Raw genomic sequence first — 56,819 nt, forward strand, 5'->3', positions numbered from 1 at the left:
GCCGAGACCCGTCGCCCGCGGGGTAAAGCCGCGACGGCCGCCGATATCGCCAACGCCCCGACCGACCGGTACGTCCCGGCGAAGCCCAGTCGAAGCGCCCGCCGCGCGGCCGCGAAACGTCCGCCCAGCAAGCAGGCCCGCGCCGCGCGTATCGCAGGTCGGCTGGCGGCGGCGGCCACCGCGGTGATCGTGGTGTCGGGCACCGGATTCGCCTACTACAGCGAGAAAAGCATCAACGAGGGCTTCACCCGATCCAATGTGATCAGCGAGGCCGATGCGGCCGCCCTCGACGGCGATATGAACATCCTGTTGATCGGCCTGGACACCCGCAAGGATCAGAACGGCAACGATCTGCCCAAGGACATCCTCGATCAGCTGCACGCCGGTGACGGCACCGAGGGCGGCTACAACGCCAATTCGCTGATCCTGGTCCACATTCCGAAGGATCTGAAGAAGATCACCGCCTTCTCCATCCCGCGTGACGACTACGTCCAGGTCGCGGGCATCCCCGGCTACGACCACGCCAAGATCAAGGAAGCCTACGGGCTCAAGAAGGCCACGGTCGAACAGAAGCTGGAGAACCAGGGCGTCAAGGACAAGGTGGAACTGGAACGTCAGGGCCGCGAGGCCGGACGCGAATCCATCGTGGCCACGGTCAAACAGCTCACCGGCGTGCCGATCAACCGCTTTGCCGAGATCTCACTGGTCGGCTTCTACGATCTGGCCAATATCCTCGGCGGCGTCGATGTCTGCCTGAACCACGCGGTCAACGACGAGTACTACTCCGGCGCGGTGTTCCCGGCCGGGCGTCAGCATCTCGACGCCGCCAACGCCCTGTCGTTCGTGCGCCAGCGCCACGGCCTGGACAACGGCGACCTCGACCGCACCCATCGCCAGCAGGCCTTTCTCACCTCGGTTGCCAAGCAGCTCAAGGATTCCGGCACGCTGACCAATGTCGGTAAGCTGCAGGCGCTGATCACCGCCGCGCAGAACGATGTCGTCCTGTCGCAGGGCTGGAATCTGCTCGACTTCGCCCAGACCATGGGTAAGGCGGGCTCGATCCCGATCGAGTTCCAGACCCTGCCGGTGAAGGCCTACGACAATGTCGACGGCCAGGACGTCAATGTCATCGATCCGGCCGCCATCAAGAAGGTCGTGCGCACCGCGTTCGGCGTGCAGACCCCGCAGCCGACCGCCCCGAAGACCGCGCCGCTGAGCACGGTGGACGTGCGCAATGCGGGCGCGGCCTCCGGTATGGCGGCGAAGGTGTCGAACTTCCTGTCCGGCAAGGGCTTCCACTCCGGCGACGCGCTCAATGCCCAGTACGGCGACGGCTCCAGCTCGGTGGTGTACTACCCGTCCAGCAGTACCGACGCCGACGCCACCCAGGTCGCCGATATGCTCGGCGGGCTGCCGACCGCGCCGTCGAAGAGTGTCGAGGCGGGACATGTGAAGGTGGTCATCGGCAGCGATTTCGCCATGCCGGACGATACGAGTTCGAGCGCGTCCGCGTCGACGACGGCGAGTCCCGATTCGACCGGTGCGTCCTCCTCTTCGACCTCGGTCTCCGCCTCGGCCGGTAGTTCCGGTGCGGGGGCGACTTCGGCCGACGGCCAACCCGATTCGGGTAAACCGGTCACCACCAGCATCGGTTCGGACATCCCCTGCGTGAACTGAACCCGCGTGTGCGCGCGGGCGTCTCGCCGCCCGGCGCATAGGATGCCCCGGTGACCGGATACGACGACGCGTTCGACCACCTCGACACCTCGACCCTGCCGCCGCGCCAGCAGCGAATCCTGGCCACCATTCAGGACTGGGTGGTGCGCCACGGATATCCGCCCGGCACACGGGAGTTGGGCGAGGCGGTCGGCCTGCGCTCCACCTCATCGGTGTCCAAGCATCTGAAGGCGCTGGAGGACAGGGGCTTTCTGCGGCGCGGGGAAACCATGACCCGCCCGATCGATGTGCGGCTGTTCCTGCGCGGCGCGGCGCCGCGCGAGGGCGACGAGGACGCCGTGGCGGTGCCCGTGGTCGGCGATATCGCCGCGGGCGTTCCGATCCTGGCCGAGGAGCACGCCGACGATATGCTCACCCTCTCGCGTCAGATGGTCGGGCGCGGAACGGTTTTCGCGCTGCGGGTGCGCGGCGACTCGATGATCGACGCGGCCATCTGCGACGGGGATATCGTCGTGGTGCGCCAGCAGCACGAGGCGCATACCGGCGATATCGTGGCGGCCATGATCGACGAGGAGGCCACGGTGAAGGTGTACCGCCGCAGCGGCGGCCACGTCTACCTCGAGCCCCGCAACCCGGCCTACCAGGTGATCGACGGCGACCGGGCCGTGGTGCTCGGCAAGGTGGTCTCGGTGATGCGCCGGATGTGACTACCGCACGGTGAGCACGAGTTCGCCCGGCGTGTTGATCTTGGATTCGGCCCGGGCGCGGGCATGCTCGACTGCGTGTCCGGTAGACGATTGCCGCGCGCGATCGAGGTGGTCGGTGCGCGCACGCACAACCTGCGCAATATTGAGGTGCGGGTGCCGTTGTGGTCGCTGGTGATGCTGACCGGGTTGTCCGGGTCGGGTAAGTCGTCGCTGGCCATGGGGGTGCTCTACGGGGAGGGTTCGCGCCGCTATCTCGACGGGTTGTCCGCCTACACCCGCCGACGCATCGGGCAGGCCGCGCGCCCGGATGTCGATCGCGTCGAATTCCTGCCGCCCGCGCTCGCGCTGCGCCAGCGCCCGCCCGTGCCCGGACCGCGCAGTACCGTCGGGACGCTGACCGAGGTGCTCAATGTGGTGCGGCTGATGTACTCCCGGCTGGGCTGGCATCTGTGCCCGAACGGGCATGTGCTCACCCCGACGCTGGCGCAGAGCGCGCAGCTCTGGCTGGACTGTCCGGTGTGCCGGGCGCATTTCGAACATCCGAGCGCGGAGTCGTTCTCGTTCAATACGATCGGACGCTGCCCGGACTGCGACGGGCTCGGCATTCGCGACGAGATCGACCCCGAGTCCCTGCTCGACGAATCCCGGTCGGTCGCGCAGGGCGCGGTGCGGCCGTGGAATCTGGCCGGGCGCAGCTATATGCCGGAGGTGGCCGCCGAACTCGGGGTGCGCACCGACGTACCGGTCGCGAAACTCACCGCGCGCGAACGCGATATCCTGCTCGACGGTCCGCCGGAGCGGCGCGAGGTCCATCTGACCAGTAAGGCCGGACGCACGGTCAGCCCGGTCATGACCTACGAAAGCGCCCGGCGCACAGTGGAAAACGCGCTCGCCAAGGCCGGCAGCGAACTCACCCGGCGTCGGCTGAGCCAGTTCTTCCGCACCGGACCCTGCCCGGCCTGTCACGGCACGCGGCTGCGGCCGCGGGCATTGACCACCACGCTGGCGGATCTGACCATCGCCGAGGCGAGCGAATTGCGCCTCGACGAGCTGAGCGGCTTCGCCGACCGCGTGGGCGCGAGCCTGCCCGGGGAGCTGCGGCCGCTGTCGGATCGGCTCACCGGCGAGCTGCGCGACGGGCTGGAACCGTTGCGGCGCTTGGGAATCGGCTATCTCGAGCTGAATCGCGCGGGTGCGACGCTGTCGACCGGCGAGCGTCAGCGCATCGGGCTGACCGCGACGCTGCAGGCGAAATCGACCGGCATGCTGTATGTGCTCGACGAGCCGTCGGTGGGGCTGCATCCGGACAATGTGGAGGGTTTGCGCACGGTCCTGCGCGCGCTGGTGGCGGCCGGCAATACCGTGGTGGCCGTCGATCACGACATCGCGCTGCTGCGCGATGCGGATCATCTGATCGAAATGGGTCCCGGCGCGGGACGCGCGGGCGGCACGGTCGTCGCGCAGGGCACGGTCGCGCAGCTGGCCCGCGCGGCGAAATCGGTGACCGGGCCCTATCTGTCGGGCCGCTACCAGCGGCGGTTCCGATGCCGTCGCGAGATCGAATCCGGCCATCCCGCACTGGAATTCACCGTCGACGAGCTGTACACGCTGCGCGATGTCACCGCGCGCGTGCCGGTGCGCAGACTCACCGCCGTGACCGGAGTGTCGGGCTCGGGGAAGACCTCGCTCATCCTCGACAGCCTGGTTCCGGCGCTCGTCGAGGAGATCCCGCCGCGTCATGTGCGCGTCGTCGAGCGGGCGGGTGTGCGGCGGACCGTGGTGTCGGACGCGACGCCGATCGGCAACAACTCCCGCTCCACCCCCGCCACCTACAGCGGCGCGTTCGACGCCATTCGCGCCCGCTACGCCGCCGAATCCGGGCTCGGCGCAACGCATTTCTCCTACAACACCCCCGCCGGGCAGTGCCCGACCTGTCTCGGTCTGGGGGAGTTGGACCTCGATATCCAGTATCTGCCCGATCTGACCGTCACCTGTCCGGACTGCCACGGCGCGCGCTACAACCCCGAGACCCTCGCGGTGCGGGTGGACGACAAGACGATCGCGGATGTCCTGGCGCTCACCGTGACCGAGGCCGTCGAACATTTCACCGGCTACTCCAAGATCACGACGCCACTGCGCGCGCTGCTCGACGTCGGGCTCGGCTATCTGAGCCTCGGGGAGCCCACCCCCGCGCTGTCGGGAGGCGAGGCTCAGCGACTGCGCCTGGCGACGGCGCTGCGCACCGATCAGCGCGATGTGCTCTACGTCTTCGACGAGCCCTCGATCGGGTTGCATCCCAACGATATTCGTACCCTGCTCGGGGTGCTGGATCGGCTGCTGGACGCCGAGGCGACCGTGATCGTCATCGACCACGACCTCGATGTCATCGCCAATGCCGATCATGTGATCGATATGGGTCCGGGAGGCGGGCCCGACGGCGGCCGGATCATCGCCACGGGCACGCCGGAACGGATCGCCGCCACCGCCGACGGCCGCACCGGGCATTGGCTACGAGATCACCTGGGCGACAACGCGTCCGGCTGATACCGCTAGGGCAGGGTGTCGGTCAGCACGTCGGAGTTGATGCCCAGCAGGACCATCGGGCGCGCGGTCAGCACATGCCAGCGCCGCGAAATGCCCTCGTGCACGGCGTGTGCGGCCGACAGCAGGGGATCGGCGTCGTCGACGCCCACCAGCCGGGCCCCGACATCGGCGGCGGATCGGCGATCCAGGGTCGGAACGAGCGTATGCGGCATATCGATCAACGCGGCGAGGATATCGAGCTGATCGGATGGGACCTGGGCGCGGGCGGCGGTGAGGACGGTGGCCGGAACGATGAGGGTGTTACCGGATTCGACGGTGGCCCAGGCGATGGCGTGCGGATACGGATCGCGCCGACACCAGCCGCGGACCGCGGCCAGGTCCAGCACCACCCCGGACAGGGCGGCCGGGTTCACGCTGCGCCGGCGCGGTATTCGTTCTCCGACAACGGCGGCAGCCCTAACAGTCGCCTGCCGTGGTTGACCATCTCGAGCGGCGGGCGGCCGCCGTAGACCGATTCGATCGCGGCCATCGAGCGCTCGCGGTCGAGGCGGGCCTGCACCGATTCGGCGACGAACGCGCTCACCGATTCGATTCGGCCGCCGTCTCGCCAGCTGTCGAGCGTGGCCGCGACCTCCTCGGGCACGGTCACGGTCACCTTGCGGGTCCGCCGCTCTCTCGCCATACCGGAAGTGTACTCGGGTATGTATGACGTGCGATTACTACGCGCGTATTATGCGGGTATGGGCTTCGAGTGGCCGGATTGGGCCTTGGCACATCTGGCCGGCGTCGAACCCCAGGAAGTCCGTCAGGTCCTCGGCGCCATCCGGCGCTGGCCGCGGCTCGCCGACGACAGCAATGTCACCGTGCTGTCGATCTGGGCCCGGACCGTCGACGGGCGTCCGCTGATCGTGGTGACCAGGCAGACCGATCAGTGGACCTGGCTGATCGTGGGCGCCCGCGAGATGCGCGCCGACGAGCTGACGGTGTTCGAGCACTGGGAACAGGAGAACCGGTGATGGGCGAGAAGGACTTTCCCTCCACCCCGGAGGAAACGAGCGCGTTCCTGGACCGGCTGACCTTCCGGGACGATCCGGTACCGGCCGCGCAGTTGCCGCCGCGATTGTCACCGGGTGAGGACATCATGGTCACCACCTCGATCCGGTTACCGATGCAGCTGCACGGCCGGATCAAGGAACTCGCCGAACAGCGCGGCATCGGGGTGTCGACCCTGGTGCGTGAATGGGCCGAGGCCGCGGTGGCCGATCTGGACGACCACGGTGAGCTCATCTCGCGCGCCGACGCTCTGCGCGCCTTGGCCCGCATCCACACCGTGCGCCACGCCAGCTGATCACGACAGCCGGGCGGTGAGCTCGGTGATCAGTCGATGGTCACCGCGGCCTCCCGAGCGCGGTCGCCGGGCGCGGGCATATCGCCCCAATCCGAACCGTCCTCGGAATTGAGGACGCTGCCGGGATAGGTGATACGCAACTGCGCGAGGGGCGCGGCCAGCCACTGTCGGAACGAGTGCCGGGTCAGAACCGTTTTCGCCAGCGTCGGCCCGAGATAGCGTCGCATGAGCCGGGCCGCGACCGACCGCCCGGAGATGACGCCGAACATCCGGTCGGTGGCCTTCAGCAGCCGCTCGCCGACCGGGTGCCGGTCACCGCTGTAGCTGTCGAGCAGTGTGTCCGCATTCGCGCCGGTTACATTGCCGCGCTGGACCATTGCGAGTTTCCAGGCCAGGTTGTAGGCGTCCTGGATGCCGGTGTTCATACCCTGCGCACCGGCCGGACTGTGCACGTGCGCGGCATCGCCGACGACGAAGATCCGCCCGGCGCGGTAGTCGGGCACGGTGCGCCGGTGCAGACGGTAACGGCTGACCCAGTATTCGCGGACCACGCGGGTGGGCACGGGGCAGCGCTCGTCCATCATCTGCTGGAACTGCTCGTGGGTCGGTTCGCTGTATTCCGGGGCCGGGCCCTCGGGACCGGTGTCCACTTTGCCGAAGATCCGGTAGCGGGCCGGTGCCGGGCATCGAGAAGGCGGCCATGAAGCCCGCGCGGGCCGGAAGACGTAGAGGTCCCCGTGCGGCATTTCCCAATCCAATTCCGCGTCGGCCATGATGAATTCGTCCGGATAGGTCGCGCCGAGGAACGGGATGTTCGCGCTCCCCCTTAATTCATCATTTGATGGGCCGCGCGGCCCATGATCGCAATGGGCGGTCAGCGCTGCTTGATCCAGTACATCTGCGTGCCGGTGTCGGCGGGCGCGGCTCTCGGCCGCGGGCCGAGTCGGTCGAGGTGGAAGCCGAGCCGGCGGGGGACGGCTGCGCTGCGGATATTGGCGACGTCGCAGCGGATTTCGACGCGGGTGATGCCGGGCAGGGTGCGGGCGAGGTCGGTCAGCGCGGCTGCGGCGCGGGTGATCACACCGCGGCCGGTGTGGGCGGTATGGCACCAGTAGCCGAGTTCGATTGCGCCGTCGCCGATTCGGTCGTGCAGGTTGATGCCGCCGAGAAGTGCGCCGTCGCGGTCGAAGATGCCGTAGCGGTAGCCACCGTCCGTGCTCGGCCAGAGTTCGCATTTCGCGGCGTAGCGGCGCTGTCCCTCGAGGGTGGCCAATTCGACGAGGCTGTCGCCCCACCACGGGCGCAGCAGGTCGTACGAGGCGGTGATCGCCGCCCATCGCGGGAACAGATCGCGACGCTGCCATCGGCGGATCAGCAGATCTCCCTGCTCGATCCGCGGGGCGGGGTGGATGCCGGGCGGCAGGGTCGACCTCGGTTCGGGGTGCATGGCAATGATGATCGCCGGTTTCGGTGCTGGCCCGTGGATTCGGTTGTGATCATCTGCCGGAATGCTTCGGCGCGGGCATCGGGCCGGACTGTTCGATGCGAAGTTTGTCCGGTTAGCAATTCGCTATGGAACCGGGGTACTGGATTGGACGTCTGACTGTGTCGTGTACATCTGGTGGTGAAGGGAGAGTGAGTTGGCCGGGTTTCTGAGCGTGGATATCGATGTGCTGGGCAAGATGGTGCAGTTGCTGCGGGGTTCGGAGCAGGTGCTCAACGATGCGATGACCGCCATGAAGCAGGGCGGGCACGGCGATATCGGGCCGCAGGTTCTCAATGACGCGGCCGACAGTTTCCAGACGCGATGGCATTACGGACTGCAGCGGATCGGCGAGCACGCGAAATCCGCGGGGGACGGCATTTCCCAATGCCGCGATGCCTACGAAGAGGTGGATCAGGGTTTCGCGGACGCGTTGACCCAAGCGCAATCCGCGGTGGATCAGTCCCTCGGCCAATTCGAACGTAAGTGAGCGCGGTGACCGACAATCCGTATCCCAATCTGGGTTTCAATCCCGTTCCGGGAGTTCCCGAGGACGTCGCGACTCTGCGTGGGAAGATCGACTCCGCGAGCGAGGCCGTCAAAGACACCAATGACGTGCTGAGCCGCCTGCGTAACGGTAACGACAGCGTGTGGAAGGGCGAGGGCGGCGACGCGTTCCGCAGCCATTTCGACACCACACTCGCGCAGGATCTCGGTTACGCGCAGCATTCTCTCGAACGGGCGGTGACCGTACTCGACGAGTGGCATACCGGCCTGGTGTCGGACCGCGATGCCGCTCTTACGCTCGAGACCGAGGCCGCGGCGGCCAGGCAGGAGCATGCGCAGGCGCAGGCCGCGCTGACGCAGGCCCAGGCGAATCCCGATCTGAATCTGGCGCATCAGTCGTTTTCGGAGGGTGCGGAGTTGCAGGCCGCGCAGACTCGGCTCGACGCCGCGATCGCGCGGGTGAATTCGGCGACGACCGCGGTGACGGATGCGCAGAACAAGATCGACTCCGTGATCAAGCGCGCGCACGACCTGGAACAGACCCACAACACGTTGGCGAAAAAGGTCGCGGCCGAACTGGATTCGGCCGCCAAGGATTTCGCGCCCAGCCCGCCGAACAAGCACTGGTGGAACAAGATCGCCGACGCGGTGAAAGCGGTGGGCGACTGGATCTCCGAGCACCGAGAACTCGTCCACAATATCCTGAGCACCGTGGCGGCCGTCGGCGCGCTGGTCGCGATGTTCACACCGCCGCCGTTCGATGTCATCGGCATGGTCGTCGGCATCGCCGCGAGCGCCGCCAATGTCGGACTCGACCTCACCGATCCGAAGATTCGCAACGATATCGGGGACTTCGCCAAGGGCATCGGCAACGGCGACTTCCTGCACGGCGATTTCCACACCCAGGATCTCAAATCGCTGGCGACGGTCGGCGTGGACGGACTCGGCATGGCGCCGGGTTATGGTGCGGTGCAAGGGGTTCGCTCGATGGGCAAACTGGCCGCGGAGGCGGCTGAGGCGGGCACGGTCGCTCCGAGTCTGACGGCGGTGTTGTCGGATGCCGCCCATGCGCCGGGTCTGTCGACGAAGGGCATCAACAGTCTGTTCACCAAGGCGCCCGATTCGGTATTCGGCGTCGGCGCGCACGCGAGTCCCGAACTGGCCCTGATGAACCGGCTCGATTCGATCGAGATGGTGTGGCGAGGTAAGACCGCGGCGACCGCCGGATACCACGACATCAGGGATTGGCTGAAATCGTGAACAGGATCGCTCGTGAGGTCGACCTCGGAATCCGGATCCCGGTCGGCTACATACCACTTCCGCTGAGCGGCATCGATCGGAGCATCGCGACGGCCGCGGCGTTACTGCGCGAGGTCGGTCCCGCCGATATCGCTCGGGCCGCCGATCAGGTGCTTCCCGCGATGGAAGCGTTCCTCGGCGAGCTCGCCCGCGACGGCGTCCGCTACTGCGGCCTGGGCAGACATTCGATCGAGGACGAACTCGTGACCTCGGTGCTGACGGTCCTGGTCTACGACGCCGAGGGCGACACCGAGAATCCCCGTCTGGTGGTGAAGAACCTCGCCGAGGCCAAGATGGCGTCCGGAGATCCGGGTGAGATTCAGGTGATCGAGCTGGACAACCGGCCGATGATGTTCTTCGAACAGGTTCGAGAACTGCCGGTGCCGGACTTTCCCGGTAATCCGATGCGAGGGACGACGGCCTCGACGTATCAGCTGGAAGCCGTGATTCCGTCCGAGGACGGCTCGGCGATCGCGGCGATCGAACTCTCGACGATCTTCGTCGCCCGTGGCCCGTGGTTTCGCCCTGTGGTCATCGATATGGCCAGGTCTGTCGATCTGCAGATCCGCAATCGCGACGGAGGGTGGCTGGCGCTGTGACTTACGGGCGGCACAGCAAGGGCGGGTCCGGCCAACCCCCGGAACCCTCCGAGGTACGCGGGATCGAGACATTCGGGCGGCTCGACGACCCGCCGACCGAGTATGGGACGTGGGGCGACCCCAGGTATCCGTCGACGCGGCGGCTGCGGGGGATTACGGCATTCGTTGTGGATTGGGTACTGCACGCCGGGCCGATGATCGCGGTGTTCGTGGTGATGGCGCAGGATCATGTGCTCGATGAGAAGTTGCCGCAGGCGCGATTTTGGGCGTTGGTGTCTTGGCCGGTGCTTTCGATTATCGATCGTGTTGTGGTGCAAGGGCTTTGGCATGGCAGTGTGGGGAAGTTGCTGTGCGGGCTGGTGGTGATTCGGCCCGAGGATGGCGGGTGGCCCGGGTTCGGACGGTTGGTGAAGGTGTGGGTGGTGGGGGTTTTCTTCTGGGTTTTCTTCCTGCTCAGCGTGTTCGGGAACTACACCGGTGGCGGGGGCGGGCCGGAGTTCTCGTTGCCCGCGGTCCGGCGTCAGGACGTGCGCGTGGGTCAGTGATCGGCTCGGTGGACCTCGTCGGGGGATTTGTCGGGGCGCAGGCCGCGCCAGGACGGGTGGCGCAGGCGGCCGTCGGTGGTCCATTCGGTGAAGGTGACCTCGCCGACGAGGGTCGGGGTCACCCAGATGGCGTCTTTGACGTCGGCCTGGACCGTAGGGGTCGAGCGGTGCAGGGGCGCGAGGCGCGATTGCAGGTCGGCGAGGGTGGCCCGGGTGAAGCCGGTGCCTACGTTGCCGATGTAGCGCAGGTGGCCGGATTCGTCGTTGACGGCCATGAGGAGTGCGCCGATGCCGCCCGCGCGGCGGCCCGCGCCGGGACGCCAGCCGACGATGATCACCTCCTGGTCGTTGGTGTTCTTGACCTTGATCCACAGCGGGCTGCGGCGGCCGGGCTGGTAGGGGCTGTCGAGGCGTTTGCACACGATGCCTTCCAATCCGAGACGTGCGGATTCGGCGAGGACGTTCGCGCCGACACCGGACAGGCGGGGCGGGACGCGCCAGTGCGGGCCGTGCGGGTCGAGCCGTTCGAGGAGTTCGCGGCGCTGGGCGTAGGGCAGATCGATCAGGGAGCGGTCGCCGATGTGCAGGAGGTCGAAGATCAGATAGGCGGCCGGAACCGATTGGGTGAGCGCGCGAATGGCGGCGGGATTGCGCTGATGCATGCGCGGTTGCAGGGCCTCGAAGGAGGTGCGGCCGTCGGGCAGGAAGGTGACGATCTCGCCGTCGACGACGAAGGGCGGATGCGCGGGGGCGATGTCGGCGAATTCGGGCCAGGCGGGGGTGATGTCCCTGTCGTTGCGCGAGACCAGCCGCAGCGTCCGGTCGATGTAGCCGATGGCCCGGATGCCGTCGAATTTGACCTCGTAGGCCCAGCGGTCATCGTCGGTGGGCAACGTGCCTGCCGTCGCCGACATCGCCGCGTACCGCGGCAGACCGGTCATAGCGCCTCGTCGTTCCTCTCGCGAGCTCGAACGCGGATCTACGACAATCAGACGAATGATACCGACCGGTCGAACTTTCGAGTGGGAGCTGGGCGTGGCACGATTTTCGATGTGAGCAAACCCGCCGCGGAGCAGAATCTGCAGGATCTCGCCCGCCTGCGTCGCGTGCGTGATCGCATCGACCGCGAATACGCACAGCCGCTGGACGTCGAGGCGCTCGCGCGGGACGCGCACATGTCGGCCGGACATCTGAGCCGCCAGTTCAAGCTGCACTACGGCGAATCGCCGTATTCCTATCTCATGACCCGCCGCATCGAGCGGGCCATGGCCTTGCTGCGGCGCGGGGATCTGAGCGTCACCGAGATCTGCTTCGCGGTCGGCTGTTCGTCGCTGGGCACCTTCAGCACCCGCTTCACCGAACTGGTCGGTGTGTCACCGAGCGTGTATAGGCGCGAGGCGGCCCGGTCGACCGAGGGCATGCCGTCGTGTGTGGCCAAACAGGTCACCAGACCGGTCAGGAATCGAGAAGCGCAGGCAACCAAGCCGCAATTAGCCTGATCGACATGGATATCACCATTGCCGCGAGCTTCCTGCCGCACAACGACCCCGAGGCCGCCCGGACCTTCTACCGCGACATCCTCGGCTTCGAGATCCGCAAGGACGTCGGCTACAACGGGATGCACTGGATCACCGTGGGTCCGGCCGGGCAGCCCGACACCGCGATCGTGCTGTTCCCGCCCACCGCGACCCCGGGCCTGACCGACGACGAGCGCCGCACGATCCACGAGATGATGGCCAAGGGCACCTACGGCAGCCTGCTGCTGGCGAGCAAGGATGTCGACGGGACCTTCGAACGCCTGCAGGCCAGCGACGCCGAGGTCGTGCAGGAGCCGACCGATCAGCCCTACGGCGTGCGCGACTGCGCCTTCCGCGACCCCTCGGGCAACCTCATTCGTATTCAGCAGCTCGGCTGAGCCCCCGGCGAGCACCCTTCCCGGCCCGAAAGATGGAGACACGATGACCAAGGCCACCAAGACGGGCGGAAAACCGACCGGTCCGCTATCTGTCGCCGACAGTCACGATCTGATCCGCGTGCACGGCGCGCGCGAGAACAACCTCGCGAATGTCAGCATCGACATCCCCAAGCGACGATTGACCGTCTTCACCGGCGTATCGGGTTCGGGTAAGAGTTCGCTGGTCTTCGACACCATCGCCGCGGAATCGCGACGGCTGATCAACGAGACCTACAGCACCTTCGTCCAGGGCTTCATGCCGTCGCTGGCCCGCCCCGAGGTCGACGTCCTCGAGGGTCTGACCACCGCGATCATCGTCGACCAGGAGCGCATGGGCAGCGATCCGCGCTCCACGGTCGGCACCGCCACCGACGCCAACGCCATGCTGCGCATCCTGTTCAGCAGGCTCGCGAAGCCGAATATCGGCTCGCCGAAGGCGTATTCGTTCAATGTCGCTTCGGCCAGCGGGGCGGGCGCGGTCACCTACGAGCGCGGCGGCAAGCAGGTGCGCGAGCGCCGCAGCTTCACCATCACCGGCGGCATGTGCGCGCGCTGCGAGGGCCGCGGCTCGGTCAACGACATCGATCTGACCCAGCTCTACGACGACAGCAAATCCCTCAACGAAGGGGCGCTGACCATCCCCGGCTACAGCATGGACGGCTGGTTCGGCCGGATCTTCAGCGGCTGCGGCTATTTCGATCCGGACAAACCGATCGAGAAATTCACCAAGCGCGAACTCGACGACCTGCTGTACAAGGAGCCGACCAAGATCAAGGTCGACGGCATCAACCTCACCTACGAGGGCCTGATCCCCAAGCTGCGAAAGACCATGCTGTCCAAGGACGTCGAGGCCATGCAGCCGCATATCCGCGCCTTCGTCGAGCGCGCGGTCACCTTCCAGACCTGCCCGGACTGCGACGGCACCCGGCTCAACGAGGGCGCTCGGTCGTCGAAGATCGAGGGTGTCAGCATCGCCGACGCCTGCGCGATGCAGATCAGCGATCTGGCCGCGTGGGTCTCGGGGCTGGCGGAGCCCTCGGCCGCGCCGCTGCTGGCGGCGCTGAGGCATACCCTGGACTCGTTCGTGGAGATCGGCCTGGGTTATCTGTCGCTGGATCGGCCCTCGGGCACGCTGTCGGGCGGTGAGGCGCAGCGGGTCAAGATGATTCGACATCTGGGCTCCTCGCTCACCGATGTCACCTACGTCTTCGACGAGCCCACCGCGGGTCTGCATCCGCACGATATCCAGCGGATGAACGAGCTGCTGCTCAGATTGCGCGACAAGGGCAACACGGTGCTGGTGGTGGAGCACAAACCGGAGGCCATCGCGATCGCCGATCATGTCGTGGATCTGGGTCCCGGCGCGGGCGCGGCGGGCGGCACGGTCTGTTTCGAGGGCACCGTCGAGGGTCTGCGCACCAGCGACACCATCACCGGACGGCATTTCGACGATCGCGCCGCGCTCAAGGATTCGGTGCGCAAAGCCAAGGGCGCGTTGAAGATTCGCGGCGCGAACGCCAACAATCTACGCAAGGTCGATGTCGATGTCCCGCTCGGGGTGCTGTGCGTGGTCACCGGCGTCGCGGGCTCGGGGAAGAGTTCGCTGATCCACGGCTCGATTCCGGCGTCGGAGGGTGTGGTGTCGGTCGATCAGACTCCGATCCGCGGTTCGCGGCGCAGCAATCCGGCGACCTATACCGGGCTGCTCGAGCCGATCCGCAAGGCTTTCGCCAAGGCCAATGGCGTGAAACCGGCGCTGTTCAGCGCGAATTCGGAGGGCGCGTGTCCGGGCTGCAACGGCGCGGGGGTCGTCTACACCGATCTGGGCATCATGGCGGGCGTCGCGACCACCTGTGAGGAGTGCCAGGGCAAGCGGTTCCAGGCGGCGGTGCTGGACTATCACCTGGGCGGCCGCGATATCAGCGAGGTGCTGGCGATGTCGGTGACCGAGGCCGAGGCGTTCTTCGGCGAAGGCGAGGCGCGCACTCCGGCCGCGCACGCGATCCTGACCCGGCTCGCCGATGTCGGGCTCGGCTATCTGACCATCGGCCAGCCGCTGACCACGCTGTCGGGCGGCGAGCGCCAGCGGCTGAAGCTGGCCACGCATATGGGCGACAAGGGCGGGGTGTACGTCCTCGACGAGCCGACCACCGGCCTGCATCTCGCCGATGTGCAGCAGCTGCTCGGCTTGCTCGATCGACTGGTGGATTCGGGTAAGTCGGTGATCGTGATCGAACATCATCAGGCGGTCATGGCCCACGCCGACTGGATCATCGACCTCGGTCCCGGCGCGGGGCACGACGGCGGCACGATCGTCTTCGAGGGCACACCCGCCGATCTGGTGGGTGAGCGGTCGACCCTGACCGGCGAACATCTCGCGCGATACGTCGGGGCCTGAACGCTCAGCGTTGAACCGGGTCGACCGGATCGTCGCAGCTGTCGGGCGGATCGACCTGGGAGCACGGGACCGGCGGGCGGGTGGGGTGATAGTTCGCGGGCACCCCGCCCGCGCGGATCACGGTGGCATACGCCTCGACCGCGTCGGTGGGGTGGCGCACCAGATCGGGATCGCCGGTGACATCGACGCTGTAGAGGCCGAAACGCGGTGCGTAGGAGCCCCATTCGTAGTTGTCGGTGAGACTCCAGTAGTTGTAGCCGATGACGTTCATACCGTCGGCCTTCGCGCGCTGCAGCCAGTAGACGGTGTCGCGCAGGTGGTCGGCGCGCGTGTACTTGTCGGGGCGGGGCTGGTTGTTGTCGGTCGGCATCCCGTTCTCGACCACGTACAGCGGTTTGCCGGGAAACTGCTTGGCGTAGTGGCGCAGTGCGTAATAGATGCCCTCGGTTTGCAGGGGCAGATTCCACATACCGGGTGCGCCCGCCGCGGTGGCGCCCTCCTGCGGGCCGGGGTCGGGGCCGAAGTAGTAGTCGATGCCGAGGAAGTCGAGTTTGTCGCGAACCTTGTCGACGAAGGGCTGGTTCACCGAGGTCTCCGCGCCGGGGACGAAGCCGAGATTGCTGGTGACCAGGGCGTCGGGCTGCAGGCGGTGGATCTCGTCGTAGATGGCGTTGTGCGCCTGGGCCATCCGGTCCATGGCCGCGGGCCACTGCTCATCGGTGAGATTGCCGATGCGCCGCTCGGTGCCCAGATATGCGCCGGGCTCGTTGATGGTGACCCAGATCGGCGCGCGGGAGGCGAAGTGCTCCACCACCTTCCGGGCGTTGGTGAGCCAGTCGTCGACCATGCCCTGATTGCGCCAGCCGCCGCGATCGGCCTCCCAGCCGGGATAGACCCAGTGGTCGAGGGTGAGCATCGGGGTCATCCCGGCGGCCTCGACGGCATTGACGATGGCGTCGTAGACGGAGAACGCGCCGTCGTCCCAGCGGTCCGGACTCGGCTGCACGCGGGCCCATTCGACGCTGAGCCGGAAGACCTTGACCCCCAGTCGCGCCGCGCGATCGATATCGGCGGTGTATCGGTCGAGGAAGCGCACCGAATCGTGGTACGGCTCGGCCGCGCCGGAGGCGATGTAGCGGGTCCAATTGCTGTCGGGCGCACGGCCTTCGGACTGGAAGCCCGAGGCCGCCACCCCCCACAGGAAGTTCTCGCCCAGCGACGCCGGCGCGGGCGCGCCCGGTGCGGGTGCGGCGGTGGCCACCGCGCCGGTCGCGACCAGGGCGGCCAGCGCGGCGGCCGCGGCTACCAGCCGTCGGTGCGTAGACTGTCGCATTCCAGCAACATTAGCTACGTGATAGCCCAAAACCGTGTCGCGACCCGGCGTGTCGTGTGGCGGCGAAACAACCGGGGCGCTCGTGTCCGCCCCGGTGCGGCGAAGGCGGCTTGGCGACGGGCTGCCCGGGTGCGGACGCGGGTGAAAGGCCTGGGCGCAACGGTTTGCCGAGTGCGGACGCGGGTGAAAGGCCCCGGCGACGGTTCGCCGGGCGCGGACACGCGGGTGAAAGGACTACACGGCGACGGCCTGCCCAGTGCGGGCGCGCCGGGCGAATCCGTAGGCGGCGATCGCCGCCGGGATGTTCATCAGGACTCCGTACACCGCGGGCGGGACGGCCATCGCGCTGTCGTGCAGAACCGAGGTCGCGACCGCGATGGCCAGTGCCCCGTTGTGGATGCCGATCTCCATACCGGCCGCGATCGCCTGATCGTCGGGGATGCGCAGCAGTCGGGGGACCAGATAGCCCAGGGCCAGGCCGATCGCCGCGAGCAGCAGGCACACCGCCGACAGCGCGCCGATATGGGCGGTGAGGGTGCGGAAGTCGCGGGCCACGGCCGCGAGGACGACCAGGGCGAGCACCACGATCGAGGCGACCTTGACCGTGCCGCGGGCGCGCTGGGCCCAGCCGGGGAAGCGGTGACGTACGAACATGCCGAGGGCGACCGGAACCAGCATGATCGCGAACACCTGGGCGAATTTGTCCGGCCGCAGGCCGATTCCGGCGTCACCGTCGAGGAACAGCGTGTAGGCCAGCCCCACCCACAGCGGCAGCGTGAACACCGTCAGCACCGAATTCACCGCGGTGAGGGTGATGTTGAGCGCCACGTTCCCGCCCGCGACATGGCTGAACAGATTGGCCGACGGCCCACCCGGCGACGCGGCCAGCAGCACCATGCCCGCCGCCACGGCCCCCTCGAGCCGGAACAGATAGATCAATCCCAGACACACCAGCGGCAGCAACACCATTTGGCACACCAGCGCCACCGCCGCCGCCTTCGGATACCGCAGCACCCGCGCGAAGTCGGCCACGGTCAACGTCAACCCCAGCCCGAACATCACCAAGGCCAACGCGAGCGGCAGAAACACCGCGAACAACGAACCCACCGTCAACTCCTCGTGTGTGACAACAGGTTCAGACAGTAGTCAGCCGCCGGAAGGCGGGGGAGACGCAGAAACCTATGTGAGAGTAAAGATCGCGCGCGCCGACAACCTCGTCGACGCGCGCGATCTCACGTTCCGCAGCGAACGCCTCTCATTTCGATCCGCCGCGGAAGCCCTTCCCCTGGGCCGATTCTCAGCAGTTGCTGGGCGCGGGCCGCCCGGCAAACCGGTCGGCGAGATAGTCGATCGCGCGGGGCGCGTTGAGCATGCCCGTGCCATGGTCGGCGCCCGGCAGCATATCCAGCTGAATCGGGGTGCCGGCGTGGCAGTAGCGGGCCACGACCTCGCGGACCAGTTGCGGGCTGACGACGTCGTTGGTGCCGTGCCACTGGTAGATCGGGGTGCGCGGGATGCCGTCGAAGGTCTCGAGGCTGTTGGCGTGCAGGATGTGGACCTGGGTGGCGTTGACATCGTCGGGGGTGCCGTTGAAGAAGTCGGTGAACTTCTTGTTGGCCGCGTCGGCGATGATCTGCTCGGTGCAGGCGTTGGACATCCGATCCCGCAACGCCAGACCCGCCGGGTTCAGCCACTTGTCCAGCGACATATCCTTCGGGTACTCGCGCTCGAGGCCGATCGCGCCCGCGAAGCCCAGTCCGAACAGCGGATTGGGATTGCCCGAGACGTCCAGGGCCAGTTTGCCGATGTTCTCCGGAACCCCACCCAGCGCGGTGCCCACGATCGGAAGTTCGGGGGCGTAGTCGGGGGCCAGTGCCGCCGCGAAGCCGGTCACCATGCCGCCACCGGAGTATCCGGCGAGCGCCAGCGGGCTGTCGGCCAGGCCGATCTGCTTGAACCGCTTGATCGCTCGCGCGCTGTCGAGCACGAGCCGTCCGCCCATCCGGGCGGCGCCGTAGGCGCTGTCGGGTCCGAGGTAGTCGGGCACGGTGACCGCCCAGCCGCGGGCCAGCAGCAGATTCAGCGCCACCGACTCCTTGACCTCACCGGTGAACAGTCCGTGCGAAGGCGCGCATTGCAATCCGAGCGCGTTGATGAACGGCTGATACGACACCAGCGGCTGGTTGTGCCCACCGCCCGGCGGCACCAGCACGGTGGTCACCGCGGCGATCGGATCGCCCGCGGAGTTCGTCGAGCGGTACACCAGTTGCCACGCCGAGGATCCGGGGAACAGGACCTGCGGGATCTGCCGGCTGCGCACCACATCGCCGGGCTTGAAGTTCGCGATATCGCCGGGCGCCGCGTAGAACGGGTCCGGGTCGGCGATCGGGTAGATCGCCGCCTGGGCGGGCGTGGCCGTGGCCAGTCCCGCCGTGATAGCCACCGCCGCAACGCCGAGGCGTACGGCCATGCTCCGCACGAACGCTCGCCAGCGACGTCCTGCGCGAATTCCGGTCATCGTCACTCCTGCCACTTCTTGCCGTGCCGCTCACTGGGAAAAGAAAAACGGGAAACTTTCTTGCAATTACCGTGGAACAAATGGGCCGATCTCACGCGGCGGCCTGAACTTCCTCGTCGGAACCGTGTATTGCCAAGATCTTGGCGCGCTTGCGCGGGAGAATATTGGCACGCGACAGATCACCGTCGAGGTGTTCGAGCAGCCGGGTGTCCATAACCCGCCGCCACAGCGGCGGGAAGATGGCGAAGAGGATCATCGTGGCGTAACCCGCCGGCAATTGCGGCGATTCTTCACTGCTACGCAATGTTTGATACCGACGGCCCGGATTGGCGTGATGATCGCTGTGTCGCTGCAGATGGAACAGGAAGATATTGGTCACCAACCGGTCGCTGTTCCAGCTGTCGCGCGGCGAGCACCGCGCCCAGCGGCCGTTGGCCTTGCGGGCCCGCAGCAGCCCGTAGTGCTCGATGTAGTTCACGGTCTCGAGCAGCGCCGCGCCCAGTACCGCCTGCAGCAGCAGGAACGGCAGGATGCGCCAACCCCAGACGGCCAGCACCGATCCGAACAGCACCACCGTCATCGACCAGGCCTGCAGGATGTGGTTCTGAATGCTCCACCAGCCGCGATTCTTGCGCCGCAAGCGATTTCGCTCCAGTTCGATCGCCGAGCGCAGACCGCCGAACACGCTGCGCGGCAGGAACTCGTAGAGATTCTCGCCGAAACGCGCGCTGGCCGGATCGTCGGGAGTGGCGACGCGCGCGTGGTGGCCCTTGTTGTGCTCGACGAAGAAGTGGCCGTAACCCGATTGGGCCAGCGCGATTTTCGCGAGCCAGTTCTCGGCGCTCTCCACGCGGTGGCCCAGTTCGTGGGCGGCGTTGATGCCGATGCCGCTGACGAATCCGAGAGTGGCCGCCAGACCCAGCTTGTCGACCAGGCTCAGCTCATCGCCCGCCCACATGGCACAGGCGATGAGCAGGCCGATCAGCTGAACCGGCAGGAACAGGAAGGTGCACCACCGGTAGTACTTGTCATTGGAAAGCCGTTCGTAGTCCTCGTCGCGGGGATTGACCCCGTCCTCGCCGACCACCCAGTCCAGGGCCGGGATCACGATGAAGATGATGATCGGACCGATCCACCAGAACACCGGTAACCCGGTGCGTAAAACCAACTGCGACGGCAGCAATGCGCTGGCCGGCGCGATGAGCCCCAAAACCCACAGGTGACGCTTGGGGTCTGGGGAATTCGAGCGTTTGCTGAACGTTAGCATGCACATTCCCTCATATAGATACCCGAGAGCCCTGGTGCACTGCCCGCTACCGACCTCAGGTGGGTTATCACGGGTTACGTATAGTCGTCCGTGACCGGAAATTCCACTCGGAACCGGCCATTTTTAGCCGCGCTAAAGTGTTTTCAGTTGATGTGAACGACGAGGACGGTCGGTTCGGTGATTTGCCGAGATTGCAATGAGATCTGCCCGTGATCGACGTCACCGCGCGGTTGCTCGGCCGATGAGTCGCGGCCTGGGCAAATGCCGGGCGTCGAGGGTGACCGAGGGTTTGCCGGGTTGCTAGCGGGCGTCGTCGACGGCGATGCGGCCCAGCAGATCCGCGATGTAGTGGCGGAAAAGCGCTGCCATGTCGACGGTCTCGGGATCGAGCAGCCACTGCAGCTGCAGCCCGTCCATCATCGCGATGATTCGCCGCGCCTCGGCGAGGCCGTCGGTGTCGGGAAGGATGGTGCCGTCGGCGATTCCGGCGTCGAGCGCCCGCGCGATCCACGTCTCGAGATACCGATAGCGGCCGACGGCCCAGCCGTGCGCGGGATGATCCGCGGCGACGGCCTCGCCGGTGACGACCGCGAACAGACGGACCAGTCCGGGCACCGCGACATTGTGTTCGACCGCCTGCACCAACTGCCGCAGCGCGACCGGGCCGCGCGACTGCTCGTCGGTGCCCAGGCGTTCGGAGTCGAGTCGGTCGCGATAGTCCAGCACCGCCGACAGCAGGGCGGCCTTGGTAGGGAAGTGGTGCAGCAGGCCGGGCTGCGACAGGCCGCACCGATCGGCGATCTCCGCGATGGAGGCCCCGCGAAAGCCGTTCTCCGCGAAGGTTTTCAGCGCGACCTCGAGGATGCGCTCCTTGCGGGCGTCGCCGCGGCTCGGTGTGGACATGTCCGGATCCTATCGCGCGGACCTCCCTTACCTACCGAGTACTCGGTTAGTATGGCGCTCGGGCACGTCGTGGTGCCCGCGAGTTGTGAGAGAGGGTCCCGATGAGCCGCACCGCCGAATCCCGGATCGTTCCGCTGTCGCTGCGAGGGGGTGCGGGCGTCCTGGCCGGATGGGAATGCGCGCCGCCGCCGGGAATCGAGGTGCGCGGCACCGCGGTGCTGATCCCCGGGTTCACCGGCTCCAAGGAGGATTTCCAGGCGTTGCTGCCGATCCTGGCGCAGGCCGGATTCCGCTGCGTGGCATACGATCAGCGCGGGCAGTTCGAATCCGAGGGTCCCGATGATCCGGATCGGTACGCCATCACCGATTTCACCGCCGATCTGCTCGAGGTGGTCGAAAGCGTCGGCGCCCCGGTCCATCTGCTGGGCCATTCGTTCGGCGGCTATGTCGCGCGCAACGCCGTGGTGACCCGGCCGGAATTCTTCCGCAGTCTCACCCTGCTGGCCTCGGGCCCGTCATCGCTCGAGGACATCGCCTTCCCACCACCCGCTCAGGTGGAACAGCTGATCGAGGCAGGCGGCCAGGACGTGGTGTGGCAGATGCTCGCGCAGGCCGGGGCCGCGGAGATGCTCGACGACGCGAAAAAGGAGTTCCTGCACCGGCGGATCTTCGCGACGAAGAAGGCGAATCTGGTCGGCATCGTGCGCACGATGGGCACCCGCCCGGTGGCCGCCGAGGTCATTCGCGGCGCCGGGGTGCCGATCCTGGTCGGCTACGGCGACAGCGGCGATCTGTGGGCCCCGCAGGTGCACGAGCGCTTCGCCGCCGAACTCGGGGCGCGGGTCGCGGTGTATCCGGGCGTGGGACATCTACCGAACGAGGAACGCCCGCAGGAGGTCTGCGCGGATCTGGTGTCGTTCTGGAGCGACGTGGACGCGCGGCGCTAGCTCGCCCGGCTCACTGCCGCTGCGGCGGAATGAGGTCGGGGAAGTCGACCTCGGGTGCGTCGGCGGCGACATCACCGGCGACCACCTCGAGGGCGCGCGCCTCGACCGCGGTGCACCCGAGTTTGGCCAGACTCGCGAACCGATATTCGCTGCCCGCCTCCCGCATGGCATTGGCGAGGTCATCCTCGGTGTCGTACATGGTGATCGAGAAGACCGTGCCGTCGGTGGGATCGACGAAGAAGAAGATCTGGCGCGCGCCGTGATCGGCCATGGCGTGCGGAACGATCTCGTGCTGCAGGAACGGCACGGTCGTTTCCATCGTCTCGGGATCGACCGGGCATACGGCCTTCATCATGCGGGCGTAGAGCTTCTTCGACACCGGATGACCTCCTGCCTGAAGATGATTGGGAAATCAGCCCTGCGGGTGCAGGGTACGGGGTGGCCGGCCGTGGTGGCGGCGGAATGCGGTGCTGAACGCGAACGGGTTGGTGTAGCCGACCTTGCGGGCCACCGCCGCCACCGGTTCCCCGCGCGCGAGTAGATCCGCGGCCAGGGTCATGCGGCGACTGGTCAGATACGACAGCGGCGATTCACCGAACAGCGCGGTGAAGCGGCGATACAGCGTCGCGCGCGACACCGCGGCGTGCGCGGCCAGCGAATCGGCGGTCCAGGCGTTGCCGGGGCTGGAATGGATGGCGTAGAGGATGCGCGCGACCACCGGATCCCGCAGCGCCGCACGCCATCCCGGCGAATCCGGTTGCGCGCCCGCCAGCCACGCGCGCAACGTATGCGCCAGCAGCGCGTCGAGCAGTCGATCGCGCACCACCTCGCGTCCCGGGCCGATGCCGTCGATCTCCTCGTCCAGCAGTGCCAGCGCGGGCGAGGCGCCGGATTCGGCGGTGACACAGACATATTCCGGCAACGCGTCGATCAAGCGTCGCCCGGCGATATCGGTGCTGCCGTAGGTTCCGGCGATGACCACCGCGCGCGGGCCGTGCCCGGGCGCGGGCGCGCGCAGCGCGGTGCCTTCCCGGGGATCCCAGGCCCCCGTGCCGGTCTGCGGTCCGTGCCCTCTGATCAGGGCGACATCGCCCGCGCCCAATTCGTCGGCATTGCCGTCGCGGCTCAGACACGCGTGACCGTGCAATACGGCGTAGAGGGTCAGCGGTGCGGCCCGATCGGCCAGCCACGACCACGGCGACTGCCGGTCGGCCCGCCACAGCAGCGAGCCCTCCGCGCGGATTCCCTGCAACATCTCCGCGAGCACATCCACGGCTACGACGCTACCGATTGCGCGACACCGTGCACGCGGGTATGCGCATCACCCGACCACGACACGCCAGGAAAGGGTCAGTGCGGGGGCGCGGTGAGATCGTAGACCGCCAGGCCGTCGAGCCGCTGCGGGGTGTAGTGCGCGGCCACCCAGTCGTAGATCGCGGTATTGCCCACCGGTCGCCACCAGCCCGCATCCGGATCCTGTTGTCCGGGCGTGGGGCTCGCGTTCTTGCCGGTGCGCCACGAATCGGGCAGTTTCACCTCCGGCGCCAGGTAGTAGGTGAGTTCGTGACGGCGCACCATGTCCTGGAAATCGGACAGCGTGGGCACCGGATCATCGGAGGTGAATCCGCCGATCGCGACAACCGGTGTGCGGGTGGCCAATTCGAGTCCGGCGGCGGGGGAGGAGCGGTCGATGGCCGCCGACCAGCGGGTCGTGGTGGTGCGCAGCATCGCCTCCAGTCGCGGATCGATCTCGCCGGTACCCATGAACATCGCCATCTGCCTGCGGAATTGGTCGAACGGGCCCGGGCTCTGCGGCCGCTCGGGCCCCACACTCGGGCCGCCGCCGGTATGCGACCGCGGCAGTGTGGCCGCGGCGTAGGCGGTGGATCCGGCGAGTCCGGCCAGCACGCCCACGACGATCGCCATCGCGGACAGCCGCCGCAGCCGCGGGGCGATCACCGCACCCAGCAGCGCGACCGCCGCGAGCACACTCACCACCAGAATCGTCCATCGCAACCACGGCTGCCACGCCGAATTACGCTGCAGGACAACAAAACCCCACACGCCGGTGGTGAGCGCCAGCCCGGCCCCGCCGACGCGGCCCCAGGCCGTGGACCGCCGCTGCCACACCTCGTGCACACCGAGGGCGAAGGTTCCGGCGACCGCCGGGGCGATGGCCAGGGTGTAGTAGGCGTGCATACCGCCGCGCATCGCCGAGAACGCGATACCGTCGATCAGCAGCCACAACCCGAATACCAGCGCCGCCGCCCGGCGCAGATCCGAGCGTCCGGCGCGCCGGCGCGCGAGGAGTACGAAGGCGAAGCCGAGCACCGCCGCCGGGATCAGCCACGAGATCTCGAATCCGATCTCGCCGGTGAACAATCGATCCGGCCCCGAACCGAATCCGCCGAAACCGCCTCCGCCACCGCCGAATCGGGGGAACTCGTATCCGGGCGGCAGCGAGAACATGGGGTTGCGGCCCATGTGATTGTGGCCCAGATAGCGCGCGAAACCGTTGTAGCCCAGCACCAGATCCATGAACGTGTTGTCCTTGGACCCGGCCAGATACGGCCTCGACGACTCCGGCCACAGCATAGTCAACACCACATACCAGCCCGCCGACACCAACAGCGCCACCGCCGCCGCGCCCAGATGCAGCAGCCGCCTGCCGAGCGTGGTCGGCGCGACGAGCAGATACGCCAGCGCCAGCGCGGGCAGCACCATCAAACCCTCGAGCATCTTGGCCAGAAACGCGAATCCCAGGGCCACCCCGGCCCAGATCAGCCAGCGCGCGCTCGCCGTGGCAAGCGCCCGGATGGTGCAGTAGGCCGCGGCCGTCATCAGCAGCACCATGACCGCGTCGGGATTGTTGAACCGGAACATCAACGCCGCCACCGGCGTTGCCGCCAGCACGAATCCGGCCAGCAGGCCCGTCCCGCGGCTGCCGGTGGCGCGGGACAGCGCGCCGTGGAGCAGCGCGACCGCCGCCACGGCCATCAGCGCCTGCGGAATCAACATGCTCGCACTGCTGAATCCGAACAGCTGACCCGACAGACCCATCACCCACTGCGACACCGGCGGCTTGTCGACGGTGATGAAATTGCCCGGATCCAGCGATCCGAACAGCAGCGCCTTCCAATCCCGCGAACCGGCCCACGTCGCGGCGGCGTAGAAGGAGTTGCCCATCTCGTTGACGGTGATGTTCCACAGATACGCCGCCGCGGTTCCCAGCAGCAGCGCCGCCAGCGCCAGCCGGTCGCGGCGACGCGCGGGCGGTAGCGTCCGCGGCTGGGCCGGGATGGACGCCTTCGACTCGGACACAGGGGTATCGGCGGTGGTCACGGTCACCGCGGGAGCCTCTCACCCGATGCGGTGAACGTGCTGATGGGCGCCTGGGAGATCGCTGTGAGGGCCTAGGTGCTCTGTGCGAGATCGAAGGCGTGATCGGGACGCAGCAGCGAACCCAGCGCGAGTTCGGGGAACGCGTCGTGGACGAACGCCGGGCGCAGATCCGGATCGGGTGGATCGTAGTAGCGGTGGAACGTCGGGGTCAGGCCCGAGGAGATGGGCGGGTTGACCCAGGTCCAATCGGTCGGGCAGCCGCGACCGGCGGCCTTCTCCCGATCCACGTGATCGCAGAACTGTTTGGCCACGGTGTGGTGATCGACGATGCGCACCCCGGCCTTTCGATAGGAGTGCAGCACCGCCCGGTTGAGTTCGACCAGCGCCCGATCGCGCCACAGGGTTCGCTCGTGGGATCGGTCCAGGCCCATCGCCTCGCCGATCTCGGGCAGCACGTTGTAGCGATCGGCGTCGGTGAGATTGCGCGCGGCGATCTCGGTGGAGACGAAGTTGCCGCTGAAGACCACCGCGTAGGACAGCCCGGCCACCTCGAGGCGCATATTGGAGATCGCGGGCAGCGCATGCCATTTCAGGCCCAGCTCGGTGAACCAGTCGAATTCGGGATGTTCGATGGGGACCTCGAGCACCACCGAGCGGGGCACCTCGAACCAGTCGATGGTTCCATCCGGCGAGCGGATCAGCAGCGGCAGGATGTCGAACGGCGTGCCCTCGCCACGCCAGCCCAGATATTCGGCGAGTTCGGTGAGTTCGATGTGCAGCGGATCGCCGGTGACGCTGCCGTCGCTGTTGCGGTAGCCCGCGTAGCGGATCAGCTGCGGGCTGACGATGCGCAGTCCCTCGCCCTCGATCGGTCGGGGCGGTCCGACCAGGATCATCGGGCGGATCGCGCCGCCGTTGGTGGCCGCGCGCAGATAGTCCCAGCAGCATTCGGCGAGTTCGTCGGCGCCGCGGACCTGCCGGGCATCGTGTGCTGCCAGCGCCTTCCACATGGCCCGGCCCACACATCGGTCCGCGTTCCGCCAGGCCAGCCGCGCGGCGATGGTGATCTCCTCCATGGTCTGCCAATAGCTTCCGGTCGAGGCCATGATCGCCAGGGCCACGCGGCGGCGTTCGGGCATCAGATGAGCCAGTTCGGGCAGCCGGTAGAACTCGTCGCAGTCGCCTAGGCGCTCGCGCAGGACGGGATCAATGGGCATGAGCGACCTCGCCGGAGCGTGGGCGGGGCGTTTGCCAACCGAGCGGTCTCGATGGTTCGGCGGATGTATTCGACTGTACTGCGAGGCAATTCACGACAGATCTCCGGTTGTGCGGAAGTATGCTAGGCGTAAGCTGCGGCGCCAACCGGTATGGTCCCACAAGATTGCGCTCGCCTCATGGCGTTTCAGAACAACGGTGCGCCCGGCACGCTGCACAGTCCGCACCATCGCAGCGATCCCCGCGGAATTGATGCCGTCCGGTCGGGCGAGGGCCTCGGTCGGGAATGCGCCGAGATCGCGCGTCGCGGCAGTTCACGGCCGCAACGAGATTGGTCTGCCCCGTGGTGACCGCGGTGAGGGACACCTCCGGGTCGGGCGTTGATCCAGAGTTCGCTCTCGAGGGGGAATCCCATTGGGGCGGGGGAGATATGGACGAGGGCGGTGTCCTCGCGTTCGGCCAGGGCGTGCGCGGCGGCATCGGGGTGCGGCGCGCTCGCACGGTTCAGCTCGCGTAGCCGGGGCCGCGCCGGACAATGTGCCGACCACGCGCGGCACCCCCGCGCCACGCAGGTTGCGGTATCGGCGCGCGACGGTGTTCTCCGAAACGTGGAGGACGGCGGCGATATCCCGGAACGCGGCGCGGCCATCGATGTGCAGGGCGTCAGGCTGCGGTCGACGGTATCCGTCGGGGAGCGGTGGCCGATGACGGTATAGATATCGGCGCCGCCGGAGTTCGATTCCGGCGGCGGGCGGGGTCTTCGGGAGGCGGCTCTCGACTACTGGCCGCGCACGTAACGCAGCGATTCGCGGATGGCGGCCATATCGATCCGCACGCTCGGATCGTGCTGCTGCAGTTCCTCGAATTCGTGCATGACATCGTCGATGGTGCTGCGACGGGCCATGGCGACGAGTTCGGAGTGCACGTGCTCGCTGAGCGGGACGCCCGCGGCCGCGGCCCGGCGACCGAAGACCGACCAGACCTCGGCGGGCAGATCGTAGGTGTGGATCAGCGCGCTCGCACCCGGATCGGCCTCCGTCACAGCGAGATTGGGGCGCTCGGCCTCGAGGAAGTCCACGACGGCATCGATCGGCACGCGCCGCCCGGCCAATGCGATCAGTTCGCGGCGGACGTAGTCGACCGGCGATAAGCCCGCCGCCCGCGCGCGGCGGCGCAGCACGTCGGCAGTCCGCGTGGGCAGATCCTCGATCTCGATGAGCGCCATAGCCCATCACCGTAGTGGATGAGTCCGTTCGGAGCGGTCCGCGGCAGGTCTCGGTTTCGACTCGAACTGCGGATCCGGTTCGGGGACAGGTTCGTCCGTGGGCGGTGGTGGGCACTCAACGGGGGAGGAGTGGGCGTGGCGGCGGCCTGGGATGCGATAGGAGAGCGCCGTAACGGCGTTGTCGAGCGGGCGGAGCGGCGAAAGCCGAACCGGCGCTTCGTATTCGGATCACAGGTCTGGTCGTCACCTCGTTCTGATCTAATATTAATACCGGTACTTATATATGCGCATCTAAACATGAAAGATTACCGTGTCGAGGCGAACGCGGCAGACCGCGAATGTCATGTCTCATCAGCCGCTGAAGAGGACGTGAGTCCGCCGGTTGCCGGGACACAGTTCGGTCAATCTGGATGCTGGTTATTTGCCCGTATGAGTATGGTGGAGCTTCGACGGTATTCGGCTTCGCGCCGGGGCCAGGCGGGCGGAGGAGGGCGAGCCCGAGATGTGGTGCACCGCTGTTCAGGACATGGTCTGGGCGCAGTTGCCGGACCCGGTGCCCGAGGCGCCGCCCGGGTCCGAACATTCGGCGGCGCTGCTGCCCTATCTGATCTGGATTCACTTGCTGGCCACGGTGTTTGCCGTGGTTTGGTGTGTGCGGTTGGCGGGGCGGACCGAGGGTGGGCGGCGGCGGGCGTCGCTGTTGGCGGCGGGTGCGTTGACGCTGGGGTTGGCGACGGCGGTGATCGGTGCGGTGATGGGCGCGGCGCTGGAGTGAGTTTCGTCCGGATCGGGCGTATGTCGCCGGGCGCTTGCCTCAGGGCGATGTCATGGCCTGCTGGGCGATGCGAAGGTCGGCGACGAAGTCGCGGTAGGCCTGTTCGCGGTCTGGGGCGCGCAGGACGGCCGAGGGGTGCACGGTCGCGATCGCCCGGTGGTCGTCGACGGTGAGCAGTTGTCCGCGTTGTCGGCTGACTCGGAAGCTCGGTCCGAAGACGGCCTGGGCGGCGATCGCGCCGAGGCAGATGATCAGGTGTGGGCGTACGGCGGCGAGTTCGGCGGTGAGCCACGGTGCGCAGGCGGTGATTTCGCCGCGGTTGGGTTGCTGATGGATGCGGCGTTTCCCGCGTTCGGTGAACTTGAAGTGTTTGACGGCGTTGGTGAGGTAGACCGCGTCGCGGTCGATGGCGACCTCGTCGAGGGCGCGGTCGAGGAGTTGTCCGGCGGGGCCGACGAAGGGGTGGCCGGCGGTGTCCTCGCGGTCGCCGGGTTGTTCGCCGATCATGACCACGGGTGCGTGGCGGGGGCCTTCGCCGAAGACTGTTTGGGTGGCGTTGCGGTACAGGTCGCAGCCGCGGCAGTGGGCGGCGGCCGCGCGCAGTTCGGCCGGGTCGTCGGTGTCGGGCACGAATTCGGCGGCACTCATCGTGGCTCCTCCCTGCGGGTCGGCGAGGCCGGTGTACCCCGGGGCGGACCTGGTGAAACCCTGTTTGCGCGAATCGGGTGGGGGTAGTGCGTGCGCAGATGATCCCGTTGGAGGAGGAAGCTCATGGCCGCAGATCTGCAGGGCAAGCGCGTCCTGATCGTCACGTCGAATTCCGGTGTGGAGCACGACGAGTTGGTGGTGCCGCGGGATCGGTTGCGGGAGCGGGGTGCGCGGGTGACGCATGCCGCGGTGAAGCAGGAGCAGGTGCGCACCTACAAGCACGATCTCGAGCCGGATTCCGCCGAGCAGCCGCAGGCGGGGTTGGACGGGGTGGGTGCGGGGGATTTCGACGTCCTGGTGATTCCGGGTGGGACGGTCAATGCCGATCAGTTGCGGGTGGCCGAGGGGGTGACGGATCTGGTGCGCGAGTTCACCGATGCGGGTAAACCGGTGGCGGCGATCTGTCATGGGCCGTGGGCGTTGGTGGAGGCGGGTGTGTTGCCGGGTAAGACGTTGACGTCGTATTTCACGTTGCAGACCGATATTCGCAATGCGGGTGGTACGTGGGTCGACGAGGCGGCGGTGCGGTCGGCGGAGAACGGTTGGGCGTTGATCACCTCGCGTAATCCCGATGATCTGCCCGATTTCGTGGAGGCGATCGCGGCGGAGTTGTCGCGTAGCTGAGGAGTGGTCGGTGCGGCCCCGGCGGGTGGCGTCGGGGCCGTTGTCGTGAGCGCGCTCACTTATATTGCGCACAACTTAATTGCGCGCTAAATTTTCTGTGTGACCGACATCTTGGCGCTGGACCAGCAGGTATGTTTTCCGCTGTACGCCGCGCAGCGAGCGATGACGGCGGTGTACCGCGAGAAGCTCGAGGCGTTGGGGCTGACCTATCCGCAGTATCTGGTGATGCTGGTGCTGTGGGAGCGCGACGGGCGCGGTGTCGGTGAGCTGTGCGCGGAGTTGGCGCTGGATTCGGGTACGTTGTCGCCGCTGTTGAAGCGGCTCGAGGCGGCCGGGTTGCTCGAGCGGAGCCGGTCGGTCGCCGATGAACGCCGGGTGGAGATCCGGTTGACCGAAGACGGGGTGGCGTTGCGTGAGCGGGCCACCTGCATTCCGGCGGAGATGTTGTCCGCCACGGGTTTGTCCCTCGAGGAGCTGACGGCGTTGCGGGAGACCCTGCGGCGCATGACCGCGGCCCTCACTTCATCTATCGGACAGGAGTAGTTCCATGAACGTCGTGTACACGGCCGAGGCGTTGGCCACCGGTGACGGTCGTAACGGGCACGCGCGCACCACCGACGGGAAAGTCGATGTGGGGCTGGCGGTTCCGAAGGAGATGGGCGGTACGGGGGAGGGCACCAATCCCGAGCAGTTGTTCGCCGCGGGGTATGCGGCGTGTTTCCATTCGGCGCTGCGGTTGGTCGGTAAGCAGGCCGAGGCGAATGTGGAGGATTCGGCGGTGGGTGCGAAGGTGGGTATCGGGCCCAATGACGCGGGTGGGTTCGGTTTGACGGTCACCCTGGAGGTGTCGCTGCCGCATCTGTCGATGGAGCAGGCGCGGGAGCTGACCGAGCGCGCGCATCAGGTGTGCCCGTATTCCAATGCCACGCGCGGCAATATCGATGTCACGCTGCTGGTCGCGGAGGACTGAGCGGGATGGGTATGCGGGCTGTGGTGGTGGAGTCCTTCGGCGAGCCGAAGGATGTGTTGGGTGTGGCGGAGCGGGCGGTGCCCGAGCCGGGTCCGGGGCAGGTGCGGATCGCGACGGTGTTGTCGCCGATTCACAATCATGATCTGGCGATTGTGCGCGGGGTGTACGGGTATCGCCCTGAGCTGCCGTATGTTCCGGGTACCGAGGCGGTGGGTGTGGTGGACGCGCTCGGCGCCGGGGTGAGCGATGTCGAGGTGGGCCAGCGGGTGTCGGTGGCGGGGGTGCAGGGCGCGTGGGCGCAATATTTCCTGGCCTCGGCGGCGGCGTTGGTGCCGGTGCCGGATTCGGTGGGCGATGAGACGGCGGCGCAGTTGTTGTCGATGCCGTTCAGCGCCTTGCTGCTGCTCGAGGATATGGCGGTGGAGCGAGGACAGTGGATTGTGGTCAATGCCGCCAATGGCGCGGTGGGCCGGTTGCTCAATGTGCTGGCCGAGCGGCGTGGGGTGCGGGTGGTGAATCTGGTGCGCAGTGCGGAATCGGCGCGGGCGCTGCGGGATTCGGGTGCGGCGGTGGTGGTCGACACCGGGTCGGCGGATTGGCGGGCGCGGGTGGCCGCGGCGACCGGTGGGGAGCCGATCGTGCGGGCGGTGGATCAGGTCGGTGGTGCGGCGGCGGGAGAGCTGCTGGGTTTGCTGGGTGAGCGGGGGGAGTTGATCTCCTTCGGTGCGCTCTCGGGTGAGCCGATGGTGTTGAATCCGGGGCCGATGATTTTCAAACAGGCTGTGGTGAAGGGGTTTTGGGCGTCGCGGCGTGGTGAGGAGATCGGTCCGGAGGCACGGGGGCGGTTGTATGGGGAGCTGTTCAATTTGGCCGCGGGTGGGGTGTTGCGGCTCGAGGTGGAGGCGAGGTATCCGTTGGCGCGCGCGGGTGCGGCGGCGGTGGCGACCGAGCAGTCGGGGCGTAATGCGAAGGTGGTGTTGGATCCGCGGGCGGAGTGAGCGTCAGTCGGATTCGGGTGTGGTGATGGCGAATCGGGCGCCGGTGGGGTCGGCGGCGACGGCGATGCGGCCGAGGTAGGCGGCGTGGGTGGCGGGTGTGAGGATGGCGCCGCCGTGATCGTCGATGCGGGTGAGCGTGGCGTCGACGTCGTCGACCCAGATGTAGGGCAGCCACCGGGGTGGGTGGTCTGCGGCGAGTTGTTCGTGGCCGAAGGCGGTGCGGTGGGGGTGGGCGTCGGTGGTGGACAGCAGGGTGTAGCTGGTGCCGGGGACGTCGAATGCTTCGGTGTGCCAGTCGAAGACGGTGCGGTAGAAGGCGAAGGCGGCGGCGTCGCGGCTGTCGAGTTCGAGCCAGCACAGGGCGGCGGGGACGCCGAGTTTTTCCAGATCGCTGGTTTCGGCGGGTTGGCGTAGTGCGAAGCGGGCGCCCTGCGGGTCGCTGAGGTGGGCCAGGCGTCCGGCGGCGTCGTGGTCGGTGGGGGCGAGGTGGATGGTGGCTCCGGCTTTTTCGGCGGTGGCGGTGGTGGCGTCGAGGTCGGTGGTGTGGAAGAAGATGGTCCAGGCGGGTTCGGTGTCGTCGTCGGTGGGGGTGGTGAGGGCGGCGACGGTGGCGGAGTCGTGGCGGAACAGGGTGTGGGTGGGCGTGCTCGTCGGATGTGTCTGCCAGTCGAAGACCGCGTGGTAGAACGCGGCGGCGGTGTCGGTGTCGGGGGTGGTCAGTTCCAGCCAGTTGGGTGATCCGGCGACGTAGTCGGTGGTGAGCACGGTGGTGGTTCCTTCATGCGGGTTCGGTCGGGCGTTTTTTCGCGCCTTGGTGTGCGAATGACACCGGGGGCGGCGGGTTAATCGTGGGAACTCTTGCCGAGCACAACTGAAACGTGTTTCACTTCGGCGGTGAGTGGGCAGATCCCGCAGGTGTTCGCCCCGGCGCGGCTGGGCCCGATCACCTTGCGCAACAGGGTGATCAAGGCGGCCACGTTCGAGGGCCGCACCCCGCGCGCGGTGGTGACCGAGGAGCTGATCGCGTTTCATCGCGAGATGGCCGCGGGCGGGGTGGCGATGACCACGGTCGCCTACTGCGCGGTGTCGCCGGGCGGGCGCACCGATCGTCACCAGATCTGGCTGCGCCCGGAGGTGGTCGAGGGATTGCGTCGGTTGACCGATGCGGTGCACGCCCAGGGCGCGGCGGCGTGCGCGCAGATCGGGCATGCGGGTCCGGTGGCCAATGCGGCGTCCAATCGCGCGCCCGCCCTCGCGCCGAGCCGACTGTTCAGCCCGTTGGGGATGCGGCCGGTGCGGGTGCCCGACACCGGGGAGGTCGCCTCGATCGTGACCCAGCACGCGGAGGCGGCGCGGTGGGCTCGGGAGGCCGGATTCGATGCGGTGGAAATCCATTTCGGCCACAACTATCTGGTCAGCGCGTTTCTGAGTCCGCTGCTCAATCGCCGCCGCGATCGTTACGGCGGTGATCTCGCGGGTCGGGCGCGGTTGGCGCGTGAGATCGCGCGCGCGGTGCGCGAGGCGGTCGGGGATCGGGTCGCGGTGACGGCGAAGTTGAATATGGACGACGGGGTGCGCGGGGGGTTGCGGGTGCCCGAGGCGGTGCGGGTGGCGGCGTGGCTGGAAGCCGACGGCTGTGTGGACGCGCTGGAGTTGACCGCGGGCAGTTCACTGCTCAATCCGATGCTGTATTTCCACGGCGACGCGCCGCGGCGGGAGTTCGCGAAGACGCTGCCGGTGCCGGCGCGGTGGGGGATGCGGCTGGTGGGGCGAGTGTTTTTGCGCGAGTATCCGTATCGGGAGGCGTATCTGCTCGAGCGGGCGCGTCGGTTCCGCCGGGAGTTGTCGATGCCGTTGATCCTGTTGGGCGGGATCACCGAGCGCGAGACCATGGATCGGGCGATGGCCGAGGGGTTCGAATTCGTGGCGCTGGGGCGGGCGTTGCTGCGCGAGCCGGATCTGGTGCGGCGGCTGGCCGAGGATCCGACGACCCGCTCGGGGTGTATTCACTGCAATCTGTGCATGCCGACGATCTATTCCGGCACGCGCTGCGTGCTTCGGGGTGAGCCGGTGTGAAACTCGCTCCGGGACGCCGGTTTTCGGCACTGGATGCGGCGATGCACGGGGTGCCCGGATCGCGCGGATCCGGGCACCCCGTGGCCCGCTAGCCCGCGGCGGCGAATCCGGCGCGCAGATCGGCGAGGATGTCGTCGATGCCTTCGATGCCCACGGCCAAGCGCACCAGTCCGGGGGTGACTCCGGCGGTGAGCTGTTCGTCGGGGGTCAGCTGGGAGTGGGTGGTGGAGGCGGGGTGGATGACCAGTGAGCGCACATCACCGATATTGGCGACGTGGCTGTGTAGGGTCAGCGCCTCGACGAAGCGTTTGCCCGCGTCGACCCCACCGGCCAGTTCGAATCCGACGATGGCCCCGACACCCTTGGGCGCGAGCTGCTTTCCGCGCTCGTACCAGGGCGAGGACTCCAGGCCCGCGTAGTAGATCTTGTCCACGCCGGGCTGTTCGGTGAGGAATGCCGCGACCGCCCGGGCGTTTTCGACGTGGCGCTGCACGCGCAGGCTCAGGGTTTCCAGGCCCTGGCTGATCAGCCACGCGTTGAACGGCGCGATGGCCGCGCCCAGATCGCGCAGCAGCTGCACGCGGGCCTTGAGTGCGTAGGCGGGTGCGCCGAGTTCGTGGTAGACCACGCCGTGGTAGCTGGGGTCGGGTGCGGTGAAACCGGGGAAGCGCGGGTTGCCCTGGTCGTCGCGGACGGTCCAGTCGAAGCGGCCGCCGTCGATGAGTACGCCGGCGATGGCCGCGCCGTGGCCGCCGAGGTATTTGGTGGCCGAGTGCACGACGATATCGGCGCCGTGGGCCAGCGGCTGGATCAAATACGGTGTGGCGACGGTGTTGTCGACGATCAGCGGCACCCCCGCGGTGTGGGCGACCTCGGCGATGCCGGGGATGTCGAGGATGTGGTTTTGGGGGTTGGAGATGGTTTCGCCGTAGAAGGCCTTGGTGTTCGGGCGGACCGCGGCGCGCCACTGCTCGAGGTCGTCGGGGTCCTCGACGAAGCTGACCTCGATGCCGAGTTTGGGCAGCGTGTAATGGAACAGGTTGTAGGTGCCGCCGTACAGGCGTGGGCTGGACACCAGATGATCACCGGCCCCGGCGATATTGAGGATCGCGAAGGTTTCCGCGGCCTGGCCCGAGGACAGCAGCAGCGCGGCGACGCCGCCTTCGAGGGCGGCCAGGCGCTGTTCGACCGCGTCCTGGGTGGGGTTGGCGATGCGGGTGTAGATGTTGCCGGGTTCGGCCAGGGAGAACAGGGCCGCGGCGTGGCCGGTGTCGCGGAAGGTGTAGGAGGTGGTCTGGTAGATCGGCAGCGCGCGGGCGTTGGTGGTGCCGTCGGGGAGTTGGCCGACGTGGATCTGCTTGGTTTCGAAGCTCCAGGCCTGGGTGGGATCGGTGGGGGTGGCAGCGTCGGTCATCGGGGCGGCTCCATCGAGGCGTTCGGATAGCGGGATGTGCGGAATGCCTTCGCACGGTAGGAACCGCGGCCGGGCTGGACGAGGGTTGCGCTCGGTCCGATCCGAACTGTGCGCGGCATCTGCCGGTGATACGCCGAAGTGGTTGCGCCGGTTCAGGCTCCGGGATGGTCGGCGTCGCCGCGCACCCCCTCTTCTCCTCGCCTCCGGCGCGCCCCCTTTTCCTCACCCCCGGCGCGGCCCGCTTTCCTCGTCCCCAGCGCCGAGCGCCGGGGACGAGGACCTCCCTATCTCAGAACGCCGCCTTGGCGATCAGTGTGATCACCGCCGCGACCACCGCCAGCACGACCGCTCCCACACCCCACACCAGTCCTTGCCGCTGCCAGGGCCGCTGGTGGTCCAGTGCGTAGCGGCCGGAGCCGGTGAAGGCCAGGGCCAGAACGGGCAGGGTGAACAGCAGCGGGAATTCCCAACCGGCGGTGAAACCTTTGGACCAGACCGCGACGAGGGCGTTGATCATGGTGCCCAGGGCGATGGCCGCGCCGAGGGGGGTCAGCAGGCCCAGGGCCAGCAGCACGCCGCCGGTGATCTCGCTCGCCGCGGCCAGGGTGGCGAAGAATTTGCCGGGGTTGTAGCCCATGGCGTCGAAGGCCTGGGCGGTGGCCGACCAGCCGTAGCCGCCGAACCAGCCGAACAGTTTCTGCGCGCCGTGCACGGCGAACAGCAGGCCGAAGCTGACGCGCAGGATCAACAGGCCCACATCCAGGGCGCGGGTGTCGGCGGCGGCCGGGGCGGCAGTGGCGGCGGTGGGGGCCGCGGTCGTCGTCGTGGTCATGGTGTCCTCATCTGTCGGTCGGAAGGGTGCCCCTCGGCCACACTGCCAAGCGGACTGCGGTCCGATTATCTCGGATGCCTGCGGTCAACTTCCACCGAGAGCGCAAAATTCCCGCAACCGCGCGGTGAGGATATGACGCGTCACAAATACTGGTCAATCCCCGATCCGGGCACGTTGACCCCCGGAATGTCGGCCCCGAGGGCGATGATCTGGTCCAGCGGATTGGAGAACTGGGTCAGCTGGGCAACCTTGCCGTTACGGAACCGGATCTCCGCGCGCAGCTGCGCCTGATAGGCCCGCCCGCTGTGCTGGGCGGCCAGATCCCCCTGCACATCGGCGATCCAGGTGTGCGCGCCGGCGAGTTGGCGAATGCCGATGCGCGCCAGCGATCCCGGCGTCCACAGCGTGCCCAGCGGTTCGAGCGCGCGCCGGCGCAGCGCCTCGCGGCCCACCACCCGTTCGGGCAGTCCGGGCAGCGGCCAGGGCCAATGGAATTCGATATCCTCGGCGACCATGTCCAGCAGCGAGTCGTGGTCCTGGACGAACAGCAGATCGTAGAACCGTTCGATCGCCGCCCGCTCCCAGGCGCTGTCGTCGAAGCCCTCCTCGCGGGCCAGCTCGTAGGCGGTGAGCTGGGTGAGTGGATCGTGATAGACCGTCAGGGTCGCGAATTTGCCCGCGTCGATGCGGCAGTTGGCCAGATACCGGTTGTGATAGGGCCGCCCGGTCGCGCGCACCACCATCGCCCCGTCGATCTGAACCAGCCATTCCCCGCGCTGCGACAGCGGCCGCGCGTCGGCCAGGCGCACGCAGAACGGTTCGGGTTCATACACATCCAGCACCGTCAGCGCCTCGCGGATCTGCCCGTGCCCGATCATGGTCGCGGGGAATCCGGGCGGCTGGAACGGCATCGCGACCTGGGCGTCGCGGGCGAACAGATCCATCAGCCCGTCGATATCGCGGGCGGTGAGCCGGGCGATGAGCTGGTCGATGGCGGTGCGATCGGTGAGGGGGGATTCGGACTGCATGAGGGACTCCTTCACACGTGCCCCAGGTGCTGGGGGCAGCGCACCCATCATGCATCAGCAAACGATTGGCAAACAGATCGATCATGCGTGGATTCCGTTAAGAAAGCGCCGCGGGTGATCCCCGCCACATCCGCTCGCGCGCGGCCTCAGGCCAGGTAGCGATCCAGCCGCGGCACCACATCCAGGGGATGGCGCGCCGCCAGCGGCATCGCGATCTGCTGGAACTTCCACGCCGGGGCCTCCCGCTCCAGCACACCCATCAGCAAACCCGGATACGCGCTGTCGTGCAGCGGATAGCGGACCAACTCCCCACCGGTGTGGCCGTCGAGCAACCGGCAGTGCGCCTGCCGCAGATCGGCGGCCTCGCCGGTGGTGGCGGTGACCGCGAGGAAGATCCGGGTGATCGCCGGGTCCAGGCGGGTCAGTTCGAGGGAGATCACCTCGTCGTCACCGGGACCCGCGCCGGTGAGATTGTCGCCCTGCAGACGCACCGCGCCGTCATGGGAGTTGAGCTGGTCGTGATAGACCACCTCGACCAGGCTGCGCCCGGCATACAGCAGCGCCACCGCGTTCAGATCGACTTGGGCGGTGTGGACGCGAAACCATCGCCGCCGCGTCACCGGGGTCCAGCCCACACCCATCAGCAGATAGTCCACGCTGGTGCCGTCGGTGTGCTGCAGCGCGATCGTCACCGGCATCCCCCCTGCTCGTGTGCGCACGGACCACCCGCGCCGTCGGGGTATCACTGTAGGGGACCGGTGGCCAATCAGCCCGAGCGCGGGCAGGTTTCAGCGGTGCGCGGGGACGGTGACCGGATCCAGGCAGCTGTCGGGGGCATCGACCAGCGAGCATTGCGCCGGGGCGCGGGTGGGACGGTAATCGGGCGCGACGCCGCGCGCGCCGATGAGCTCGGTGTAGGCGGCCACCGCGTCGGTCGGGCGGCGGGTCAGTGTCGCGTCGGTGCGCACATCGACGGTGTAGAGGCCGAAACGCGGTGTGTAGGAACCCCATTCGTAATTATCGGTGATGCTCCAATAGTTGTAGCCCAGCACCGGCATCCCGTCGGCGAGCGCGCGCTGGATCCAGTAGACGCTGTCGCGCAGATCCTGGGCGCGGGTGTAGCCGTCGGCGCGCGGCGCGCCGTCGCGGGTGGGCATGCCGTTCTCCACCACATACAGCGGCTTGCCCGGGAATCGGCGCGCGTAATGACCCAGCGCGTAGTAGATGCCCTCCGGCTGTAACGGCATCGCCCACAGCGCCTTCAGATCCGCCGGGGAGGTCCGCAGGATCGTCTGCGGGGTGAACCCGTAGTAGTAGTCGATGCCGACATAGTCCAGTCGCGCCGCGATACCGTCGAGGATCGGCCCGTTGAGCACCGGTTCGACCGTGCCCGCGACATAGGCGAGGTTGCTGGTGACCCGCGCGCCGGGCTGGACGCGATGGATGTGGTCATAGATCTCGTTGTGCGCGCGGATGATTCCCGCCACCATGAGCGGCGCCGCCGCGGGCGACAGGCCCCCGTTGGTGGTCTCGTTGAGCACATAGAAGGTGGGCTCGTTGAAACTCACCCACAGCGGATCACGCCCGGCGTAGCGGTCCACGACCCGGCGCGCGTTGGCCAGCCACGCCTCGGGCATCCCCGGATCCGCCCAGCCGCCGCGCTCGACCGCCCACCCCGGATACACCCAGTGATCCAGGGTCAGCATCGGGCGCATGCCCGCCGCGGCGATCGCGTCGAGTACCGCGTCGTAGAAGGCGAATCCGGCCTCCTCCCACGCCTCCGGGCGCGGCTGCACCCGGGCCCACTCCACGCTGATCCGGTACACCCCCGCGCCGAGATTCGCGGCCGCGGCGATGTCGGCGGGGTAGCGGTGATAGAAGTCCACCGCCTGCCCGTAGCGGTCGTAGTCGGGGTTGGTGTCGACGTAGCGGCGCCAATTGCTGTCGGGCGCAACGCCTTCGCACTGGAATCCGGCGCTGGCCACTCCCCACAGAAATCCCGCGCTCACCGGAGCCACGGTGGCGGGCGGGGCCGGCCGCGCCAGCGCGCGAGCGGGCGGGGTGAGCAGGGTCGCGGCGGCGGCCAGGGCCAGGGCCTCGCGGCGGCGGATCGGGCGCATCGGACTCCTCGCGGCGAATGTCGGGGCGCTGGTCAGGGTAGCGCGCGGATCGCCTCCGGCAGTGGACATTCCACCCACACGCGGGGTGAGAGGTCCCGGTGTCGTTCCGCGATGTCGGTACCCGAGGCTAGGGTGTGATCATGACGACGCATTTGACGCACTGGGGAGCGTTCGACGCCGTCAGCGACGGCCACCGCCTCACCCAGGTACGGCCCTGGTCCGGTGATCCCGAGCCGATGCCGCTGATCGAGAATGTGGCCTCGGCCCAGCATCATTCGACCCGCATCGCCACCCCGCACGTGCGCCGAGGCTGGCTCGACCACGGTCCCGGCGCGCCCGGACGCGGCGACGAGCCGTTCGTGCCGGTCTCCTGGGACACCGCCCTGGATCTGCTGGCGGGCGAATTGCGCCGGGTCTATGACACCCACGGCGGCGGCGCGGTCTACGGCGGCTCCTACGGGTGGGCCAGCGCGGGCCGATTCCATCACGCGCAGAGCCAGACCCATCGTTTCCTCAACACCCTGGGCGGCTATGTCCGCCACGTCAACAGCTACAGTCTCGGCACCGCCACGGTCCTGCTGCCCTACATCCTCGCCGACGTCTACTGGATGATCGGCCACGCCACCGCCAAATCGGTTCTGGCCCAACACAGCGAGCTGGTGGTGGCCTTCGGTGGACTGTCGCCGAAGAACTCCGCGGTCACCCCCGGCGGGGTGTCGCGCCATCACAGCCGCGGCTGGATCGCCGCGGCCCGCGCCCGCGGTTGCCGATTCGTCTCGGTCAGCCCGCTGCGCGATGACACCCCCGCCGAGGCGCAGGCCGAATGGTTGGCCCCGCGCCCGGGCAGCGACGCGGCGCTGATGCTGGCGTTGGCGCAGGTGCTCGACGCGGAAGGCTTGGCCGACACCGCGTTTCTGGACCGCTACACCGTCGGCTACGAACCGTTCGCGGCGTATCTGCGCGGGCACACCGACGGGGTGGTCAAGGATCCGGCGTGGGCCGAGACGTTGACCGGGATCCCCGCGCCGCGCATCACCGCACTGGCCCGCCAGATGGCCGCCGCGCGCACCTTCCTCACCGTCAGCTGGTCGCTGCAGCGCGCCGAATCCGGCGAACAACCGCTGTGGCTGGGGGTGGTGCTCGCGGCGATGCTGGGCCAATTCGGGTTGCCCGGCGGCGGATTCGCCCACGGCTACGGCTCCTCGGCCAGTGTGGGCGAGCCGACCCGCCAGGTGCGGGTGCCGCATCTGGATCAGGGCGTCAATCCGATCGAAACCTACATTCCGGTGGCCCGCATCACCGATATGCTCGAAAACCCCGGCGCCCGCTACGAATACAACGGGCACACCCTCACCTACCCCGATATCCGGTTGGTGTACTGGGCGGGCGGCAATCCGTTCCATCACCATCAGGATCTGGCGCGGCTGCGGCGCGCGTTCGTCACCAAACCCGACACCGTGGTGGTGCACGATTCGTTCTGGACCGCCACCGCCCGCCACGCCGATATCGTGCTGCCCGCCACGATGACCATCGAACGCGACGATTTCGGTGCGGGGGAAAACGATCGCATGTTCTTCCCCATGCCCGCGCTCACCCGCCCGCACGGCCAAGCCCGCGACGATTACGCGATCTTCACCGAATTGGCCGAACGACTCGGTGTGGGACAGCGATTCACCGAAGGCCGCACCGCCGCGCACTGGCTGCGCCACCTTTACCAGCAGTGGCACACCACCCAGACCGCCGCGGGCCACGCGGTGCCCGAGTTCGACGAATTCTGGTCCGGCCAGGGCCTGGAACTGCCGGTGGTCGACACCCCGCAGGTGATGTTGGCCGAGTTCCGCGCCGACCCCGACGCTCACCCGCTGCCCACCCCCTCCGGGCGTATCGAGATCTTCAGCGCCGCCATCGACTCCTACCGTTACCCCGACTGCCCCGGCCATCCGGTCTGGCGCGAACCGCGCGAATGGCTCGGCAGCCCCGCCGCGCGGCGGTTCCCGCTGCAATTGATCGCCAACCAGCCCCGCACCAAACTGCACAGCCAACTCGACGTCGGCGCGCACAGCCAGGCGGGGAAAATCGCCGGACGCGAACCGGTCCGACTGCACCCCGACGAGGCCGCCGCCCGCGGATTGAGCGACGGACAACTGGTGCGACTGTTCAACGATCGCGGCGCCTGCCTGGCCGGGCTCGTCATCGACGACGCGGTCCGCCCGGGCGTGGCGCAACTGTCCACCGGCGCCTGGTACGACCCCGACCCCGCCGACCCGAGCTTCTGTCGCCACGGCAACCCCAACGTCCTGACCGCCGACCGCCCCTCCTCCACCCTGTCCCAAGGCTGCACCGGCCAACTCGCCCTCATCCAAATCGAACCCTTCCACGGCCCCGCCCCCGACCTGACGGTGCTGCACCCACCGGCGACCACCTGACCCCCGCGCTCCCACCTGTACGGCGCGGCCTGGCAGTCGGTGCGGTCGAACGCGACGGCCGCCGGGTGCCTATCGACCCCGGCCTCGGGGTCAGCTCGCGGCGGGCGTGATACCGAACCTGAGGGGCTGTCACCACCTCGCGCGGGATCGAACGCCTCGGCGGTATCGAACGACGTCACGCCGCGGTCGCGTTGACGCGTCGAGTCGCTGGCCACGTTCGCGCCTGCGCACGGGCGATGCTCCTCCGGAAACGGCCATCCGGCCCACTGCTTTCCCGCGCGTGGCCGGGCACCGACCCCAGGCAACGCCGATCAGAGCATCCACGAAAAGGATTGCGCCGCAATGCGTGTGGTGGTGTGCGTCGGCGGTTCGGGTACGGGGGTCTCGCGGTACCTGGAACGCCAGGGTCTGCCGCACGTCCACAACGCCTGCCACTGTGGGTGAGTCGACGTCCGGCCACACCGTCGCCAGCGCCGACACCACCGCATCGACACGCACCGCGGCTTGATCCCGGGCAGTTCATTGCCGCGGCCCGGATTGCGCGATCGTGTCGGCGCGTCTTTCACCACACAAGGGACGGAGACCCATGGCGGACAACCAATCCAGCACGCACGCGGAACGTTTCGATCTGAGTGGAAAACGCGCGCTTGTCACCGGCGCCACCAGCGGCATCGGAATGATGATCGCGCGCGGCCTTCTCCAGGCGGGCGCCCGCGTGGTCATCAGCTCACGCAAGGCGGACGCGTGCGCGCGGGCACAGCGTCTGCTGTCCGAATTCGGCGACGTTCGGGCAATACCCGCCGATCTGTCCGAGCACCAGCAATGTCAGCGCCTCGCCGAGCGGGTCACCGCCGATGCGCAACGCTTGGACATCCTGGTCAACAACGCGGGAGCGATGTGGCGCGAGCCGCTGGCGACGTTCCCCGACCAAGCCTGGGACACCGTGCTCGACCTCAACCTCAAATCACCGTTCTGGCTGGTGCAGGCGCTGCTGCCCGCACTGCGCGGCGCGGGGGCCGCCGATGATCCCGCGCGGATCATCAACATCGGCAGTATCGCCGCCCTCCACGTCGCCGAGTCGCCGAACTACTCCTATGCCGCCAGCAAAGCGGCCCTGCATCAACTCACCAGAGTGCTTGCCCGAGAACTGGGCCCGCAGCACGTCACGGTGAACGCGGTAGCACCCGGACCGTTCCCCTCACAGATGATGGCGTCCACGCTCGATGCCCTCGGCGAGGCGATCGCGGCGAAGGCCCCGCTGCGCCGCCTCGGCCGCGACGACGATATGGCCGGGGTCGCGGTCTTCCTCGCCAGCCGCGCCGGGGCCTATCTCACCGGCGCCATCATCCCGGTGGACGGCGGCATCGCGACGACCGCATCGGGCACCTAGGCGCGCGGCCCCACCGACGCCCCGTCGTGAACACCTGCCCGTCGCGTCCGCACGTGGTCGTCGAGGGGGTACTCCCAGGGCCTGCCTGCGACCCGTGGGACGCGCTTAGGGTGAGGGGATGGTCACGACGGATCCGCGCACCGATATCCGGGAGTTTCTCCGCTCGCGTCGGGCCCGCATCACACCCGAACAGGCGGGTCTGCCCGCGTACGGCGGCAGTCGTCGGGTCGCGGGCCTGCGTCGCGAGGAGGTCGCGCTGCTGGCGGGGGTCTCGGTCGACTACTACGTGCGCATGGAGCGCGGCCGCCTCGCCGGCGCCTCCGAAGCCGTGCTCGACGCGGTGGCCTCGGCCTTACAACTCGACGAGGCCGAACGTGACCACCTGTTCCACCTCGCGCGCCGATCCGGCGCGCCCGCGCGCCCACGCCACCGCACGCCTGCGCTGCGCTCGACACTGCGGCAGGTGCTCGACGCCGTCACCGCGGCGCCGGCCTGGATCTGTAACGGCCGTTATGACGTGCTCGCCACGAATCACCTTGCCCGCGCGCTGTTTTCACCGGTGCTGGCCGATCCGCGACGGCCCGCGAATACGGCGCGGTTCGTCTATCTGACGCCCGAGGCGGCCGCAGAGTTCTTCCTCGACTACCACCGAATCGCCGGGGACATGGCCGCGAAGCTACGCATGCAAGCCGGCCGCGATCCGCACGACGAGGAGCTGATCGCCCTGGTCGGTGAGCTGTCGACGCGCAGTGAGCTGTTCCGGCAGCGGTGGGCCTCGCGAGACGTGCGACTGCACCGGTCCGGGCGCAAGCGGATGCGCCATCCGATCGTGGGCCGGCTCGACCTGGACGTCGAGTCCCTGGAACTACCCGCCGAACCCGGCCTGCACCTTAGCGTCTACACCGCCCCCGCGGGCACACCGACCGCGGACAAGATGGCGCTGCTGGCGTCGTGGGCGGCCACCGGACAGACATCGGGCAGCGAGCGCGAAGCACACAACCGGTAGCCTCCGGTCCGTCGTAGCGGGGCAGGACGTGCGCGACAGGCAGACACCCGTCACGCGCGGGTGCGGGGCGGGGCCGGTCGGGGGCGTCAATACGATGGACGGCGAAGACCGCTCGACCGGAGAAAGGACAGTATGCCGGACCGGGGTACCGCCAGCACTCTCGATGCCGCCCAGGCATTGGACGAACTCGAGGCCCACTACCAGCGGGCGGTGACCGCGTTGCGCGGCGCGGTCGCCGCCTTCGTCGAACGCGGGGTGGTGCCCGATCGGGTCCGCCGCGAGGCGGGGGAGTTCGTGTATCCGGAACTGCGGATCACCTGGGACGGGTCGGCCGAACCGAAGAACCGTCCACGCGCGTGGGGGCGACTGACCCGCCCGGGCACCTACCGCACCACCATCACCCGCCCGGCGCTGCTGCGCGAGTATCTGGCCGAACAGTTGGCGACCATCGAACACGACTACGACGTGCGCATCGAGGTCGGGCCCTCCCGTCAGGAGATCCCGTTCCCGTATGTGATCGACGGGGCCGAGTTGGGGTTGGACCGGTCGATGAGCGCGGATCTGGCGACCTATTTCCCGACCACCGAACTGGCCGATATCGGAGACGAGATCGCCGACGGGCTCATCGACACCAGCGGGCCGCTGCCGTTGAGCCAGTTCGACGCGCTGCGCACCGATTTCTCCCTGGCGCGGCTGCGCCACTACACCGGCACCCCGGTCGAGCATTTCCAGCCGTTCGTGCTGTTCACCAACTACACCCGCTACGTCGACGAATTCGTGCGCTGGGCCGCCGAGCAGATCGCCGACCCCGACAGCGGTTTCGACGGATTGTCGTGCGCGGGCGGCACGGTGATCACCGCCGAGACCAGCGACCGGGAATCGGCGGTATCGGATCTGGCGTGGAAACGGCATCAGATGCCGGCCTGGCATCTGATGTCCTCGCGCGGTCCGGGCATCACCCTGGTCAATATCGGCGTCGGCCCGGCCAACGCGAAAAACATCTGCGACCATCTGGCGGTGCTGCGCCCGCACGCGTGGCTGATGATCGGGCACTGCGGCGGGCTGCGCGAAAGCCAAGCCATCGGCGACTACGTGCTCGCCCACGCCTACCTGCGCGATGATCACGTCCTGGATTCGGTGCTGCCGCCCGATATTCCGATCCCCTCGATCGCCGAGGTGCAGCGCGCCCTCTACGACGCCACCAAAACCGTCAGCGGGATGCCCGGCGCCGATGTCAAACGCCGCCTGCGCACCGGCACCGTGGTCACCACCGACGACCGCAACTGGGAACTGCGCTATTCGGCCTCGGCGCTGCGATTCAACCTCAGCCGCGCGGTCGCGGTGGATATGGAAAGCGCCACCATCGCCGCCCAGGGTTACCGCTTCCGCGTCCCCTACGGCACCCTGCTGTGCGTGTCGGACAAACCCCTGCACGGCGAGATCAAACTCCCCGGTCAAGCCAACCGCTTCTACGAGGGCACCGTCTCCGAACACCTCCAAATCGGCATCCGCGCGGTCGAACTGCTGCGCGCCGAAGGCGACAGCCTGCATTCACGCAAACTACGCACCTTCAACGAACCACCGTTTCGCTGAGCGCCGCCCGCCGCGGAGGCGCTTCCGGCAAGTCGGCTCGTCGTCCACCGATCTCGAGAGGCGGGCTGCGCCCGCGCGGAAGCGACGGTCGGGCAACGGATCCCCTGGATCGGTGTGCTGTCGGTGACCGCCGAGTGAAGCCCTCGGTTCGGTCTTGCTTCTGTCGCAAGCAGGAATGATCGACCAAGGGCTCGACTCATGAGTGCGACGGGGGTCTGGGATGCCGAGCTCCCCGTCATCCTCGGGTTCCACTCGCCGGTGTAGCCGGGGACGTTCCTATAGCGAACTTCCACATATCTTTTTCGCACGATGTGAGCGGTGTGGTCGCTGCTCGTCGCGACGGTGTCGTGGTCGAGTCGATCGCTCTGCGCGCTGGCCACGCCGGTCAGCGACAGCGCGAATCCGGCTACGGCCGGGCGAGCACACCCACCGCTCCACCCTTGAAAACCATGGACCTCCGCCACACTCCTTTCATTCCCACCCACGAGGTCGGCGACTGGACACCGACCACCGGCGGAGTCGTCACGTCGAGCCGGCTCGGATCCGATCCACACGCTGGCCCGACAGTCACGCTACCCACAACCCCGAGTGAAACCAGGTGCAGCGCATACAGTTTCGATAACTCCACGCAATCCGCCCCATCGGGAAATCGACTCAGTCGCGGAGTTCGGTGCGACACAAGCGCGCCACCCCGCGCAATTCCTTCCGACATGGTGGGACCCGCTGTCGGACACGACGCGATCGACCACAATCCCATCCGCGACATCGCACGCAGGCCGCGTGTGAAATGACGTGCAGTCGATCGCGCGACGCCGAGGGAGTTGGACGTCGAGGCAGTGACGAGCACGGTGAGAAAGGGTCAGGGCGGCACGCCCGCCCACGCGGACCGGAGGGGGCGCGTATGGTTCTCGATATCGCGGATGCGCTGCTCGCCACCGGAATTCGACTCCGTGGACGTTGCCCGAATGACGGTCTGCGGCACCAGCGTTCGGCTATCGCGGCACCGCGGCGTGGCATGGAACGCGAGTCATCCCGAAAATCGCGCTCACAGTCCGAGTTTGGTGACCGCGTTGTCCTCCAGCGGGTTCGCGGTGCGGATGTAGCCGTGCACGGTGCGCGGATTGGCCCAGCGGCCCTGGCGCATGATCTCGCGGTCGCTGGCTCCGCCGAGGGCGGCCTGGGTGGCGAATCCGGCGCGCAGCGAATGTCCGGAGAACAGCGCCGGATCCAGGCCCGCGCGTTGGGCGTAGCGTTTGACCAGCTCGGCGATCGCGCGCCCGGACATCGCGCGCGCGCCGATCCCGCCGTGGCGCGTCACCGCCGGGAACAGCGGCAGCGCCGCGTCCAGGTTCGCGGGCAGGCCGGTGAAACCGTGACAGCGGTGGATGCGCGCGTCGGTGAGCGTGAGCGCGTCGAGATGCTCGGCCAACCCGGCGCCGTGGCGGATGTGGGCCTCGCGCACCGCGATCCAGTCGGCGAACGCGCACACCGGGCAGGTGTGCGGGCGCGCCCCGCGGGGCAGCACCACCCGCTGTCCGGCCGTGCCGGTGGGATCGGTTTTGGTGGTCGGCAGGCTCACCAGCAGGATCGGTTCGCCGCTGGCGTGATCGACCTCGCCGCGCACATCGCCCAGGCGCAGCCCCGCGATCTCGCTGCGGCGCAACGCTCCCGCGAATCCGACCAGCAGCACCAGCGCGTCGCGGCGGCGCGCGGGTTCGCGGGGCCAGCCCGGTGCGGGCAGGCCCGCGAGCAACTGTTCCAGCGTGCTCAACAGCACGGGGCGTTTGCGGCGCGGCGGGGTGCGCCGGGTGCGGCGGATACCGCGCAGGGTCAGGCGCACCACATCGCTGCGTGTGGGGGAGGCCAGCCCGTTGGCGGCGTGCACCGCGGCGATGGCGGCGCTTTTGCGTTCCAGGGTGGCCGCGCCGAAGGCCCACTCGCCGGTGGGTTTGCGCGCGTCGGCCGCGGCGGCCAGATACACCGCCACATCCAGCGGGTCCGCGGGCAGCGCCTGGCGGGCCTCCGCCGCGCACCACCCCGACCAGGCGATCCAGTCGGATCGGTAGGCGCGCACGGTATTCGGCGACTGCGAGGCCTCGAGATAGCGGCGCAGCGCGCCGGCTTGATCGTCGTCGAATCGTTCGCGCACCAGCCGCAGCGCCGCGGCGTCGATCAGGACACTGCGCACACCGTGGCGCAACTGGGTGCTCACATCGGCGGGAACCACTAGGGCAGTGGAGGTTTCGGCGCGTTCGGCGGGAATGTCCATCGGGGGCCAGGGTACCGGTCGCGGAGGCGGGCGCGGTGGCGGCGCGGCGGGAACACACCAACCCAACAGAAAGTTGCCAAAGGATTGCCAATTGGTTTCACCGGCCGCTTACAGCACTGATATTAGGCCGGTAAATTGTGATGACCAGGCGGTTGAGCCCGTGATGTTATCGGTGAGGCGGCACATCGACGTCGGCCGGTTGAAGCCATGACCCGATCCCATATCGCCAGCTAGAAGGCAATTTTTGAATTGCCCATAAAGAGCGATATTTTCGCGGAAATACCCGGTAATCGAATCCGTTACCCAGCCGAGTCCGAACAGTTATCGCAAAGGTTTGCCGATTGTTTCCTGGATCACATCCCCTGCTGTAGATTTGCCGACGACACAAACCCTTCTCGGAACCGAAAGGACATGTCATGCCGCTATTGGGTTCGGCGATCTGCGACATCTTCAACCTCATCCCCACGGCGATCTTCTCGACCGCAGTGCCGGTGATCGGCTCCTTCCTGGCCCCGGTCACCTATGTCGGTTCGGTGGCACTGAATACGGTCCTGGCGGTGTTCACCGGCTCGATGCTCTGACGCTCGATTCACACGTTCCGTGCTCGAACCCTCGCGGCGACGCGGTGTTCGATAACGGGGAAGAGGTGACCGGTCCCGGCCGGTGAACGCGGATGTGCCGCCCGAACGCAGCAGGCGCTGCGCCTCGGGCGGCACATTTCGTCTCTTCGGGGACAGAGAACTCAGACCTGCGCGGGCAGCGCCAGATCCGGATTGCCCGGCACCGCCAACCCCGCCAGCCGCCGCGGGGAGAGCAACTCCTCGACCGCCTCGCGGGTCAAAAGACCTTCCGCGACAGCGATATCACCGACCGACTCACCGGTCAGCAGCGACTGTTTGGCCAGCCGCGCGCTGGCGGCATACCCGATATAGGGCGACAGCGCGGTCACGATGCCCGGCGCGCGGCGCACCGACTGGTCGAGGAATTCGCGGTTGGCGGTGATGCCGTCCACGCATCGGGTCGCCAGGGTGTCCGCGGCGATCCGCAGATGGGTGGTCGTGCGCAACAGCGAGTAGGCGATGATCGGCTCGAACGCGTTGAGCTGCAACTGGCCCGCCTCCGCGGCCATGGTCACGGTCAGATCGTTGCCGATGATCTCGAAGGCGATCTGGTTGACCAACTCCGGAATCACCGGGTTGACCTTGCCCGGCATGATCGACGAACCCGCCTGCCTCGGCGGCAGATTGATCTCCCCCAACCCCGTCGCCGGGCCCGAGGAGATCAGCCGCAGATCATTGCACGTCTTGGACAGTTTCACCGCGACCCGCTTGAGCACCCCCGACACCTGCACGAACACCCCGCAGTCCTGGGTGGCCTCGATGAGATTGCTGGCCGGGACCACCGCCTCGCCGCTGATCTGCGCCAGATACTCACACGCCAGCGCCGAATAGCGGGGATGGCCGTTGATGCCGGTGCCGATCGCGGTGCCGCCGAGGTTGCACTCGAGCAGCAGCGCCGCGGCCTCGGTCAGCCGGTCGCAGTCCTCCCGCAACATCACCGCATAGGTGGCGAACTCCTGACCCAGCGTCATCGGCACCGCGTCCTGCAACTGGGTGCGACCCATCTTCACCACATCGGCGAACTCGATCGCCTTGCGGTCGAACGCGGCCGCCAACCGCCCCAGTCCCGCGATGACCTGGCGCAGATGGGTGACCAGGGCCAATTTCACCGCGGTCGGATACACATCGTTGGTGGACTGGCCCAGATTGACGTGCGCGAGCGGATCGAGTGCGGCGTACTCGCCGCGGGGGTGACCGAGGATCTCGAGGGCGCGGTTGGCGATGACCTCGTTGGCGTTCATATTCGTCGAGGTGCCCGCCCCGCCCTGGATCGGATCCACCGGGAACTGCTCGGCGAACTTACCGTCGCGGATCTCGGTGCACGCGGTGATGATCGCCCCCGCCCGCACCTCGTCCAACCGCCCCAGATCCCGATTGGCGTGGGCCGCGGCCTGTTTCACCGCCGCCAACGCCGCGGTCAGGGCGGGATAGTGACCGATCGTGGCGCCGGTGACCGCGAAATTGGTCAGGGCACGCGCGGTGTGGATGCCGTAATAGGCGTCGGCGGGAACTTCCAGATCGCCAAGCGAGTCGCGTTCGATCCGGGCACTGCTGCTCATCGAGTGTCTTTCTGCGTCGAGGGAACCAAGCAGTGACGCCACTCACCGAGCAACCAGTGTAGGACGCGACGTCGGCGGGGGATCGAGCGGGGTTGGATCTTACGGCGTATCACGCTGGGGCGCAGCGAGTTTCGCGATCACGGATTCGTCGCGCCCGAGCCCCGCGCGCGACCGTCGGACAGTCCGCACGCGTCGGGCGCATCACTCGGCATGCGTCCCCGCCCCTTTCCCGCTTCATGCACCGACAGACTGGCGGCACCCGGTTGCCTCGGACCCCGGCAGGCGCCGCGCCCTTCCGGCCGCTGCCATCCGGTCCGCCCGGCGACCCGCCCCGCGGTCCGCTCCATCCGTCACCGGACCGCGCCGCGGGTTCCCGCTCCATCCGTCACCGGCGCACTGCCACTTCCCTTTTCCGGGAGGGCCGCGGCCCGTCCGGCCTCCTCGACATCTCGCCAAGGGGTGGCAAACACCCTGGGCGGCAGCGCGGCACGATCAACGATCATGAAACATGCTGCCTGACAACGCATTACAGCATTCGTCAATAGGGGCGGATCGAAACATTAAGTGCCCGTTGGCCATAACGTACTGTTTCGACACTCGCGGGTAGTTTGCCGCGTTGTACCGTGAGGTCCCCTTTTCCGGGGGATATCCACTCGCAGGAGGTACGTTCGATGGCTTCACGGCATTTTCGCACCATGGCCCTGCTCGTTGCCGCCGCGCCGCTGGGCGCGGCGCTGATCACGTTGCCGGTCGCGCCCGCTCAGGCGGCCAGCGGTGATCTGAGCTGTTCGGCGGCGCTGTCGCTGGCCTTCCACCCGGCCCTGGTGGCAGGCGGCAAATCCACCACGACGATCACCGGCACCGCCAGCGGCTGCACCTCGTCCAACGGCCAGCACACCGATCTGACCTCGGGCACCCTGTCGGGGAGCGGGTCGGCGACCGGGTCGGCGTCGATCTTCTTCCCGTGCGGGGTCTCACCCACCGGCAGCGGCACCGCGACGGTGTCGTGGAAGAAGGGCACCACCAGCACCGTGGCCTGGAAGGTGTCGGGCGGTTCGTTCACCGCGTCGGTCACCGACGGGGAACTCAAAGGCGACAAGCTGACCGCCTCGCTGGACGGGCTGCCGCAGGCCAGCTGCGGACCCGATGGCGGGCTGGCGAATGTGGCGGTCAACGCGACCGCCGCCTTCGCCTGATTCAGGCGAGCTCTCGTGGTGGTGAAGACCGCGCGCGCCCGGGCGGTCTTCACCACTGGCCGGGCGCGAAGTCGCGGGGCCAGTGCGCGCTGGCGGGCACATCGGGGCGGGTCTGCCACGGCCGCGGCCCTTCGAGGGGTCGATATTCCACCCCGAGCGCGTCCAGGCGCGGCAGATGATGGGCCCGCAACCGCGCCAGGAATTCGCTGAACTCACCGCCGGGCGGGCTCCACGCGGTTTCCGCGATCGCGCACAGTCGCGGAAACGCCGCGTAATCCACTCGGCGCACGGTGTCGAGGTGTTCGCTCCACAGCTGGGCCTGCACACCCAGCAGCGGCGGCTGCGCACCGGGATCCCAGGCGTGCACATCGGCGAGGGTGCGCAGATAGCCGACCGGGATCGGTTCGTCGCGGTGATCGGATTGGCGGTGATCCAGATACACCTGCGATTCCGGACACGCCAGGACCTGATGTCCGGCCGCCGCGGCGCGGGCGGCGGCGGATTTGTCGCGCCAGGCCCCGATCACCATCGGCGGCAGCGCGGCGATGTCGAGCGCATCGTCCCAGGCCATCGCGCGGCGTCCGCGCGCGCTCAGATAGTCGGCGAGTTCGGCGAGCAGGCGGCCGTGTGCGGGGGTGGCGCCGGGGATCTCATCACCGCCCAATCCGATCACCGGCGAGGGGAATACCGCGAGCACGTGATCGAGGACGCGGCGGAAGAACGCCACCGCGGCCGGGCCGGGGGTCACCAGCGCGGTGCTGACTCCCCACGAGGTCCACACCGGTTGCGGCGCATCGGGTGTGGGCCCGAGTTCGGGATAGGCGGCCAGCAGGGCGCGGGCGTGGCCGGGCACGTCGATCTCGGGGACGACGGTGACGGCGCGGGCGGCGGCGTAGGCGACGATTTCGCGCAGATCGTCGCTGGTGTAGTAGCCGCCGTGCGGGCGGCCGTCGCGGGCGGGTCCGTCGCGGCGGCCGAGCATGGATTCGGTGCGCCAGGAGGCGATCTCGGTGAGTTTCGGCAGGCCGGGCACCTCGAGGCGCCAGCCCTGATCGTCGGTCAGATGCAGGTGCAGCACATTGAGTTTGTGTACCGCCAGCAGATCCACGAACCGCAGCACCTCGGCCTTGGTGCGGAAATGGCGGGCCACATCCAAAAGGCATCCGCGCCACTGGAATCGGGGCGCGTCCTCGATCACCCCGCACGCCAGTGGGTGGGGGCCGGGTTCGATGGGTGCGGCGCGGAAGGCGTGGGGACCGGCCAGTTGGCGCAGCGTCTGGCGGGCGTGGGCGTGGCCCGCCTCGTCGGCGGCGGTGACGGTGACCGCCTCGGGGGTGATCTCGAGGCGATAGCCCTGCGCGGGCAGCGCGGGATCGGTGCGCAGCCGCGGCGCGGCGGACCCGGCGTACACCCCCGCCCGCGCGCGGGCCGAGATCGGGCGCGGCAGCAGCGTGTCGAAGCCGCTCATCCCTTCACCGCCCCGTCCATGCCCGAGACCAGTTTGCGTTGCACCGCCACGAACAACACCAGCGCCGGAATCGTCATCAGCGTCGAGGAGGCCATGACCGCGCCCCAGTCGGTGTCCTCGGGTTTGAAATACACCAGGATCGCCTGGGGCAGGGTCTGGTTCTCGGTTTTGGAGATGATGAAGGTCTTGGCGAACAGGAAATCGTTCCAGGCGTGGATGAACGCCAGCACGCTGACCGACACCAGTCCGGGCGCGGTCAACGGCAACAGGATCTGCCAGGTGAACCGCAGCCGGCTCGCCCCGTCGATGCGCGCGGCCTCCTCCAGTTCGACCGGGACCGCGGCGACGAATCCGCGCAGCAGCCAGATCGCCAGCGGCAGACTGAACGCCAGATCCACCAGCATGATCGAGCCCAGTTCGTTCAAACCGATCACCGGGGCGGCGCCGCCGATCGAACGCATCAGGAAAAACAGCGGAATCGTCAACGCCTCCACCGGAACCATCTGCGCCACCAGGATCATCACCACCAGCACGGTGCGCCCGCGGAATCGGAACCGGCTCAGCGCCACCGCCGCCAGAAACGACATCGCCAGCGACAACACCACCACCACGACGGCCACCAGCAGACTGTTGAGGACATAGCGGCCGAAACCGTTCATCGACAACACCCGGGTGAAACTGTCCAGGCTCGGGGCCGAGGTCCACACCGTGGGGTGGGCGGAGTGGATTTCCCCCGGCGGTTTGATCGCCGAGACCACCATCCAATACAGCGGGAACGCGACCAGCCCCGCCACGACGAGGGTGGCGGCTTCGGCGAGCAGGCGGGTGGCGCGGGCCGGAGTTCTCATGGCGCGCTCCGGCGCTGGGACCGCACATACAGTCCGGTCACCGACAACAACAGCAGCGTCATCAACACTCCGATCGCGGAGCCGAGCCCGTATTCCTGCCCGGCGAAGGCCTTCTGGTAGGCGTAGACGTTGAGCACCAGATTGTTTCCGGCGATACCGCCGCCATTGGTCATGACATAGATCTGGGTGAACACCTTGAAATCCCAGATGACCGATTGGATGGTCGCGATCGCCAGCAGCGGGCGCAGCATCGGCAGGATCACCGCGGTGAGCGTGTGCCAGCCCGGCGCGCCGTCCAGGGCCGCGGCCTCGAGGACCTCGCGGGGGATCGCGCGGATCCCGGCGTACATGGTGACCAGCACGAACGGAAACGAGCACCAGATCACCTCGGCGGCAACGAGTCCGAAGGCGCTGGCGGTGTCGTAGGTCCAGGAGTGTCCGCGCATCGCCGTCGCGCCCCACCGCGCCAGCAGATCGTTGACCAGTCCGAAGTCGGTGTCGAACAGAAACAGCCACACATACGAGCCCGCGACCGCGGGGGTGGCCCACGCGCCGAGCGCGGCCACGAACAGCAGTGTGCGCGGCAGGGTCCGCACCCGGGTGGCCAGCACCGCCAGCCCGGTGCCCACCAGCAGCGAGCCGGCCACACAGACCGCGCCGAAGCCGACGGTGTTGGCCAGCACCCGCCAGAACTGCGGATCGGTCACCAGGTGGCGGTAGTTGGCCAGGCCCACGAATCGCAGCGGGGCCGCGCCCGCGGCTTGGGCTTGGCCGTAGTCGTAGAAGGAGATGAGCACGATCTGATAGATCGGATAGGCCAGCACCGCGGCCAGCACCACCGCGGCCGGGGCCAGATAGGCCCAGGCGGTGAGAGTTTCGCGGCGTAGGCGTCGCCGCGGGCGGGTGGTGGGGGCCGCCGGGGCGCGCACGGGCGGTTCTCGCAGTGTCACGCGCGCCTACCGGAAGGCCTTGTTCATCGCCGCCGCGGCGGCCGACAGCGCCGGTTGCGGGGCCTTGGCGCCGGTGGCGATCTGGGCGATCGCGGTGGGCAGCACGTTTTGGCTGTCGATCTTCGACCAGGCGGGGGTGGCGGGCACGAATTTCGTTCCCGCGCGCAGGGTGTCGACGAACGGGGTCAGGAACGGGTCGTCGGCGGCGAGGCGGCGCTGCACGCTGGCCAGGGTGGGCAGGTTACCCATCGCGTGATACATCTTCTCCTGATATTTCGCCCCGGCCAGCAGTTGCGCGAAGTCGCGGGCCAGTCCGCGGTGGCGGCTGGCGCGGAACACTCCCAGCAGGTTGCCGCCCGCGAAAGCCGGTGCGGGCGAGGCGGTGTGGATACCCGGCAGCGGGATCACCGCGTAGCGGCCGCGGACGCTGCCCTGGTCGACGGCTTTGCGGTTGAAGTCCCCGCCGATGGTCATGGCGGCCTTGCCGCCGGCGAAGGCCTGCACGGCCTGGGTGCCGGTGAACCCGACGCACTGGGCGGGCGGGCAGATGTCGTCGTGGATCAGCGCCGCGTACTGTTCGATGCCCGCGCGGGCGGGCAGGTCGGCGATCGCGGCGTTCCACATGGTGCCGTCGTAGGTGGCGAGCTCGCCGCCGTGGGCCCAGAGGAACGGCAGCAGCGCGTAGGTGTATTTCGCGCCGACGGCGATGCCGTAGAGGTCCGGGCGCGCGGCGTGCACGGCGCGGGCGGTGTCGGTGAGCTCGGCCAGCGTGGTCGGCGCGCGCAGGCCCAGTTCGGCGAAGACGTCGGTGCGGTAGTACAGCGCGCGGATTCCGGTGTACCAGGGCAGGCCATAGGTTTTGCCGCCGGATTCGGCGGTGTCGAGCACCGAGGCGATCAGATCCGAGCCCTCCGGCCAGGCCGCGATATCGGGACCCAGATCCGCGAACGCGCCGGTGACCGCGTATCCGGCCAGATCGGTATTACCGAATTCGGCGACATCGGGGGCGTTGGCGGGATCGTTGAACGCCCCGGCGAATTTGTCGGCCCGCGCGGCGACGGGCACCCACTGCACATCCACGCGCACCCCCGGTCGGGTGGCGGTGAATTCGTCGACCGCCGCGTCGATCACGGCCTGTTTCGGTGCGCGGTTGGCCTCGTCGAACAACCACACCCGCACGGTGCCGGTGCGCTCGTCGGCCCCGGAACCGGCCGGATCCGAATGCACCGGCGCGCATCCGGCGACCACGACCGCCGCGAGCGCGGCGAGCACCCCGTGTCGACCACCGAGACGAAATCGTCGGCGCCCCATGAACACTCCCACCCATTGTTGCGTATTTTGCAACAGCTGTTGCGATTTGTGCCACAGTTGTAGCACTCCGGGCGATAGCAGGCAAGAGGTGACTGTGATCCACGCCGCCGCCGGGACCGCTTGGGGGGTCGGCGAATTCGGCGCGCGCGGATGCGGGCGAGGTGCGTTCGCGCGGGTGTCAGGAGACCGATCGGCGTGGTGAGTCGCCTGCGCGCGTGCGGTGCTCGACCACGAGTCGGTCGGGCGCGGCGCACGCCACCGCCGGCAGCGTCGACCGAATCCACCGCCGAGCGCGACACCCACTGACGCGCGCGACCGCGCCGAGGCGAGCGTGCCACCACCCGGGTGCGCGCCCGGACGCGATCATCGGACCTGGTGCGAAGGTGCGGGGTCGAAAGTGGTAGCGGGGCAGCGGGTGTCGCGCCGATCAGTCGTGGGCGGCGCCGCGCACGTGGGCGCGGGCGCCGTGGACGCCGAACAGGATCAGCAGCTCCACCGCGCCGCCGTCGGCGCTGCCGAGCCAGTGCGGCTGCGAGGTGTCGAATTCGGCGGCCTCCCCCGGGGGCAGGGTCAGGTCGCGGTCGCCGACGATCAGGCGCAGACGGCCGGTGAGCACATACAGCCATTCGAAACCGTCGTGGGTTTGCGGTGTGGGTTCGAGGGGTTCGGGGCGAGCGGGGATGAGCATTTTGAAGGCTTGGATCCCGCCCGGTCGCCGCGACAGCGGCAGGAAGGTCATCCCGAATCGGTGGATCGGTTTGAGGTGGATGCGGGGGTCGCCGGTGCGGGGCGCGCCGACCAGATCGTCGAGGGGCACATCGTAGGTG

General features: G+C 68.2%; 55 protein-coding genes and 1 pseudogene (1 of these 56 running past the window's edge). 26 read left to right on the forward strand and 30 right to left on the reverse strand.

Going from position 1 to position 56,819, the window contains the following annotated elements; all coding sequences use genetic code 11:
• Positions 1-45 precede the first annotated feature (45 nt).
• The 3 genes from NP4_RS28675 to NP4_RS28685 all read left to right on the forward strand — a co-directional run bounded on the left by NP4_RS28675 (position 46) and on the right by NP4_RS28685 (position 4,928).
• The gene (locus NP4_RS28675) at positions 46-1,677 is read left to right on the forward strand and encodes an LCP family protein (RefSeq protein WP_068004845.1); all 1,632 of its coding nucleotides are present in this window, start codon (positions 46-48) and stop codon (positions 1,675-1,677) included.
• 50 nt (positions 1,678-1,727) lie between these two features.
• The gene (lexA, locus tag NP4_RS28680) at positions 1,728-2,384 is read left to right on the forward strand and encodes a transcriptional repressor LexA (protein ID WP_068004579.1); all 657 of its coding nucleotides are present in this window, start codon (positions 1,728-1,730) and stop codon (positions 2,382-2,384) included.
• Between the two features lie 75 nt (positions 2,385-2,459).
• Complete coding sequence (locus tag NP4_RS28685; RefSeq protein ID WP_245998396.1) at positions 2,460-4,928, forward strand: excinuclease ABC subunit UvrA; 2,469 nt, start codon at positions 2,460-2,462, stop codon at positions 4,926-4,928.
• 5 nt (positions 4,929-4,933) lie between these two features.
• Here NP4_RS28685 and NP4_RS28690 read toward each other — a convergent pair whose 3' ends face one another.
• Positions 4,934-5,341 carry a hypothetical protein gene (locus NP4_RS28690; RefSeq protein ID WP_068004581.1) on the reverse strand — a complete coding sequence of 136 codons (408 nt, stop codon included), beginning with the start codon at positions 5,339-5,341 and terminating at the stop codon, positions 4,934-4,936.
• Positions 5,338-5,610 (reverse strand): hypothetical protein, encoded by a 273-nt coding sequence (locus NP4_RS28695; RefSeq protein ID WP_062512432.1) that lies wholly within the window; start codon positions 5,608-5,610, stop codon positions 5,338-5,340. Before NP4_RS28695 ends, NP4_RS28690 begins: the two co-directional genes overlap by 4 nt.
• A gap of 58 nt (positions 5,611-5,668) precedes the next feature.
• Between NP4_RS28695 and NP4_RS28700 the strand changes: the two genes are divergently transcribed.
• Positions 5,669-5,944 carry a hypothetical protein gene (locus tag NP4_RS28700; protein WP_068004846.1) on the forward strand — a complete coding sequence of 92 codons (276 nt, stop codon included), beginning with the start codon at positions 5,669-5,671 and terminating at the stop codon, positions 5,942-5,944.
• On the forward strand, positions 5,941-6,276 hold the full coding sequence (locus NP4_RS28705; RefSeq protein WP_156524947.1) for a hypothetical protein: 336 nt from the start codon (positions 5,941-5,943) through the stop codon (positions 6,274-6,276). Before NP4_RS28700 ends, NP4_RS28705 begins: the two co-directional genes overlap by 4 nt.
• A 29-nt stretch (positions 6,277-6,305) precedes the next feature.
• Here NP4_RS28705 and NP4_RS28710 read toward each other — a convergent pair whose 3' ends face one another.
• Together NP4_RS28710 and NP4_RS28715 are read right to left on the reverse strand one after the other, a co-directional pair.
• On the reverse strand, positions 6,306-7,049 hold the full coding sequence (locus NP4_RS28710; protein ID WP_082876309.1) for an FAD-dependent monooxygenase: 744 nt from the start codon (positions 7,047-7,049) through the stop codon (positions 6,306-6,308).
• 101 nt (positions 7,050-7,150) lie between these two features.
• Complete coding sequence (locus tag NP4_RS28715; protein WP_082876310.1) at positions 7,151-7,723, reverse strand: GNAT family N-acetyltransferase; 573 nt, start codon at positions 7,721-7,723, stop codon at positions 7,151-7,153.
• Between the two features lie 193 nt (positions 7,724-7,916).
• Here NP4_RS28715 and NP4_RS28720 point away from each other — a divergent pair, with 193 nt between their 5' ends.
• Genes NP4_RS28720 through NP4_RS28735 form a run of 4 tightly spaced genes read left to right on the forward strand, consistent with a single transcriptional unit; the run spans position 7,917 to position 10,709 of the window.
• A complete protein-coding gene (locus NP4_RS28720) occupies positions 7,917-8,249 on the forward strand; it encodes a hypothetical protein (RefSeq protein ID WP_068004585.1) in 333 nt (110 codons plus the stop codon).
• Between the two features lie 5 nt (positions 8,250-8,254).
• Entirely contained in the window at positions 8,255-9,526 is a 1,272-nt protein-coding gene (locus tag NP4_RS28725; protein ID WP_147288061.1) for a hypothetical protein, read from the forward strand.
• Positions 9,523-10,164 carry a hypothetical protein gene (locus tag NP4_RS28730; RefSeq protein WP_068004590.1) on the forward strand — a complete coding sequence of 214 codons (642 nt, stop codon included), beginning with the start codon at positions 9,523-9,525 and terminating at the stop codon, positions 10,162-10,164. Before NP4_RS28725 ends, NP4_RS28730 begins: the two co-directional genes overlap by 4 nt.
• A complete protein-coding gene (locus tag NP4_RS28735) occupies positions 10,161-10,709 on the forward strand; it encodes an RDD family protein (RefSeq protein WP_255285563.1) in 549 nt (182 codons plus the stop codon). Before NP4_RS28730 ends, NP4_RS28735 begins: the two co-directional genes overlap by 4 nt.
• Here the strand turns inward: NP4_RS28735 and ligD are convergent.
• On the reverse strand, positions 10,703-11,650 hold the full coding sequence (gene ligD, locus NP4_RS28740) for a non-homologous end-joining DNA ligase (RefSeq protein WP_068004595.1): 948 nt from the start codon (positions 11,648-11,650) through the stop codon (positions 10,703-10,705). The genes NP4_RS28735 and ligD overlap by 7 nt on opposite strands.
• Positions 11,651-11,761: 111 nt before the next feature.
• Here ligD and NP4_RS28745 point away from each other — a divergent pair, with 111 nt between their 5' ends.
• Genes NP4_RS28745 through NP4_RS28755 form a run of 3 tightly spaced genes read left to right on the forward strand, consistent with a single transcriptional unit; the run spans position 11,762 to position 15,061 of the window.
• Positions 11,762-12,208, forward strand: coding sequence for a helix-turn-helix transcriptional regulator (locus NP4_RS28745; RefSeq protein WP_068004597.1), 447 nt, complete (start codon positions 11,762-11,764; stop codon positions 12,206-12,208).
• A 5-nt stretch (positions 12,209-12,213) separates the two neighbouring features.
• Positions 12,214-12,624, forward strand: coding sequence for a VOC family protein (locus NP4_RS28750; protein WP_068004600.1), 411 nt, complete (start codon positions 12,214-12,216; stop codon positions 12,622-12,624).
• Positions 12,625-12,667: 43 nt separating this feature from the next.
• Positions 12,668-15,061 (forward strand): ATP-binding cassette domain-containing protein, encoded by a 2,394-nt coding sequence (locus NP4_RS28755; RefSeq protein WP_068004603.1) that lies wholly within the window; start codon positions 12,668-12,670, stop codon positions 15,059-15,061.
• A gap of 4 nt (positions 15,062-15,065) precedes the next feature.
• Here NP4_RS28755 and NP4_RS28760 read toward each other — a convergent pair whose 3' ends face one another.
• The 5 genes from NP4_RS28760 to NP4_RS28780 all read right to left on the reverse strand — a co-directional run bounded on the left by NP4_RS28760 (position 15,066) and on the right by NP4_RS28780 (position 21,082).
• The gene (locus NP4_RS28760; protein ID WP_068004605.1) at positions 15,066-16,394 is read right to left on the reverse strand and encodes a family 1 glycosylhydrolase; all 1,329 of its coding nucleotides are present in this window, start codon (positions 16,392-16,394) and stop codon (positions 15,066-15,068) included.
• Between the two features lie 234 nt (positions 16,395-16,628).
• Positions 16,629-17,501, reverse strand: coding sequence for a bile acid:sodium symporter family protein (locus NP4_RS28765; RefSeq protein ID WP_068004607.1), 873 nt, complete (start codon positions 17,499-17,501; stop codon positions 16,629-16,631).
• A 190-nt stretch (positions 17,502-17,691) separates the two neighbouring features.
• A complete protein-coding gene (locus NP4_RS28770; protein WP_068004610.1) occupies positions 17,692-18,864 on the reverse strand; it encodes a lipase family protein in 1,173 nt (390 codons plus the stop codon).
• Positions 18,865-19,003: 139 nt separating this feature from the next.
• Positions 19,004-20,179 (reverse strand): alkane 1-monooxygenase, encoded by a 1,176-nt coding sequence (locus tag NP4_RS28775; protein ID WP_068004613.1) that lies wholly within the window; start codon positions 20,177-20,179, stop codon positions 19,004-19,006.
• A 300-nt stretch (positions 20,180-20,479) separates the two neighbouring features.
• The gene (locus tag NP4_RS28780) at positions 20,480-21,082 is read right to left on the reverse strand and encodes a TetR/AcrR family transcriptional regulator (RefSeq protein WP_068004615.1); all 603 of its coding nucleotides are present in this window, start codon (positions 21,080-21,082) and stop codon (positions 20,480-20,482) included.
• 101 nt (positions 21,083-21,183) lie between these two features.
• Here NP4_RS28780 and NP4_RS28785 point away from each other — a divergent pair, with 101 nt between their 5' ends.
• Positions 21,184-22,029 (forward strand): alpha/beta fold hydrolase, encoded by an 846-nt coding sequence (locus NP4_RS28785; RefSeq protein WP_082876311.1) that lies wholly within the window; start codon positions 21,184-21,186, stop codon positions 22,027-22,029.
• Positions 22,030-22,039: 10 nt separating this feature from the next.
• On the opposite strand, the gene NP4_RS28790 is transcribed toward NP4_RS28785, so the two are convergent.
• From NP4_RS28790 to NP4_RS28805, 4 genes are all read right to left on the reverse strand, one after another.
• A complete protein-coding gene (locus tag NP4_RS28790; RefSeq protein WP_147288059.1) occupies positions 22,040-22,408 on the reverse strand; it encodes a hypothetical protein in 369 nt (122 codons plus the stop codon).
• Between the two features lie 33 nt (positions 22,409-22,441).
• Positions 22,442-23,302: an AraC family transcriptional regulator gene (locus NP4_RS28795; protein ID WP_068004619.1), complete on the reverse strand. Its 861-nt coding sequence runs from the start codon at positions 23,300-23,302 to the stop codon at positions 22,442-22,444.
• Positions 23,303-23,379: 77 nt separating this feature from the next.
• Positions 23,380-25,377, reverse strand: a complete 1,998-nt coding sequence (locus NP4_RS28800; RefSeq protein WP_068004621.1) for a glycosyltransferase family 39 protein — start codon at positions 25,375-25,377, stop codon at positions 23,380-23,382.
• A gap of 65 nt (positions 25,378-25,442) precedes the next feature.
• Complete coding sequence (locus NP4_RS28805; protein ID WP_068004625.1) at positions 25,443-26,588, reverse strand: nitric oxide synthase oxygenase; 1,146 nt, start codon at positions 26,586-26,588, stop codon at positions 25,443-25,445.
• Between the two features lie 353 nt (positions 26,589-26,941).
• On the opposite strand from NP4_RS28805, the gene NP4_RS42825 reads away from it, so the two are divergent.
• Positions 26,942-27,103, forward strand: a complete 162-nt coding sequence (locus NP4_RS42825; protein WP_245998392.1) for a hypothetical protein — start codon at positions 26,942-26,944, stop codon at positions 27,101-27,103.
• Positions 27,104-27,164: 61 nt separating this feature from the next.
• Here the strand turns inward: NP4_RS42825 and NP4_RS42830 are convergent.
• Both NP4_RS42830 and NP4_RS28815 read right to left on the reverse strand, forming a co-directional pair.
• Positions 27,165-27,452: pseudogene (locus tag NP4_RS42830) on the reverse strand (Lrp/AsnC family transcriptional regulator); the annotation flags it as partial.
• Positions 27,365-27,811 carry a hypothetical protein gene (locus NP4_RS28815; protein WP_068004629.1) on the reverse strand — a complete coding sequence of 149 codons (447 nt, stop codon included), beginning with the start codon at positions 27,809-27,811 and terminating at the stop codon, positions 27,365-27,367. The pseudogene NP4_RS42830 and the gene NP4_RS28815, both read right to left, overlap by 88 nt.
• A 502-nt stretch (positions 27,812-28,313) precedes the next feature.
• Between NP4_RS28815 and NP4_RS28820 the strand changes: the two genes are divergently transcribed.
• The gene (locus NP4_RS28820; RefSeq protein ID WP_147288058.1) at positions 28,314-28,586 is read left to right on the forward strand and encodes a hypothetical protein; all 273 of its coding nucleotides are present in this window, start codon (positions 28,314-28,316) and stop codon (positions 28,584-28,586) included.
• 39 nt (positions 28,587-28,625) lie between these two features.
• On the opposite strand, the gene NP4_RS28825 is transcribed toward NP4_RS28820, so the two are convergent.
• On the reverse strand, positions 28,626-29,234 hold the full coding sequence (locus tag NP4_RS28825) for a UdgX family uracil-DNA binding protein (RefSeq protein WP_068004634.1): 609 nt from the start codon (positions 29,232-29,234) through the stop codon (positions 28,626-28,628).
• 123 nt (positions 29,235-29,357) lie between these two features.
• Here NP4_RS28825 and NP4_RS28830 point away from each other — a divergent pair, with 123 nt between their 5' ends.
• The 4 genes from NP4_RS28830 to NP4_RS28845 all read left to right on the forward strand — a co-directional run bounded on the left by NP4_RS28830 (position 29,358) and on the right by NP4_RS28845 (position 31,886).
• The gene (locus tag NP4_RS28830; protein ID WP_068004636.1) at positions 29,358-29,918 is read left to right on the forward strand and encodes a type 1 glutamine amidotransferase domain-containing protein; all 561 of its coding nucleotides are present in this window, start codon (positions 29,358-29,360) and stop codon (positions 29,916-29,918) included.
• Between the two features lie 99 nt (positions 29,919-30,017).
• Positions 30,018-30,461 (forward strand): MarR family winged helix-turn-helix transcriptional regulator, encoded by a 444-nt coding sequence (locus NP4_RS28835; RefSeq protein WP_068004639.1) that lies wholly within the window; start codon positions 30,018-30,020, stop codon positions 30,459-30,461.
• A 4-nt stretch (positions 30,462-30,465) separates the two neighbouring features.
• Complete coding sequence (locus NP4_RS28840) at positions 30,466-30,888, forward strand: organic hydroperoxide resistance protein (protein ID WP_068004641.1); 423 nt, start codon at positions 30,466-30,468, stop codon at positions 30,886-30,888.
• A 5-nt stretch (positions 30,889-30,893) separates the two neighbouring features.
• A complete protein-coding gene (locus NP4_RS28845) occupies positions 30,894-31,886 on the forward strand; it encodes a zinc-binding dehydrogenase (protein ID WP_245998390.1) in 993 nt (330 codons plus the stop codon).
• Between the two features lie 3 nt (positions 31,887-31,889).
• On the opposite strand, the gene NP4_RS28850 is transcribed toward NP4_RS28845, so the two are convergent.
• Positions 31,890-32,651 carry a VOC family protein gene (locus NP4_RS28850; protein WP_068004643.1) on the reverse strand — a complete coding sequence of 254 codons (762 nt, stop codon included), beginning with the start codon at positions 32,649-32,651 and terminating at the stop codon, positions 31,890-31,892.
• Between the two features lie 129 nt (positions 32,652-32,780).
• On the opposite strand from NP4_RS28850, the gene NP4_RS28855 reads away from it, so the two are divergent.
• The gene (locus NP4_RS28855) at positions 32,781-33,962 is read left to right on the forward strand and encodes an NADH:flavin oxidoreductase (RefSeq protein ID WP_245998388.1); all 1,182 of its coding nucleotides are present in this window, start codon (positions 32,781-32,783) and stop codon (positions 33,960-33,962) included.
• A gap of 88 nt (positions 33,963-34,050) precedes the next feature.
• Here the strand turns inward: NP4_RS28855 and NP4_RS28860 are convergent, their stop codons facing one another.
• The 5 genes from NP4_RS28860 to NP4_RS28880 form a co-directional block, all read right to left on the reverse strand.
• A complete protein-coding gene (locus NP4_RS28860) occupies positions 34,051-35,376 on the reverse strand; it encodes a bifunctional o-acetylhomoserine/o-acetylserine sulfhydrylase (protein ID WP_068004645.1) in 1,326 nt (441 codons plus the stop codon).
• Between the two features lie 289 nt (positions 35,377-35,665).
• Complete coding sequence (locus NP4_RS28865; protein ID WP_068004646.1) at positions 35,666-36,208, reverse strand: DoxX family protein; 543 nt, start codon at positions 36,206-36,208, stop codon at positions 35,666-35,668.
• A gap of 140 nt (positions 36,209-36,348) precedes the next feature.
• Positions 36,349-37,236 carry a nuclear transport factor 2 family protein gene (locus NP4_RS28870; protein ID WP_068004648.1) on the reverse strand — a complete coding sequence of 296 codons (888 nt, stop codon included), beginning with the start codon at positions 37,234-37,236 and terminating at the stop codon, positions 36,349-36,351.
• 146 nt (positions 37,237-37,382) lie between these two features.
• A complete protein-coding gene (locus tag NP4_RS28875) occupies positions 37,383-37,934 on the reverse strand; it encodes a TerD family protein (protein ID WP_068004649.1) in 552 nt (183 codons plus the stop codon).
• Between the two features lie 90 nt (positions 37,935-38,024).
• The gene (locus NP4_RS28880; protein ID WP_068004651.1) at positions 38,025-39,356 is read right to left on the reverse strand and encodes a family 1 glycosylhydrolase; all 1,332 of its coding nucleotides are present in this window, start codon (positions 39,354-39,356) and stop codon (positions 38,025-38,027) included.
• Positions 39,357-39,496: 140 nt separating this feature from the next.
• On the opposite strand from NP4_RS28880, the gene NP4_RS28885 reads away from it, so the two are divergent.
• The 4 genes from NP4_RS28885 to NP4_RS28900 all read left to right on the forward strand — a co-directional run bounded on the left by NP4_RS28885 (position 39,497) and on the right by NP4_RS28900 (position 45,771).
• Positions 39,497-41,782 (forward strand): molybdopterin-dependent oxidoreductase, encoded by a 2,286-nt coding sequence (locus NP4_RS28885; RefSeq protein ID WP_068004855.1) that lies wholly within the window; start codon positions 39,497-39,499, stop codon positions 41,780-41,782.
• Positions 41,783-42,368: 586 nt separating this feature from the next.
• A complete protein-coding gene (locus NP4_RS28890) occupies positions 42,369-43,172 on the forward strand; it encodes an SDR family oxidoreductase (protein ID WP_068004652.1) in 804 nt (267 codons plus the stop codon).
• Between the two features lie 118 nt (positions 43,173-43,290).
• The gene (locus tag NP4_RS28895) at positions 43,291-44,178 is read left to right on the forward strand and encodes a helix-turn-helix transcriptional regulator (protein ID WP_068004654.1); all 888 of its coding nucleotides are present in this window, start codon (positions 43,291-43,293) and stop codon (positions 44,176-44,178) included.
• A gap of 132 nt (positions 44,179-44,310) precedes the next feature.
• Complete coding sequence (locus tag NP4_RS28900) at positions 44,311-45,771, forward strand: AMP nucleosidase (protein ID WP_068004656.1); 1,461 nt, start codon at positions 44,311-44,313, stop codon at positions 45,769-45,771.
• Positions 45,772-46,816: 1,045 nt separating this feature from the next.
• On the opposite strand, the gene NP4_RS28905 is transcribed toward NP4_RS28900, so the two are convergent.
• Positions 46,817-48,040 carry a site-specific integrase gene (locus NP4_RS28905; protein WP_068004658.1) on the reverse strand — a complete coding sequence of 408 codons (1,224 nt, stop codon included), beginning with the start codon at positions 48,038-48,040 and terminating at the stop codon, positions 46,817-46,819.
• A 416-nt stretch (positions 48,041-48,456) separates the two neighbouring features.
• Here NP4_RS28905 and NP4_RS41220 point away from each other — a divergent pair, with 416 nt between their 5' ends.
• Positions 48,457-48,621, forward strand: a complete 165-nt coding sequence (locus tag NP4_RS41220) for a hypothetical protein (protein ID WP_156524948.1) — start codon at positions 48,457-48,459, stop codon at positions 48,619-48,621.
• A gap of 161 nt (positions 48,622-48,782) precedes the next feature.
• On the opposite strand, the gene NP4_RS28910 is transcribed toward NP4_RS41220, so the two are convergent.
• Positions 48,783-50,219: an aspartate ammonia-lyase gene (locus NP4_RS28910; protein WP_068004660.1), complete on the reverse strand. Its 1,437-nt coding sequence runs from the start codon at positions 50,217-50,219 to the stop codon at positions 48,783-48,785.
• 671 nt (positions 50,220-50,890) lie between these two features.
• Here NP4_RS28910 and NP4_RS28915 point away from each other — a divergent pair.
• Positions 50,891-51,415 (forward strand): hypothetical protein, encoded by a 525-nt coding sequence (locus tag NP4_RS28915; RefSeq protein ID WP_147288057.1) that lies wholly within the window; start codon positions 50,891-50,893, stop codon positions 51,413-51,415.
• A 49-nt stretch (positions 51,416-51,464) separates the two neighbouring features.
• Here the strand turns inward: NP4_RS28915 and NP4_RS28920 are convergent, their stop codons facing one another.
• The 5 genes from NP4_RS28920 to NP4_RS28940 form a co-directional block, all read right to left on the reverse strand.
• Positions 51,465-52,883 (reverse strand): beta-N-acetylhexosaminidase, encoded by a 1,419-nt coding sequence (locus NP4_RS28920; RefSeq protein ID WP_068004664.1) that lies wholly within the window; start codon positions 52,881-52,883, stop codon positions 51,465-51,467.
• Positions 52,880-53,731, reverse strand: a complete 852-nt coding sequence (locus NP4_RS28925) for a carbohydrate ABC transporter permease (RefSeq protein ID WP_068004666.1) — start codon at positions 53,729-53,731, stop codon at positions 52,880-52,882. Before NP4_RS28925 ends, NP4_RS28920 begins: the two co-directional genes overlap by 4 nt.
• Positions 53,728-54,681: a carbohydrate ABC transporter permease gene (locus NP4_RS28930; RefSeq protein WP_068004668.1), complete on the reverse strand. Its 954-nt coding sequence runs from the start codon at positions 54,679-54,681 to the stop codon at positions 53,728-53,730. The genes NP4_RS28925 and NP4_RS28930 overlap by 4 nt, the downstream gene beginning before the upstream one ends.
• Before the next feature lie 6 nt (positions 54,682-54,687).
• The gene (locus tag NP4_RS28935) at positions 54,688-55,992 is read right to left on the reverse strand and encodes an extracellular solute-binding protein (RefSeq protein WP_068004857.1); all 1,305 of its coding nucleotides are present in this window, start codon (positions 55,990-55,992) and stop codon (positions 54,688-54,690) included.
• 427 nt (positions 55,993-56,419) lie between these two features.
• On the reverse strand, positions 56,420-56,819 hold the 3' portion of the coding sequence (locus NP4_RS28940) for a helix-turn-helix domain-containing protein (RefSeq protein ID WP_068004670.1). Its footprint extends 182 nt past the window's final position; 400 of the gene's 582 nt are visible here — the last part of the coding sequence; the start codon falls outside the window, past its right edge — the gene reads right to left on this strand; the stop codon is at positions 56,420-56,422.

Source organism: Nocardia pseudobrasiliensis NBRC 108224 (assembly GCF_001613105.1).
GTDB classification, from domain to species: domain Bacteria; phylum Actinomycetota; class Actinomycetes; order Mycobacteriales; family Mycobacteriaceae; genus Nocardia; species Nocardia pseudobrasiliensis.

Bases quoted from the DNA above. Each gene is read 5' to 3' on its own strand.
- NP4_RS28695 (WP_062512432.1), bottom strand. From the start codon at position 5,610: ATGGCGAGAGAGCGGCGGACCCGCAAGGTGACCGTGACCGTGCCCGAG.
- NP4_RS28700 (WP_068004846.1), top strand. From the start codon at position 5,669: ATGGGCTTCGAGTGGCCGGATTGGGCCTTGGCACATCTGGCCGGCGTC.
- NP4_RS28710 (WP_082876309.1), bottom strand. From the start codon at position 7,049: ATGGCCGACGCGGAATTGGATTGGGAAATGCCGCACGGGGACCTCTAC.
- NP4_RS28715 (WP_082876310.1), bottom strand. From the start codon at position 7,723: ATGCACCCCGAACCGAGGTCGACCCTGCCGCCCGGCATCCACCCCGCC.
- ligD (WP_068004595.1), bottom strand. From the start codon at position 11,650: ATGACCGGTCTGCCGCGGTACGCGGCGATGTCGGCGACGGCAGGCACG.
- NP4_RS28750 (WP_068004600.1), top strand. From the start codon at position 12,214: ATGGATATCACCATTGCCGCGAGCTTCCTGCCGCACAACGACCCCGAG.
- NP4_RS28755 (WP_068004603.1), top strand. From the start codon at position 12,668: ATGACCAAGGCCACCAAGACGGGCGGAAAACCGACCGGTCCGCTATCT.
- NP4_RS28760 (WP_068004605.1), bottom strand. From the start codon at position 16,394: ATGCGACAGTCTACGCACCGACGGCTGGTAGCCGCGGCCGCCGCGCTG.
- NP4_RS28770 (WP_068004610.1), bottom strand. From the start codon at position 18,864: ATGGCCGTACGCCTCGGCGTTGCGGCGGTGGCTATCACGGCGGGACTG.
- NP4_RS28775 (WP_068004613.1), bottom strand. From the start codon at position 20,179: ATGCTAACGTTCAGCAAACGCTCGAATTCCCCAGACCCCAAGCGTCAC.
- NP4_RS28780 (WP_068004615.1), bottom strand. From the start codon at position 21,082: ATGTCCACACCGAGCCGCGGCGACGCCCGCAAGGAGCGCATCCTCGAG.
- NP4_RS28785 (WP_082876311.1), top strand. From the start codon at position 21,184: ATGAGCCGCACCGCCGAATCCCGGATCGTTCCGCTGTCGCTGCGAGGG.
- NP4_RS28805 (WP_068004625.1), bottom strand. From the start codon at position 26,588: ATGCCCATTGATCCCGTCCTGCGCGAGCGCCTAGGCGACTGCGACGAG.
- NP4_RS28815 (WP_068004629.1), bottom strand. From the start codon at position 27,811: ATGGCGCTCATCGAGATCGAGGATCTGCCCACGCGGACTGCCGACGTG.
- NP4_RS28820 (WP_147288058.1), top strand. From the start codon at position 28,314: ATGTGGTGCACCGCTGTTCAGGACATGGTCTGGGCGCAGTTGCCGGAC.
- NP4_RS28825 (WP_068004634.1), bottom strand. From the start codon at position 29,234: ATGAGTGCCGCCGAATTCGTGCCCGACACCGACGACCCGGCCGAACTG.
- NP4_RS28830 (WP_068004636.1), top strand. From the start codon at position 29,358: ATGGCCGCAGATCTGCAGGGCAAGCGCGTCCTGATCGTCACGTCGAAT.
- NP4_RS28840 (WP_068004641.1), top strand. From the start codon at position 30,466: ATGAACGTCGTGTACACGGCCGAGGCGTTGGCCACCGGTGACGGTCGT.
- NP4_RS28845 (WP_245998390.1), top strand. From the start codon at position 30,894: ATGGGTATGCGGGCTGTGGTGGTGGAGTCCTTCGGCGAGCCGAAGGAT.
- NP4_RS28860 (WP_068004645.1), bottom strand. From the start codon at position 35,376: ATGACCGACGCTGCCACCCCCACCGATCCCACCCAGGCCTGGAGCTTC.
- NP4_RS28865 (WP_068004646.1), bottom strand. From the start codon at position 36,208: ATGACCACGACGACGACCGCGGCCCCCACCGCCGCCACTGCCGCCCCG.
- NP4_RS28870 (WP_068004648.1), bottom strand. From the start codon at position 37,236: ATGCAGTCCGAATCCCCCCTCACCGATCGCACCGCCATCGACCAGCTC.
- NP4_RS28875 (WP_068004649.1), bottom strand. From the start codon at position 37,934: ATGCCGGTGACGATCGCGCTGCAGCACACCGACGGCACCAGCGTGGAC.
- NP4_RS28880 (WP_068004651.1), bottom strand. From the start codon at position 39,356: ATGCGCCCGATCCGCCGCCGCGAGGCCCTGGCCCTGGCCGCCGCCGCG.
- NP4_RS28885 (WP_068004855.1), top strand. From the start codon at position 39,497: ATGACGACGCATTTGACGCACTGGGGAGCGTTCGACGCCGTCAGCGAC.
- NP4_RS28890 (WP_068004652.1), top strand. From the start codon at position 42,369: ATGGCGGACAACCAATCCAGCACGCACGCGGAACGTTTCGATCTGAGT.
- NP4_RS28895 (WP_068004654.1), top strand. From the start codon at position 43,291: ATGGTCACGACGGATCCGCGCACCGATATCCGGGAGTTTCTCCGCTCG.
- NP4_RS28900 (WP_068004656.1), top strand. From the start codon at position 44,311: ATGCCGGACCGGGGTACCGCCAGCACTCTCGATGCCGCCCAGGCATTG.
- NP4_RS28905 (WP_068004658.1), bottom strand. From the start codon at position 48,040: ATGGACATTCCCGCCGAACGCGCCGAAACCTCCACTGCCCTAGTGGTT.
- NP4_RS41220 (WP_156524948.1), top strand. From the start codon at position 48,457: ATGCCGCTATTGGGTTCGGCGATCTGCGACATCTTCAACCTCATCCCC.
- NP4_RS28910 (WP_068004660.1), bottom strand. From the start codon at position 50,219: ATGAGCAGCAGTGCCCGGATCGAACGCGACTCGCTTGGCGATCTGGAA.
- NP4_RS28915 (WP_147288057.1), top strand. From the start codon at position 50,891: ATGGCTTCACGGCATTTTCGCACCATGGCCCTGCTCGTTGCCGCCGCG.
- NP4_RS28920 (WP_068004664.1), bottom strand. From the start codon at position 52,883: ATGAGCGGCTTCGACACGCTGCTGCCGCGCCCGATCTCGGCCCGCGCG.
- NP4_RS28925 (WP_068004666.1), bottom strand. From the start codon at position 53,731: ATGAGAACTCCGGCCCGCGCCACCCGCCTGCTCGCCGAAGCCGCCACC.
- NP4_RS28935 (WP_068004857.1), bottom strand. From the start codon at position 55,992: ATGGGGCGCCGACGATTTCGTCTCGGTGGTCGACACGGGGTGCTCGCC.